The 46815-nt window shown below is 49.0% G+C and carries 41 protein-coding genes and 2 pseudogenes; 40 read left to right on the forward strand and 3 right to left on the reverse strand.

Annotated elements, in window-relative coordinates; all coding sequences use genetic code 11:
- Window positions 1-1032, reverse strand: a pseudogene (locus HW443_RS00355) (ISAzo13 family transposase); the annotation flags it as partial.
- Between the two features lie 210 nt (window positions 1033-1242).
- On the opposite strand from HW443_RS00355, the pseudogene HW443_RS00360 reads away from it, so the two are divergent.
- From HW443_RS00360 to HW443_RS00490, 27 genes and pseudogenes are all read left to right on the forward strand, one after another.
- Window positions 1243-1772 (forward strand): annotated as a pseudogene (locus tag HW443_RS00360) (LEM-3-like GIY-YIG domain-containing protein); the annotation flags it as partial.
- Between the two features lie 68 nt (window positions 1773-1840).
- Entirely contained in the window at window positions 1841-2083 is a 243-nt protein-coding gene (locus HW443_RS00365) for a DUF5348 domain-containing protein (protein ID WP_176237104.1), read from the forward strand.
- 246 nt (window positions 2084-2329) lie between these two features.
- Window positions 2330-2551 carry an addiction module protein gene (locus HW443_RS00370; protein ID WP_176232901.1) on the forward strand — a complete coding sequence of 74 codons (222 nt, stop codon included), beginning with the start codon at window positions 2330-2332 and terminating at the stop codon, window positions 2549-2551.
- A 439-nt stretch (window positions 2552-2990) separates the two neighbouring features.
- Window positions 2991-3176: a hypothetical protein gene (locus tag HW443_RS00375; RefSeq protein WP_176226520.1), complete on the forward strand. Its 186-nt coding sequence runs from the start codon at window positions 2991-2993 to the stop codon at window positions 3174-3176.
- A 231-nt stretch (window positions 3177-3407) separates the two neighbouring features.
- Window positions 3408-4037 (forward strand): precorrin-2 dehydrogenase/sirohydrochlorin ferrochelatase family protein, encoded by a 630-nt coding sequence (locus HW443_RS00380; RefSeq protein WP_258189786.1) that lies wholly within the window; start codon window positions 3408-3410, stop codon window positions 4035-4037.
- Window positions 4028-5317: a glutamyl-tRNA reductase gene (gene hemA / locus HW443_RS00385; RefSeq protein WP_176231803.1), complete on the forward strand. Its 1290-nt coding sequence runs from the start codon at window positions 4028-4030 to the stop codon at window positions 5315-5317. The genes HW443_RS00380 and hemA overlap by 10 nt, the downstream gene beginning before the upstream one ends.
- A gap of 9 nt (window positions 5318-5326) precedes the next feature.
- On the forward strand, window positions 5327-6262 hold the full coding sequence (gene hemC / locus HW443_RS00390; protein WP_176231804.1) for a hydroxymethylbilane synthase: 936 nt from the start codon (window positions 5327-5329) through the stop codon (window positions 6260-6262).
- Between the two features lie 72 nt (window positions 6263-6334).
- A complete protein-coding gene (gene cobA / locus HW443_RS00395) occupies window positions 6335-7849 on the forward strand; it encodes a uroporphyrinogen-III C-methyltransferase (RefSeq protein WP_176235251.1) in 1515 nt (504 codons plus the stop codon).
- A gap of 208 nt (window positions 7850-8057) precedes the next feature.
- A complete protein-coding gene (hemB, locus tag HW443_RS00400; protein WP_176229477.1) occupies window positions 8058-9029 on the forward strand; it encodes a porphobilinogen synthase in 972 nt (323 codons plus the stop codon).
- 370 nt (window positions 9030-9399) lie between these two features.
- A complete protein-coding gene (locus HW443_RS00405) occupies window positions 9400-11679 on the forward strand; it encodes a DEAD/DEAH box helicase (protein ID WP_176231428.1) in 2280 nt (759 codons plus the stop codon).
- Complete coding sequence (locus HW443_RS00410; protein ID WP_176231427.1) at window positions 11680-12831, forward strand: hypothetical protein; 1152 nt, start codon at window positions 11680-11682, stop codon at window positions 12829-12831.
- A gap of 424 nt (window positions 12832-13255) precedes the next feature.
- A complete protein-coding gene (locus HW443_RS00415; RefSeq protein WP_176231426.1) occupies window positions 13256-14593 on the forward strand; it encodes a C69 family dipeptidase in 1338 nt (445 codons plus the stop codon).
- A gap of 242 nt (window positions 14594-14835) precedes the next feature.
- Window positions 14836-15945 (forward strand): siroheme decarboxylase subunit beta, encoded by a 1110-nt coding sequence (gene ahbB, locus HW443_RS00420; RefSeq protein WP_176231826.1) that lies wholly within the window; start codon window positions 14836-14838, stop codon window positions 15943-15945.
- A gap of 38 nt (window positions 15946-15983) precedes the next feature.
- Entirely contained in the window at window positions 15984-17282 is a 1299-nt protein-coding gene (hemL, locus tag HW443_RS00425; RefSeq protein ID WP_320411500.1) for a glutamate-1-semialdehyde 2,1-aminomutase, read from the forward strand.
- A 242-nt stretch (window positions 17283-17524) separates the two neighbouring features.
- Complete coding sequence (gene pcrA / locus HW443_RS00430; RefSeq protein WP_176235250.1) at window positions 17525-19654, forward strand: DNA helicase PcrA; 2130 nt, start codon at window positions 17525-17527, stop codon at window positions 19652-19654.
- A 366-nt stretch (window positions 19655-20020) separates the two neighbouring features.
- A complete protein-coding gene (locus HW443_RS00435; protein ID WP_176235249.1) occupies window positions 20021-21127 on the forward strand; it encodes an aminopeptidase in 1107 nt (368 codons plus the stop codon).
- Window positions 21128-21398: 271 nt separating this feature from the next.
- Window positions 21399-21626: a DUF433 domain-containing protein gene (locus tag HW443_RS00440; RefSeq protein ID WP_176226040.1), complete on the forward strand. Its 228-nt coding sequence runs from the start codon at window positions 21399-21401 to the stop codon at window positions 21624-21626.
- 1 nt (window position 21627) lies between these two features.
- The gene (locus HW443_RS00445) at window positions 21628-21987 is read left to right on the forward strand and encodes a DUF5615 family PIN-like protein (protein ID WP_176226039.1); all 360 of its coding nucleotides are present in this window, start codon (window positions 21628-21630) and stop codon (window positions 21985-21987) included.
- An 83-nt stretch (window positions 21988-22070) separates the two neighbouring features.
- Window positions 22071-22361 (forward strand): nucleotidyltransferase family protein, encoded by a 291-nt coding sequence (locus HW443_RS00450; protein ID WP_176235248.1) that lies wholly within the window; start codon window positions 22071-22073, stop codon window positions 22359-22361.
- Window positions 22358-22699: a HepT-like ribonuclease domain-containing protein gene (locus tag HW443_RS00455; protein ID WP_176235247.1), complete on the forward strand. Its 342-nt coding sequence runs from the start codon at window positions 22358-22360 to the stop codon at window positions 22697-22699. Before HW443_RS00450 ends, HW443_RS00455 begins: the two co-directional genes overlap by 4 nt.
- A gap of 62 nt (window positions 22700-22761) precedes the next feature.
- Entirely contained in the window at window positions 22762-23127 is a 366-nt protein-coding gene (locus HW443_RS00460; protein WP_176226036.1) for an AlbA family DNA-binding domain-containing protein, read from the forward strand.
- Window positions 23081-23686 carry an ATP-binding protein gene (locus HW443_RS00465; protein WP_176235246.1) on the forward strand — a complete coding sequence of 202 codons (606 nt, stop codon included), beginning with the start codon at window positions 23081-23083 and terminating at the stop codon, window positions 23684-23686. Before HW443_RS00460 ends, HW443_RS00465 begins: the two co-directional genes overlap by 47 nt.
- 183 nt (window positions 23687-23869) lie before the next feature.
- Window positions 23870-24127 carry a hypothetical protein gene (locus HW443_RS00470; RefSeq protein ID WP_176231270.1) on the forward strand — a complete coding sequence of 86 codons (258 nt, stop codon included), beginning with the start codon at window positions 23870-23872 and terminating at the stop codon, window positions 24125-24127.
- A 27-nt stretch (window positions 24128-24154) separates the two neighbouring features.
- Window positions 24155-24793, forward strand: coding sequence for a DEAD/DEAH box helicase family protein (locus HW443_RS00475; RefSeq protein WP_176231269.1), 639 nt, complete (start codon window positions 24155-24157; stop codon window positions 24791-24793).
- 48 nt (window positions 24794-24841) lie between these two features.
- Complete coding sequence (locus tag HW443_RS00480) at window positions 24842-25246, forward strand: hypothetical protein (RefSeq protein ID WP_176231268.1); 405 nt, start codon at window positions 24842-24844, stop codon at window positions 25244-25246.
- A 207-nt stretch (window positions 25247-25453) separates the two neighbouring features.
- Window positions 25454-27133 (forward strand): DEAD/DEAH box helicase, encoded by a 1680-nt coding sequence (locus tag HW443_RS00485; protein WP_176235245.1) that lies wholly within the window; start codon window positions 25454-25456, stop codon window positions 27131-27133.
- A gap of 73 nt (window positions 27134-27206) precedes the next feature.
- Window positions 27207-28373, forward strand: a complete 1167-nt coding sequence (locus HW443_RS00490; RefSeq protein WP_176231266.1) for a hypothetical protein — start codon at window positions 27207-27209, stop codon at window positions 28371-28373.
- On the opposite strand, the gene HW443_RS00495 is transcribed toward HW443_RS00490, so the two are convergent.
- The gene (locus tag HW443_RS00495; RefSeq protein WP_176231265.1) at window positions 28351-28842 is read right to left on the reverse strand and encodes an aminopeptidase; all 492 of its coding nucleotides are present in this window, start codon (window positions 28840-28842) and stop codon (window positions 28351-28353) included. The two genes, HW443_RS00490 and HW443_RS00495, sit on opposite strands and share 23 nt — an antisense overlap.
- A gap of 79 nt (window positions 28843-28921) precedes the next feature.
- Between HW443_RS00495 and HW443_RS00500 the strand changes: the two genes are divergently transcribed.
- From HW443_RS00500 to HW443_RS00540, 10 genes are all read left to right on the forward strand, one after another.
- Complete coding sequence (locus HW443_RS00500) at window positions 28922-29152, forward strand: DUF2281 domain-containing protein (protein WP_176229289.1); 231 nt, start codon at window positions 28922-28924, stop codon at window positions 29150-29152.
- Window positions 29133-29324: a hypothetical protein gene (locus HW443_RS00505; protein WP_176226030.1), complete on the forward strand. Its 192-nt coding sequence runs from the start codon at window positions 29133-29135 to the stop codon at window positions 29322-29324. Before HW443_RS00500 ends, HW443_RS00505 begins: the two co-directional genes overlap by 20 nt.
- Window positions 29325-29573: 249 nt before the next feature.
- A complete protein-coding gene (locus HW443_RS00510) occupies window positions 29574-29762 on the forward strand; it encodes a hypothetical protein (RefSeq protein WP_176226028.1) in 189 nt (62 codons plus the stop codon).
- Window positions 29763-29830: 68 nt separating this feature from the next.
- The gene (locus HW443_RS13200) at window positions 29831-30703 is read left to right on the forward strand and encodes a DEAD/DEAH box helicase (RefSeq protein WP_246273237.1); all 873 of its coding nucleotides are present in this window, start codon (window positions 29831-29833) and stop codon (window positions 30701-30703) included.
- Window positions 30704-31052: 349 nt separating this feature from the next.
- The gene (locus tag HW443_RS13205; RefSeq protein ID WP_258189785.1) at window positions 31053-33158 is read left to right on the forward strand and encodes a helicase-related protein; all 2106 of its coding nucleotides are present in this window, start codon (window positions 31053-31055) and stop codon (window positions 33156-33158) included.
- The gene (locus HW443_RS00520) at window positions 33155-35845 is read left to right on the forward strand and encodes a DUF1156 domain-containing protein (RefSeq protein ID WP_176235242.1); all 2691 of its coding nucleotides are present in this window, start codon (window positions 33155-33157) and stop codon (window positions 35843-35845) included. Before HW443_RS13205 ends, HW443_RS00520 begins: the two co-directional genes overlap by 4 nt.
- A 5-nt stretch (window positions 35846-35850) precedes the next feature.
- Complete coding sequence (locus tag HW443_RS00525) at window positions 35851-38568, forward strand: TrlF family AAA-like ATPase (protein WP_176235241.1); 2718 nt, start codon at window positions 35851-35853, stop codon at window positions 38566-38568.
- Window positions 38569-38580: 12 nt separating this feature from the next.
- On the forward strand, window positions 38581-39807 hold the full coding sequence (locus HW443_RS00530) for an ATP-binding protein (protein ID WP_176237815.1): 1227 nt from the start codon (window positions 38581-38583) through the stop codon (window positions 39805-39807).
- Window positions 39804-42413 (forward strand): ATP-binding protein, encoded by a 2610-nt coding sequence (locus tag HW443_RS00535; RefSeq protein WP_258190433.1) that lies wholly within the window; start codon window positions 39804-39806, stop codon window positions 42411-42413. The genes HW443_RS00530 and HW443_RS00535 overlap by 4 nt, the downstream gene beginning before the upstream one ends.
- A 72-nt stretch (window positions 42414-42485) precedes the next feature.
- Window positions 42486-42704, forward strand: coding sequence for a hypothetical protein (locus HW443_RS00540; protein WP_176229284.1), 219 nt, complete (start codon window positions 42486-42488; stop codon window positions 42702-42704).
- Between the two features lie 103 nt (window positions 42705-42807).
- Here the strand turns inward: HW443_RS00540 and HW443_RS00545 are convergent, their stop codons facing one another.
- Window positions 42808-43914 (reverse strand): aminopeptidase, encoded by a 1107-nt coding sequence (locus HW443_RS00545; RefSeq protein WP_176237816.1) that lies wholly within the window; start codon window positions 43912-43914, stop codon window positions 42808-42810.
- Window positions 43915-44036: 122 nt separating this feature from the next.
- Between HW443_RS00545 and fdhD the strand changes: the two genes are divergently transcribed.
- The 3 genes from fdhD to HW443_RS00560 form a co-directional block, all read left to right on the forward strand.
- Complete coding sequence (gene fdhD, locus HW443_RS00550) at window positions 44037-44903, forward strand: formate dehydrogenase accessory sulfurtransferase FdhD (protein WP_176237817.1); 867 nt, start codon at window positions 44037-44039, stop codon at window positions 44901-44903.
- A gap of 139 nt (window positions 44904-45042) precedes the next feature.
- Window positions 45043-46314 carry an ASKHA domain-containing protein gene (locus tag HW443_RS00555; protein WP_258190434.1) on the forward strand — a complete coding sequence of 424 codons (1272 nt, stop codon included), beginning with the start codon at window positions 45043-45045 and terminating at the stop codon, window positions 46312-46314.
- Window positions 46299-46815, forward strand: a 517-nt coding sequence (locus tag HW443_RS00560) for an ISAzo13-like element transposase-related protein (protein ID WP_407079628.1), incomplete at its 3' end; no start/stop codon positions are given. The genes HW443_RS00555 and HW443_RS00560, both read left to right, overlap by 16 nt.

A 46815-nucleotide genomic window follows, 5' to 3' on the forward strand; every position in this document is an offset into this window, starting at 1 on the left:
TGTCTCATAATTGATTAGCGGTTCTCCTTTCCAGTTCATACTGATAAAAGAAAACATTCTGTGTTCTATTTTATTCCATTTGCTTGTTCCTGGCGGATAATGGCAGACGGTAATTGTTAGATTAAATTCACCGGATAGTTTCTGCAAATATAATTTCCATGCCTTTATCCTGCTGCCATTACTTCCGCCGCTATCAGCGCAGATCAGAAGTTTTTTTGCTCCCGGGTATTCCTGCCTCCCCATCAGTTTCCACCATCGTCGGATACTCTCCACGGCGAACTCCGCTGTATCATGTGTTATTCCAACATTTACCATGCCCTTGTTTCTCTATACATCATATGTTCCGTAAGGAATTGCTTTGCCAATACCCAAATTAGGAAAGTCATGTGACAGAACCTCTCTCTTTTTGTCTTTCTTTCTCCAAGCTTGTCCTGCATTTTTGAACTCACCAACATTTTCTTTTTTCTTTGTATCCACTGAAACAACAGGGGCTTTATTTTTAATGAAGTCCTTAACTTGCTCATTAATATACTTGAACTGAGCATCTCTGTCAGGATGTTCTTTCCCCTCTTTTGTTTTTACATTTGCCTGAAGAGAATAACCCATTTCCTTCAACATTCGACAGACACTCATTGCGCTCATGGGGTGCCCAAGGTCGACCATCTCATCTGCAATTTTGCGCGTAGATTTTCCAGTCCACTTCAACAGGCTCATCGGATCCCCTGCTGTATTCTCATCCATAATGTGTGTAAGATCTTTTACAAGCGCTGAATCAAGATTAGTAAGTCTTTTCCTCCCTCCTCCTTCTTTACGGATTTTCCCTTCCGCTATCTTTGATAAATCCTGGCCACTTTTTAATTCCTTCATTCCTTTCAGGATGGTAGGCCGTGATAGCCCCGTTAACTCGGACATTCGCTTTAGCCCACCACGCCCCAGACTTATCGCCTCCTTGGCAACATACCAGCGAGATTGTGCTTCATTCAGAGTTGATAATACTTTCAGCATAACTTCTTCTTTTATCCTTTTCTCCATGCTTTTATTTTAGCATGGCCGGTACAAAAAGTCAACTTTATTTTGTTACAAGCCCTAACAACCGCATCAACCCGATAGGGCGCTTCGCGCCCCGGCGAACGGGTGATCAAATTGGGCGTGGTTTCTGTCTTGAAGTTGGCTTCAGTTCGACCGCCGCGCCGTGCGGGTTATGCGGAGCGTTCGGCGGACAGGAGAGGCATCGGTTTCCAAATGAAGAGGTCACCGAGGGAGTCGTTCCCGACAGACATAGCTCGCAAGCTGAGGTGGTATGTCTACAGACTCATCGATCTGCGAAACGGAGAGACCTTCTATGTCGGGAAGGGCCAGGGCAATCGCGTCTTCTCTCTCATCCGCGCCGAGCAGGGCCTCGACGGCGATGATCTCGACAACAAGATTAAACGCATAAGGAAGATACGCCTTGCCGGTTTCGAGGTCGCTCACGTGATTCATCGGCACGGCATGGACGAGAAGACAGCGTTCGAGGTTGAGGCGGCGCTCATCGACGCGTACCCTGGGCTCACCAATGTTGCGGGCGGGAGGGGTAGGAACGACTACGGCGCGATGCACGCCAAGGGATCATTCGCCGCTACGCTGCCGAACCTGCAGTGTTCCGGCACAAGGTCTTGCTCATCAGCGTCAATAGGAGTGCCGCTGAGACCTCGCTGTACGAGGCCACTCGATACGCGTGGAAGATCAGCCAGTCTAAGGCCAAGCAGGCGGAAGTCATTCTCGCCTCTGTCCTTGTGGCGCGTAAGGATAGCAGGGTCGAAACCGAGCATGGGGAACGGGCCTGGAACGAGGTGCATGAATGATGAGAGAGGGCGTGTTGCGGTATGATGCCGATTTGGATCGATGGTGTTATGATGAAGGGGATGCTCGAGAAAGTCTTTACTGCGGAGAAGTCATTGCCGTCCGAATTACGGATCATTTCCTCTGGGGGCGTGTGGAAATGGATAGGAGAAGAGATTGGTACTGCATCTTCCGGGGTAAGAACGAAACGGTAGTCACCTTGAGGAAGGGAAATTGGTATCCGGCAAGAATGAAAGACTAAAGCGAAATAACTGGCTTGTTCCAAAGCGGACAAGCCCCTTTTTTCTTTATGATTCCGCCAATTTACGTTAGCATAGAGCCGTCAAACAATGCTGGTGTTAACAACCGTTTTAGTCGCCGCAAGTTTAAAGAGCAGTTGTTCAACACCTGATACTCATGAAACCCTCATGTCATAGGTGACGCAAAGGAGCATAAAATTTAAGATGCATTTTCAGAGGAAAATGATTACAAAGAAAGGAGACAAACAGTGCGAGCAAGCGATATCCCTGACATCACTAAATTAAGTACGCCGGAAAAGATCCTATTGGTTGAGGATATTTGGGACAGCATTGTTTCAGATGAGTCTGTCGTCTCAGTTCCCCAGAGCCATATGGAGGAGTTGGACAGAAGGCTAAGAAGATATGAATCTGCGCCTGGAACCCTTTTATCTCTTGAGGAACTTCGGACAAGAATAGAAAGAAGGAAATGACATACATCCTCCGTTTCTTCCCGATGTCGAGGAAGATGCCATCGGTGGATATGTATGGTATGAAGGGAAATCACCGGGGCTCGGGGAGAAATTCCTTCGGATATTTTACGCCTGCGCCAGTGAGATTCCTCGGAATCCACTGCTTTACCCGAAAGTTTATAGCGAATTCCGGCGCCGTCTGCTTAGAAGGTTTCCGTATGCTATTTACTTTACTTAGAAAATGCTTGATATTTTCATAGTTCACGGGTGATGGCCCCATCATGGCAATTATGATAAAAGAAAACCAGGTTGTTGTGATCGGGTTCTTTCATTGTGCACGTGATCCCCGTAGTGTCAGAAAGAAACTCAAAGATCGAGAAAAACCAGAAAGACCCTAACAAGCGCATTAATAATTGCGACCATTTTCCGTTGCATTTAAATTTGAAGGAAGGTATCTAAAATGGCTTCACTCAAAGAGGTAACTATAGAAACTATAAAGCGGTTACCTGATGAGTGTTCACTGGAAGACATAATGCATGAGATAAACTTTGTTGCGTATGTTCTTGAAGGACTTAGAGACGCCGAAGGTGGAAAATTGTTGACTACTGAAGAACTTCTCAACAGAGTTGAACAATGGGCAAAATAAGATGGACAGAAAAGGCGAGTAGTAATTTAAAGACAATTTATGATTATATTGCCAGAGATTCTAAGACCTACGCTTCTTGATTTATAAAATCTCATAATATCAATTTTCATGGTTGTTGGTGACCCGTTAGAGCCATGAATGTTTTCTAAGTAATTGTCATTCGGGGGCCGCACCCTCGAATGATAAAAATGAGGAATCTATTTTTTAACTGACAATTCGGTATCCTGGAGATTGGCCATAGGGTATTATCCTATTAATCTAAACATAACCCATAAGTCCTGCCTGGTCATTGGCGGAGGAAAAGTGGCTCAGCGCAAGGTGGAAGGCCTTGTGGAGAGTCAGGCTTCTGTGACCGTGATCAGCCCCTCCACTACCAGAGCCCTGGATACTCTGGCTGCCCAGGGATTGATCAGGATAATTAGAAGGGAATATCGGCAGGGAGATCTGGAGGGAACCTTCCTGGTCATCTCTGCCACCGATGACGAGGAGATCAACCAGGCCGTCTTTGCCGAGGCTGGCGAGAAGGGCCTTTTGGTCAATGTGGTAGATCAACCCGAGCTTTGTAATTTCATTGTTCCCTCTGTGGTCAGGAGAGGAGATTTGGTAATCAGCATTTCCACCAGTGGCAAGTGTCCAGTTCTGGCCAAGAGGGTCAGAAAGCAGATTGAGAAGCAGTACGGTCCGGAGTATCAGGAGTACTTATTACTTCTGAGCCAGGCCAGGGAAAAGATCAAGGCCAGCTATAAGACGGAACAGGAGCGAGGAAAAGCTCTGGAGAGGGTTATGGACTCGGGTATACTGGAGCTAATCAGGGTGGGAAAGAAAGATCTGGCTGAGGAAACTATTGAGCGATGCATCTAATAATGGTAGGTCTCAATCATAGAACTGCTTCGGTGGAGCTTCGGGAGAAGCTGGCTTTTCCGGAATATGGCCTGGGCCCTGGGCTGGATAAGCTTAGGGAGTACCCCCATATCAGCGAGGGGGTGATTCTGTCCACCTGTAACCGCACCGAGGTCTACTGTGTGGTTGACGATAAGGAGAAAGGCCGACAGGATATCTTGAATTTTCTGGAGTCCACCAGGGAGATCGACCAGGAAGCCTTTATCCCTTATACCTACACTTATGCTTCCAGGGATGTCATCCGCCATCTCTTTCAGGTTGTCTCCAGTCTTGACTCCATGGTGGTGGGAGAACCCCAGATCGCCGGGCAGGTTAAGAATGCCTATCAGGCTGCTCAGGGGAAAGGATGTACCGGACCCATTTTAAACAGGCTGTTCGGTCACGCTCTTTCCGTAGGCAAGAGGGTCAGGACAGAGACAGGTATAGGTTCAAAGGCTGTCTCGGTGAGCTACGTGGCTGTGGAGCTGGCTAAGAAAGTCTTCCCCAGATTGGAAGGATGTAAAGCCTTTTTGGTTGGTGCTGGGGAGATGGGAGAGCTGACAGCCAGGCATCTGTTGGACAATGGAGTTCGAGAGGTGCTGGTAGCCAGCAGGTCCCTGGAAAGAGCAGAGAGACTGGCCGTCAGATTCGGAGGTCAGGCTGTTCCCTTCATGGATAGCATCAGGTACATGGCTGATGTAGATATCGTCATAACCTCCAGCGCGGCCCCTCACCATCTCATTACCGAGAGAGATGTCCTTGCGGTGATGGGTTTGCGAGGCGGCAGGCCCCTCTTTCTCATCGATATCGCTTTTCCTCGTAATATAGATCCTCAGGTGGGCAAAATTGAGAATGTGTTTCTTTACAACATCGATGACCTTAAATCCATAGCTGACTCCCATCTGGAGGATAGGAACAAGGAGGCTACTCGGGCCAAGAATACCATCATAGAGACCGAGGCCGAGGAGATGGCCAGTTGGCTTTACTCTCTGGAGGCTGTTCCCACCATAAAGCTTCTTCGGCAGGAAGTGGAAAAGATCAGAGATCAGAAGACCCGCAAGGCCCTGGCCAGGCTGAAAGACCTTTCCGATGAGGATAAAGATCAAATAGTGGCCCTGACCAGGCTCATCACCAATGCTATTCTCCATAAGCCCATCACTACTCTCAAAGAGAGTGCCAATCGCAAGAATGGTTATATGTATCTCCAGGCCCTTCGCCACCTTTTTGGATTGGATGACTATTCTGACAGGAAAATGAAGTGAGGTTCACAGTTGAACAGAGCCAGGATTGCAATTGGCACTCGACGCAGCAGACTTGCTCTATGGCAGGCGGAGAAAGTATCTGACCAAATACAAGCCCAACACCCTGAGCTGGAGATATCTCTCCAAAAAATCTTCACCAGGGGCGACCGGATTCTGGACTCACCCCTCTCCCGCATCGGGGGCAAGGGTCTTTTCGTGAAAGAGATAGAAAAAGCTCTGATAGAAGAGGAAGTGGATCTGGCGGTCCACAGCATGAAGGACCTGCCCACGGAACTGCCCCCAGGATTGGTATTAGCAGGAGTGCTGAAGCGGGACGATCCCCGAGATGCTCTGGTGTCCAGAGAGGGTGAGGGCTTGTCCGAACTCAAAAAAGGCGCTAAGCTGGGTACAAGCAGCCTTCGAAGGAAGGCCCAGTTGCTTCATTTTCGTCCTGATCTCCAAATTGTGGACATCAGAGGCAATGTGGAGACCAGGATCAGGAAGATGAAAGAGCAGGGTTATGATGGGGTGGTGCTGGCCTGCGCTGCTCTTAAGAGGTTAGGCATGCACCATATATCCTTTCACCCCATTCCTCTTCAGATATGCCTCCCGGCCGCAGGCCAGGGAGCCATCGTGCTCGAAGCAAGAGAGGGGGATCTCTTCATAGGAGAGATAGCTCGGGAGATAAATGACCTGGACACTTTGCGATGCGTGCAGGCGGAGAGGTCTCTCTTGAGATATTTAGAGGGCGGCTGTCAGGTTCCCATTGGTGTACATGCTCAGATTATGGAAGGAAAACTCATCCTGACCGCCATGGTGGCGGATCTGGAAGGTAAGAACTTGATCAGGGAAAGAATCGCAGGGAATCCCTCGGATCCAGAAGAAGCCGGCCAAAGGCTGGCTCTTAAGCTTTTGGATCAGGGCGCCAGGGAAATTTTGAGAGAGATTAGAAGTATTTCTAGCTAATTTATCATGATGGTGTCATCACCGGCAAACCGTGGGAATATCAAGTATTTTCTAGCTGAAGTGGATGGATAGATGAGCGGTAAAGTGTATCTGGTCGGGGCAGGTCCCGGGGACGAAGGATTGATGACCCTGAGGGGTCTACAATGTCTGAAGGAAGCCGATGTCATTGTCTATGACCGGCTGGCCAGTGAAAGACCTTTGGATGTGACCAGGAAGGGGGCAGAGAAAATATATGCGGGCAAATTCGCCTCCCACCATACTTTGAAGCAAGAGGAAATAAACGTCCTTCTGGCGCAAAAGGCTCAGGAGGGAAAGGTTGTGGTTCGCCTCAAGGGAGGCGATCCCTTTATCTTTGGAAGAGGGGGGGAGGAGGCCGAGTACCTGGCTGATCAGGGTATTGATTTCGAGGTGGTGCCGGGAGTATCCTCAGCCTACGCTGTACCCGCCTATGCTGGCATCCCGGTGACTCAGCGGGGGCATACCTCCACCGTAGCCTTCATAACTGGCCACGAAGATGATACCAAAGATGACTCGGACATAGACTGGGCCCATATTTCCACAGGAGTGGGAACTCTGGTCTTCCTGATGGGTGTGAGAAATCTGGAGTTAATTGTCAAGAATCTGATAGAGTACGGCCGTCCCCCAGAGACACCCGTTGCCGTTATCCGCTGGGGCACCACACCTCAGCAACAAACTATAGTCGGCACTCTGGCGGACATTGTAGACAAAGTTCGGGAGGCAGCCCTGACTCCCCCGGCCATAACGGTGGTAGGAGAGGTGGTCCGGCTGAGGGAGAAGCTCAACTGGTTCGAGAAAAAACCTCTCTTCGGGAAGACCATCCTGGTGACCAGGGCCAGGCCTCAGGCCAGCCAACTGGTGGAAAAACTTTCCCAACGGGGGGCTCAGGTTATCGAGTTCCCCACTATCAAGATAGTTCCTCCTTCTAGCTTTGGGGAGATGGATCAGGCCATCCAGGATATGGCCCGCTATGACTGGGTTATCTTTAGCAGTGTTAATGGAGTAGAGTCCTTCTTTCAGAGATTAAGAGAGTTGGGTCGGGATGTCAGAGAGCTGAAAGGCATAAAAATTGCAGTTGTTGGGCCTAAAACCAGAGAAAAAATTGAGGACATGGGCATCAAAGTTGACCTCATGCCTCAGGAGTACCGGGCTGAACAGATCCTCTCGGAGCTGGAGAAGTACGGGATAGAAGGGAAGAGATTTTTGATCCCTAGAGCTAAAATGGCCAGGGATCTGGTTCCCGTTGAGCTCGCCGGCCGGGGGGCAGAGGTAGATGTGGTCACGGCTTATGAGACAGTGATGGATGATACGCCAGCGCAAGAGGTGGTAGAATTGCTCCAGGAAGGGAAGGTGGACATAGTGACCTTCACCAGCTCCTCTACGGTCAAGAATTTTGTCCATAAGCTGAGGGGATTTGACCTTACTCAGTTCCTGAATAAGGTCAGGATTGTCTGCATCGGTCCCATCACCGCCCAGACCGCCCAGGGGCTTGGACTTAGCGTGCATAAGACCGCTGAGGTCTATACTATAGAAGGATTGATAGAAGCAATAGTACAGTTGGTTAGCTAGAAAATAGTCCATATTTTCATGGTTCGCGGGAGATGCTTGCATCATGGCAAATTAGCCAGAAAATAGGTTCCCATTTTCATCATTCGCGGGTGCGGGCCCCGAAGGACAAGTTACTTCGGAAGCATAGTTCCAGGATTTCTATTTGCTTCCGCGAAGTCCATAGGCCAGTTTTCAGTTGAAGCGTATCCCCCGGAACGGAGGGTTAGCTATGTTCTATCCTAAATATCGTCTTCGACGACTCAGGAGAACCGAGAATCTTAGACGGCTGATTCGGGAGACCCAGTTGTCTGTGGACCATCTTATCTACCCTCTTTTTGTTGTGCCCGGAAAAGATCGCAGGGAGGAGATCTCCACCATGCCGGGATGCTATCGATTTTCTCTGGATAAACTGAGGTCTGAGATCAAGGAGATAGAGGACCTGGGCATCCCAGCCGTCCTATTTTTTGGCATTCCTTCCCAGAAAGATGAGGTGGGCTCAGAGGCTTATGCGGACAAGGGAATAATTCAGGAAGCCATCCGGGCTACCAAAGAGGTCTCTTCAGATCTGATAGTCATAACCGACGTGTGTCTGTGTGAATACACTTCCCATGGTCACTGCGGGATCCCGAAAAACGGGGAGATCGATAACGACTCTACCCTGGAGATCCTGAGCTCCGTGGCCCTTTCTCAGGTCAGGGCTGGGGCAGATATGGTGGCTCCTTCGGACATGATGGACGGGAGAGTGGCAGCTATTCGGGAACGTCTGGATGAAGAGGGATATTCCCATATCCCCATTATGTCCTACGCGGCCAAATACTGTTCCGGTTTCTACGGGCCCTTCCGGGAAGCAGCTGAGTCGGCTCCCAGGTTTGGAGACCGAAGATCTCACCAGATGGATCCCCCTAATTCCGATGAAGCTATGAGAGAGATAGCTCAGGACATTGAGGAGGGAGCGGACATCGTCATGGTCAAGCCGGCTCTGGCCTACCTGGATATCATCTACCGGGCCAAGAGTGAGTTCGGCTATCCTCTTGCTGCTTATAACGTAAGCGGTGAGTATTCTATGATCAAGGCGGCTGCGGCGAAGAACTGGATTGATGAAAAGAGAATTGTTCTTGAGATTCTTACCAGCATCAAAAGGGCAGGCGCTGACATGATCCTGACCTATTTTGCCAGGGATGTGGCCAGGTGGCTGGCGTGAGAGGATTCCAAAATACAGAAAGCAGCCTCTTCCAACCTTTTGCGCTGCTCAGGTCGTTGTACCTACCTGGCCTGCGGCTCCGTGGATACCCGCTTGCTGCGGTCGAGCTCGGGGGGGGCCACAAACTTGCTCCAGGTCGTTACGCACGCTTCTACAATACATAGAATTCAGGGATATGCTTCCCAAGTCCAAGGTGGGGAAGCTCCTCAGGCGTGAGATGAGGGCGGAGGAGAGGAAACTGCACGAGAAAGACTAAAAAGGGAACGAGGGTGAGAGGCAGAAGCCAGGGAGTTGCTCTGGCGCTAAATAATGCATAAACTGATAAACGAAGAATCCCGATCGCCGGCTCGTTGAACATTACAGGAGGCTTATGTCACGCATACAGGATAACCCCATTGTCACTTATGAGCGCTGCTTACGTAAGGGGGACTGCAAAAAGGCCGCCCGCATACTCGAATACCTGATCAGTCAATATCCGAAGGATATTGAACTGCTCCAAGAGATAATCAATCTTGCGGTGTACCTTTCCTGGCAACCGGAATTGGCCCGGAAATGGCTGTTGCGGCTTATCCACCTGCGGCAGGTGTGGCTTGATTATGCCCTTCTCAGTAAGATAGAGGCCCATTTGGACAATCTGACCCGGGCCAGGGAATTCCTGAGCATGGCAAGGAGTCTGCAAAAGCAGCAACCGGGCATCCGGCCGGAGGATGCCAGCCCTGCCGAGATACTCAGGGAAGTGGATGATGTCATTAAATACAGGGAGTGGCAGAGGACACAGCAGGAATTAGAAGTAGAAACAGCAGGAAAGGAGGGGGCTGCCGGGCGGAGGGAGATAAAATCGCGTAAGACCGTCTCTTTGCCGAAGCCGGTTCAGGGAAATAAAAAAGCCCTCAAGCACCCCCGGAAGCCTGAGGTCGTCCCCTCGCCTACCCCCATCCTGATTGACACACCCACTTACAAGATCCCCGTCCGGGTCGAGCCCTTGCCAGAGGATATTATGGCATCCCTATTCACAGCCGCGGCAACCTCCCTTGACGAACTCTGCCTGCGCATAGATTATCAAATCCTGGCGATCCGGGGCGGATTCGATGAACTTCTCTGTCTTACTGCCATAAACAATGTGGACCGCTACTGGTACCAGATCGAAACGGTGAAGAAGGTGCTCAAGCGTTTCCACGGACGGGCCCTCCTGTGTGACGAGGTCGGCCTGGGAAAGACCATTGAAGCCGGGATGCTGATCAAGGAATACCTCCTCCGGAGCATGGTGAGGAACATCCTCATCCTCACTCCGGCGCCCCTGGTCTCGCAGTGGCAGGAAGAGATGGAGGTGAAATTCGGCATCCCCTTTATCTCCACGGATTCTCCGGATTTCTCAAGGGACCCTGTGGCCTTCTGGAAACAACCCTTCCTTATTGCCTCCCTGGCAATGGCTAAGAGCGAACGGAACCTGCCCCTCGTTCTCCAGCAGTTCTACGACCTGGTCGTGGTCGACGAAGCTCACCACCTGCGGAACAAGACTACCAAGGCGTGGAAGCTGATCAACCAGCTCCAGAAGAAGTTCATTTTTCTCCTGACGGCGACCCCTGTCCAGAATAACCTGATCGAGCTCTTCAACCTGATTACCCTCCTCAAACCGGGACAGTTCAAGACCGAGAAGGTCTTCCGGCAGGAGTACGTGGCCAAGGGGAATCTGAAAAAACCGGCCCACCGGGAAAAACTCCATGAACTGCTGCGGGAGGTGATGATCCGCAACACCCGCAGCGCCATTGATCTAAAACTTCCCAAGCGCTTTGCCACCACCATGCGCCTTTCGCCTTCCGCCCTGGAGGAAAGGATCTACGAGAGTGTCGGCGCCCGTCTGAAGTCGATGAACCTGAAGAAACCCCTGGTAAACATGCTGCTCAGAGAGGCGGGAAGCAGCCCCTTTGCCCTGCGGGAGAGCCTCCTTAAGTTAAAAGGAGGGAACGGTCTCGGCGATCTTATCGCCATGATCGACCAGTTGGAGGAGATCAGCAAAGGGAAGGCCCTCCTGGATATTCTGAAGAAAAACCAGGCGGAGAAGAAAATCATTTTCACCCAGTTTCTCAAGAGCATGGACTATGTTACGACTCTTCTGGAGAGGAACGGGATTTCTTTTACAACCTTCTGCGGCAATATGACGGTGCGGGAAAAAGATGAGGCCATCAGACGCTTCAAGGCCGACATCCCCGTCCTTGTCTCTACCGAATCGGGCGGAGAAGGGCGGAACCTCCAGTTCTGCAACACCATAATCAACTTCGATCTGCCCTGGAATCCTATGCGCATCGAGCAGCGGATCGGACGCCTCCACCGGATCGGCCAAACCCGGGATGTTTTTATCTTCAACCTCTCCGTTCGGGGCACTATCGAGGATTACATCATAGAAATACTGGACAGCAAGATCAACATGTTTGAGATGGTCATCGGCGAGATCGAACCTATCCTGGGACATCTGGAAGAGGAGACGGACTTTGACGATCTCATTATGGACATCTGGATGAAAAGTGCGGACCAGGAGAGCATGAGAGACCATTTCGAGAAGCTGGGAGAAGAGCTGGCGGCGGCGAAAAAACGGTATATCGAGACGCGGAATCTCGATCAGGAGATATTTGGGGAAGACTATGAGATTTAAGTGGCGCTTATCATGAGATCTCTTCCGGAGGTCATTGCCGGTATCCTGGAGTTACATGGGGCAGTGGTGGAAAAAGTGGGAGCCGACGGCCTGGATGTAATTGCCTCTCCGGAACTCGTCCGTCTCCTGGGTGTTCCCGAATACCACCGGCTGTCCTTTGTCGGAGGAAACGAGGGGAAGAATTCTCTCTACGCCTCCTACGACTCGGACTATTTCCGCTCCCTGGAACACCTTTTTAACGATCGGGGACGAAGGGCGGCAGTCGCGCTTTTGCACCCGACAGTCCGTCCCGAAAGGATCGCTGAAACACTGGCTGACCGCATTCCCCTGACCAATGCTACCTTCCGCCTGGAGAGGATTGAGGAGCTGGCCATTTCCTATTTTCTGATCTATTTCCACTTCGTCGCCCTGTCGGACGATCGGCACGACGGGATGTTTTCCGTTCTAGTCAACCCCCTTAACTTCTCGACAGCCCTCCTGGAACATGTCCTGGAGGATCTGGTCGAAAAAATCAGGCCGGCGGCTGTGGTTGAGGAAATATCCGCGGCAGAGATGATGAAGATACTCAAAATAAGCCATATGGCGGCAACAGGCATGGTCAGAGACAGATTGACGGACTTTATCCGTAGCGCAGAGAGGCGCCTCAACCGGGATGTGAAAAGGGTGTACGAGTATTACGAGACCCTGAAAGAGGAGATCCGCCGGCGCTTCCAGAAGAAGATGCCTCAGGGGAAAGAGGTGTCAAGCCCCCCTGAAAGCGCCAACCGGGAAGAGATGGAAGCCCTGCGTACCAGACAGGAGGCCATCGATGCGGAGCGCCAGTGGAAGGTACAGGACCTGATTGCCAAATATGCCCTGAGGATAAAAATCGATCCGCTTTGCGTCATTCAGATACAGACGGCGGTCCCTGTTTTCTTCATTACCATCAAGCGGCGCCTGTCTTCCAGACCCTTTACCGTGACCTACAACCCCCTCCTGAAAAGGGTAGATGCCCTGCCTTGCGAATCCTGCTTTCACCCCTCAGGGGCTTACACCATTTGCGACGACAAGCTCCACATCGTCTGCAACAGGTGTATCGGAGCTAATTCAACATCCAGAAAATTCCTCTGCCCGGTCTGTGGCGCAAACAGGGGAGCGAAAGACAAAGTCTAGGGGGAGATAAACGCCTTATCGCTTATAATCCTGATCGGGGGACATCCATTTAATCTAGTCCCGGCAAAGATTCATACCTTTTCACGATCACTGCAATGGCAATGGCTTGAGCGCTATGCCCGAGGGTGGTGGAGAGAACCGCTGCCACGAGCAGGATGACAATCATAAGGGCAGCCCGTCTAATCAAACGGTGATACACGAGAGAACCGCTGCCACGAGCAGGATGACAATCATCACGTTTTTTAAACTGTAGAAAAAGGATCGCCTCGGGTGAAAAGAGGCTTTCCCGATGTCGTAATCCTGAAAGAAAAGCAGAATTTGTGCCCCCGAATAATCCGAAACGGGCAATTCTGCCCGAAGAGGTCATTGTCGGTTTGCCACACTGCCCGGAATATATAGTCCCTGGGGCTGCAGGAGTGAAAAGATGTGCGATACTGTAGTCGTTTTAGGTAACGCCACCGCTGATGGTGCGACGATCCTGGGCAAGAACTCGGATCGGGAGCCGAACGAGGCTCATCACCTGCTGCGTATCCCCGGGGCCGTCCACGAGCCCGGCAGTCGAGTCAAGTGTACCTACATCGAGATTCCCCAGGTGGAGCGAACCTATGCCGTGCTGCTCGCCAGGCCATTTTGGATTTGGGGCGCGGAGATGGGCGCCAACGAGCAGGGCGTCGTCATCGGGAATGAAGCCGTATTCACCAAGGTTCCCTACGAAAAAGGATCGGGCCTTATCGGTATGGATCTGCTCCGCCTGGCCCTGGAGCGAGCCAGAACCGCCCGGGAGGCGCTGGATGTGATCACCCATCTCCTGACCGAATACGGTCAGGGCGGCAACTGCGGCTTTCGACACGCCACCTACTATCACAACAGTTTCCTCATCGCCGACCCGCAGTCAGCTTGGGTGTTGGAAACGGCGGGGAGACAATGGGCTGCCCTGCAAGTCAGGGACATTCGCTCCATCTCAAATGGGATCACCATCGGAAATCAGTGGGATATGGCCTCGCCGGATCTGGTTAAGTACGCCCTTGACCGGGGCTGGTGCAAAAGACGCGACGATTTCCACTTTGGTCGCTGCTACTCAGATTTTCTCTTCACTCGCTTCAGCAGGTCGAGTGAGCGCCAGTGCCGCACAGAATGGCTGCTGGCAGCTGAGCGCGGCAGGATCACTGTAGAGACCGTCATGAGCGTCTTGCGTGATCATGGCCCCCAGGCCGATTCCGATTGGTCTCCCGCGTCAGGCATCACCAGTTTCAACATATGCGCTCACGCGGGCTTTGGTCCCATCCGCGCCACCCAGACGACTGGGTCAATGGTCTCGCACCTGACACCTGCGGCGCAGACGCATTACGTTACCGGCACCGCGGCCCCCTGTACCAGCCTCTTCAAACCCGTCTGGTTGGACACCGATTTACCCGACACGGGCGCGACGCCTTCAGGCATCTATGACAAAGCAGCGCTCTATTGGCGCCATGAGGCGCTGCATCGAGCCACGTTGCGCGACTATGCCACCTGCGTTGATCTGTATCAGGCAGAGCGCGCTGCCCTGGAGAGGCAATTTATTAAAGGCGCGGAGGCTTGTTGCAACCTGCCGGCGACACAGCGGGCTCTCTATTCGGCGCGATGTTTCCGCGAAGCGGACGAGGCCGAAGCCGTTTGGCTCAAAAGGATCAAGACTCAGAATGTCGCTCCAAAACAGGGCTGGCTGTACTCGGCTGCCTGGCGCGCCTTTAATCGTGAAGCTCAAATGCCAATAATCGGCTAAAAGACTGAGTGATCGGGGTCAGGTCTAACGGGTTGGGGCGTGTTAATGTCGATGGTGTCGTAGAATCCATTGTTTTAATTATCCAGATTTGAGTCGATTTGCCGCCAGATTTAGATTCGGAGGATGGGCCAAATGCGGAAATTGGGCCCTTTTGCAGGAACGCCAATGATGCTAATATATAAATCGCAAGGGTTGAGCAGTACTACAAAAAAATCCGAAAATTCTCTACTTCTGGTAGCTTAATGGTTGCAAAAATCCTTAACCTGATCCAGAATAGCTTCCCTATCCAGGAGAGGCCTTTTGCTGTCCTGGCAGACAAAACTGGTCTTTCGGAAGGCGAAGCCATCCATCGGATTAAAGAGCTGAAAAAGAGGGGCATAATTAGAAGGATAGGGGCTATCTTTGACTCCCGCAGTTTGGGCTATAGTAGCACTTTAGTGGCCATGCGAGTCCCTTCCCCAAGAGTAGAAGAGGTAGCCAGGCTGGTCAGCCGCTACCCTAACGTGACTCATAATTATGAGCGGGATGGAGAATATAATCTATGGTTCACTCTCATAGCCGAATCTGAGGAAAGGATTCGGCAAATTAGGGGGGAGATCGTCGGGGCCAGTGGCATTCAGGATATCTTGAACCTTCCAGCGAAAAATATCTTTAAAATACAAGTGAACTTCTCCTTCGAGGAAGCAGGATCAAGAGAATTTCAGGAAGTCCGGGACACAGAGTGGCAAACAGAGGGGAGAATAGCTAGCTCTAAGACGAAAGACCAGGCTGTTATAGAGGATAGTATTTTGTCCCCTGGGGAAGAGACACGAGAGCCTTTTCGTGAAGCAAAGTCAGGTAACAGAAAGGCCTTAGACGAGACAGAGGCGAGAGACCAGTTCTCTTATACTCAACAGGAGATCAATCTCATTCGTTGGCTGCAGGGTGATCTGAGCATTGAAAAAAGGCCGTTTGGGAAGATAGCTGAAAAAGTTGGTGTAGGTGAGGAGACTGTTCTGGATATGATCCGCAAGATGACAGAGAGGGGCATTATCCGGCGCTTTGGAGCGGTGTTGAACCATCAGGAAGCTGGCTATAAACACAACGCTATGGGGGTGTGGCAAGTTGCAGCGAGGGTACAGGAGGTTGGAGCGGTCATGGCTTCCTTTCCCCAGGTAAGCCACTGCTACGAGCGCCCCTCATCGCCTCAGTGGCCCTATAATCTCTACACCATGATCCACGGACACAGCAAAGAAGAATGCACCGCCATTGCTGAGCGCATTTCCACGGCTACCGGAGTTGTCAACTACAAACTTCTCTTTAGTATAAGGGAGTTTAAGAAAACAAGTATGGAATATTTCAATGATCTGTAATCGCCTGACTGTCCGAAAATTGGTAGGAATTTTGGAGCATGATGAACGGGATGAGGTTTCAGAATTCTAAGCAATTATACCAGAAAGCCTGTCAGCACATTCCTGGCGGCGTCAACAGTCCGGTTCGGGCTTTTAAATCGGTGGGCATGAAGCCCCTCTTCATCTCCCGCGGTCAGGGTTCCCGGATCTATGATGTGGATGGTAACCAGTACATAGACTATGTTTGCTCCTGGGGACCTCTGATTTTGGGTCATGCTCATCCCCAAGTGGTGCAGGCCCTTAAAAAGGTAGTCGAAAACGGGACCAGCTTTGGTGCTCCTACCGAGCTGGAAGTCCGGCTGGCGGAAAAAATTAGGGCAGCTTATCCTTCTGTGGAGCTGGTGCGCATGGTCAATTCGGGTACCGAAGCCACCATGAGCGCCATCAGATTGGCCAGAGGCTATACCCGAAGGCCCAAAGTGGTCAAGTTCGAGGGCTGTTATCACGGCCACGTGGACAGTCTCCTGGTCAGGGCTGGATCAGGTGTCACTACTTTAGGACTTCCCGATAGCCCGGGCGTCACAGAGGGAGCTAGCAGCGACACCATAGTTCTTCCCTACAACGACATCGAGCTGGTGGTGGAAACCATTGAAAGAGAACACGACCAGATTGCCTGTGTGATAGTGGAACCCGTGGCCGGCAATATGGGAGTGGTTCTTCCCCGGGAAGGTTTTCTGGAGACTCTTCGAGAGATGACTCATCTCTACGACATAGTTCTAATTTTTGATGAGGTAATGACTGGCTTTCGGGTGGCCTATGGAGGAGCTCAGCAGCTCTACGGGGTCAAGGCCGACCTGACCTGTCTGGGGAAGATAATCGGAGGGGGTCTTCCGGTGGGAGCCTTTGGAGGCAAAAAGGAGATTATGGAGCAAGTTGCCCCTCTTGGGCCTGTTTATCAGGCGGGAACTCTCTCCGGAAATCCGGTGGCTATGACTGCAGGGCTGGTAACTTTGGAAATTCTAGAGGACCCTGCGGTATACCAGGAGCTGGAGCAAAAGACCCGACTTCTCTGCCGTGGCTTGAGAGAAGGGGCTGCTGAGGCGGGCATTGCGGTCTTTCAGACCCAGGCCGGCTCTATGGGTTGTCTTTTCTTTACTGAAGAGGAGGTTTACGATTACAGCACGGCCAAGACCTCCGATACCAAGAGATACGCTCAATTTTTCCAAGGGATGCTATCAAGAGGAATCTATCTGGCCCCCTCCCAATTTGAGGCCTGCTTTATCTCCCTCGCCCATAGCGAAGAGGATATCTTGCGCACGACTGAGGCGGGGAGAGAAGTTTTCAAAGAATTAGAGTAGCGACTGTCTTTTGAGATATGGAAGAGGAATTTACTGAAGAAGAGTGGGAAAAGCTCCATAAGCTAGCCAAAGAAAAGGGAAAGACCTATCCCAGGGCCGGCCCGACCAAAGAACACCTCGGAATGTCTCGCCCCCAATGACCAAACGGGCTATACTTATTACCAATAAATATCTCTGAACAGCCATGACTGAGGCTGTATACCTCAAACGCACTTCCTGTGGGAAACCTGGCAGGAGAAAAGATGGGTCTTTTAGACGACCTGAATCCTTCTCAGAAAGAAGCAGTCCTTCATGAGGGCGGCCCTTTGTTGATCCTGGCCGGTGCCGGCAGCGGAAAGACCAGGGTCCTGACCTACCGCATTGCTTACCTCATCGACGAAAGGGGCGTCTCTCCCTACGATATCCTGGCCATTACCTTCACCAACAAGGCCGCTGGAGAGATGAAGGAAAGGGTCAGGCAGTTGGTAGGAGAGGTGGCCCGGGACATGTGGGTCAGCACTTTTCATTCAGCTTGTGTGAGGATCCTGCGCCGGGAGATCGGCCGTCTGGGTATGGATAGATCCTTTGCCATCTATGATGAGGACGATCAGCTCCGGCTGATCATCGACTGCCTCAAGACCCTCAATCTGGACATCAAAAGACATTCCCCTCGGGCCATCCACGCTGCTATCAGTAGTGCCAAGTGTGAGCTGGTGGATGCCGAATCCTTTGCCAGAAGGGTCATGAATTACTTTGAGAAGGTGACCGCCGAGGTCTATCAGATCTATCAGAATGGACTTTATAAGGCCAATGCTCTCGATTTTGATGATCTGATCATGACCGCGGTTACTATCTTCCAGCTTTTCCCATCTGTCTCAGAAAAGTACCAGGAGAAGTTCAAGCATCTTCTTGTGGATGAATATCAGGACACTAATCGAGCTCAGTACGAGCTGGTCAGGCTCCTCTCGCAGAAGCATCGCAATTTGTGTGTGGTGGGAGATGATGATCAGAGTATCTATAGTTGGCGAGGAGCGGATCTCCGCAATATTCTGGAATTTGAGGAGGAGTTTCCAGAAGCCAGGACAATCAAGCTGGAGCGGAACTACCGCTCCACCAGGATGATTCTGGATACAGCCAACTCGGTAATCCGGAATAATAGAGGAAGGAAGGAAAAAGTTCTATGGACCGATCGAGGTCAGGGAGATCCCATCTTTTGGTTTAAGGCAGACAATGAGCATGAGGAGGCTCTCTTTGCCGCCCGGGAGATAAGAAGGCTCATGGGCGAAGAGGTGAGGTTCCGCTATAGAGACTTCGCCATCTTTTACCGTACTAATGCTCAGTCCAGAGTCTTCGAGGACATATTTCTCCAGCAGAAGATCCCCTATCGCATCATCGGAGGCCTCAGGTTCTACGAGCGCAAGGAAATTAAGGACATCATCGCCTATATGAGGGTTATTGCCAATCGCCAGGATATGGTCAGCCTGAAGAGGATTATAAACACCCCCAGCAGAGGTATCGGCAAAGGTTCCCTGGAGGCTGTGGAAGCTTTCGCTGCCAGGAATAAAATAAGCTTCTCCCAAGCCCTCTACAGAGCCCGGGAGATTGGAAGGCTGGCCTCAAAGGCCCAGGAAAGGCTTTTGGGCTTTGTCTCTCTGATAGAGGAGTTCAGGGAGGAAGCCCTCAGGGTGGAGTTGGATGAGCTGGTGGAGAAGATCTGGGACCGGACAGGATACTTGAAGGAACTGGAAGAAGAGGGTACCCGAGAGGCCCGGGGGAGGATCGAGAACCTGAAAGAGCTCCTCACAGTAATCCGGGAGTTCACGTCCATCTCTCCGGGCAGCGAGCTGGATGATTTTCTGATGGAAGTATCTCTGGTCTCGGACATCGATAGTTATGATGAAGAAGAGGATGCCGTGGTTCTGATGACCCTTCATAATGCCAAAGGACTGGAGTTTCCGGTAGTGTTTATGGCTGGTATGGAAGAAGGGATCTTTCCCCATTCTATGAGTATGGATACCCAGGAGGAGCTGGAGGAGGAACGGAGGCTCTGCTATGTGGGTATAACCAGGGCTAAAGAGAGACTCTATCTCCTCAACTCCTGGTCCCGGAATCTCTACGGCGGTGCAAACTACTACTCCGATTCCCGATTTCTGAAGGAAATTTCTGATAATTTCATTAAGATAGTAGATAAGCGGGACATGTTAGAGGAAGTGCCAGAGTTCAGATCGGAAGAATATAGGATTGGGGAAAAGGTGAAACATCGCGACTGGGGCATCGGAGAAATTTTAGATATCAGGAAATCCCACAATGACGTACTCCTGGATATCCTCTTTGAAGAGGTAGGCCTGAAGACCCTGTTACTCTCTCTGGCCCCCATCAAGAAGTTGCGGTAAGGGAAAGTGACTACTCCCCCGACTCAAGTCGGGGGCTTCTACGGTCTTGCAACCGAGACATTGTAGCCCCAATGTCACTATTTTGCCTGGAATATTTTACGCTGACAAGGACTTCTGCCAGCAACCGCCTATATTCCGTTGTCAAAGTACTGGGGCAAGTGTAGCAGATATCAGGCGCTAAAGCAATAGGGCCATTCATCCCCTGATTAAAATCAGGGGCTTTCTGGCTGAGGGTCGTAAACTCATGGGGTACTCTATTGCTGCTCCTATGGTGAAAATCCGAATGATCCCTACGGTGGCCTGAGATGCTGAAGTGGCCGACCGATGAGAACGTTGCCCACAAACCTTGGTCAGGAGAAAAAAAAGATGGATGTAGATTATGAGGAGATTGCCTATAAGATTGTCCATATGTGTGCTCGCATCCGGGAAGATGAGACGGTTACCATAATGGGACGGGAGGATAACCTATTCTATTGCGAGTTAATAGCCCTGGCCTGTTCGAAGTTGGGAGCTCTTCCCCATGTTGCTGTGCGCAGTGACACCTATGCTCTGCGCCGGGCTACCGAGACCTCTCTGGAATATCTTCGAAAGACTCCCCGGCACATCAAAGCCCTTATCCAAAATAGCGATGTGATCATCACAGTCTCTTTTCTATTTAAGGATCCGGCTCTATCCAGCCGAATTCCTGAGGAGCGCTACAGTGCAGAAAGGTCCGGCAATAAACCCATCAAGGATATTATCTTTGATGGCCACAGGAGGTGGGTGGGTACGGACTTCCCCACCCCGGAGCAGGCCGCTTCTTACGGAGTGGATTTTGAGTACTATCACGACACTTTCTGGCAGGCCATGAATGTAGATTATCCTGCTCTGGCTTCCCGGGCTGAGGATTTGGCAGTTGTACTCCGGGGCGCCAAAGTGGTACGGATATTTTCGCCCAAAGGTACTAACCTCAGCCTGAGCATTGAGGGCCGGAGGATTAACAAGGATGACGGAGTCATCGACGAAGAAGATGTGAAGAGAGGTGATCCCTATCTTAATCTCCCCTCGGGAGAGGTCTGTATGGCACCTTTGGAGACCAGTGCCAACGGAAAAGTCGTCTTCGACATCGGCTTCTGGCAGGGCCAGAAGATCAAGGATCTGGAAGTAGAATTCAAAGATGGGCGGGTCACCCCCCTCGGAGCCAGGGAGGGCCTGGACATCTTTGTCAAAGTATTGGAAACCTCTGAGGGAGATAAGGACAGAATAGGCGAATTAGGGATCGGCCTCAACCCGGCCGTTAAGGAAGCCATAGGCGATACCCTTCTGGACGAAAAGATTATCGGCACTATCCACCTGGCCATCGGAGAGAATCGCAATGAGGGAGGAATTAATAACTCTACTCTTCACTGGGATCTCCTGGTGGAAAAAGCCACTGTGGAGGTAGACGGGAGGGTGATTATGAGGGAAGGAAAGTTTTCATTAGATATTGTGTAAAGCGAACAAAGACTTTGTACGGAGCGTCCCAAGGGAAGAGTTCTAACCTGGAGAAACAGAAGTCTGCAGGAATCGCCTGCGGTCTATAAGATCGAGTTTAGAGCAAAGGGCCAGGCCTCGGAGTCCGTGGAAGCCGTAAAGGTCTCGGTCGAGGTTACAGCGGCCTGGCTGGGTAAGGGGCTTCTTTGCATGCACCAGGGTTTCGTCTTATAATTATATCAATCTCGCTCCCGAGCAGCTTGTAGCCTGTTTCTAAGTAGGAGGTACGGTGATGCTGGAAAGGATTTCCATTGACCCGGAAATTTGTCACGGGAAGGCCTGCATCAAGGGTACCCGTGTGCCTGTACACTTGATCTTGGAAATGCTAGCCGCCGGGGACTCTTTTGCCGACATTCTGGAGTCCTATCCTTTTCTCACAGAGGACGACATTCGAGCGGCTATCGCCTATGCTTCACTCCTTGCTACAGAAGAAATCCGAACGATCCCTACGGTGGCCTGAGATGCTGAAGTGGCTGACCGATGAGAACGTCCCCCGTCCGATCGTTCAGCTGCTACGTGACCAGGGATATGATGTCAAAGACGTCCATGAAAGTGGTCTAGCTGGATGTAAGGACCCATCTGTGATCAGCCTGGCGAGACAGGAGGGTCGAATCCTCGTGACCGCCGATAAGGACTTTTCTAATCTCCTTCTTTATCCGTTGGGCAGTCACGCTGGCATCGTTGTGTTGAAAATGGAACGTCCTACGGGTCGCGGCTTAACCGCCCTGTTCCACCTCTTCCTCGATTCGCCCGCCCTTGCCGAGGTATCTTCTGCGCTGGTCATAGTGCAACGGGGCAAAGTGCGGATAAGGAAGCCCTGATTGTGCTTGATGATCGGTCCTCTCAAAATTGGAAAAGGTTATGAGAACCCACAGGAGGGCGTACTGATTAAGCAGGATGAGGTATGAAGAAAGAAGAAATCATAAAAATCTTGAAAGAAGTGCATAATGAGGTCAAGCAGAGGTATAAGGCCCGCGTGAAGGGAATCTTCGGCTCTTTTGTGAGAGGAGAAGAGGGTGCTAAAAGCGATGTCGATGTTCTGGTGGAGTTTGAAGAAGGAGCAAATCTTCTTCATCTTGTTGGGCTCTCTCTATTTCTTGAAGAAAAGCTTCATCTTCCTGTGGATGTAGTTCCCCATGACTCCATCAGAGAAGAGATAAGAAAGTATGTCTTAAGGGAGGCGATTTACTTATGAGAAACCACAGGCTCTATGTGAAAGACATTTTTCAAGCTATGGAATCGATAGAGAAATTTGTAGAAGGCATGGAATTTGAGGACTTTAAAAGGGATGACAAAACATTAAGTGCCGTGATAAGGAAGTTTGAAATCATTGGAGAGGCTACCAAAAATCTCCCAGATACAATAAAAGAGAAGTATACAATGGTTCCGTGGAAAGAAATGGCGGGAATGAGAGATAGGTTAATCCACTTCTACTTTGGCATAAAACACGACCTTGTATGGCGGACCATAAAAGATGTTATTCCACAAGTAAAACCTTTGATGCGTAAAATTTTAGAGGAGTTTGAAAAGTGAGGTGCTTGCGGCATTCACGAGATAGATCGTGAAGGACTGGAAAGACGAGGCAGAGGAGCAAAATGAATCAAGACGAAATTATGAAAATCATAAACTCCGGAGAATCAGAAACTGTAGAGTTCAAGACATCCTTTGACAAGGAGGTCGCTGAAACATCAGGAGCATTTGCGAATACAAAAGGTGGAGTCCTTCTTATTGGGGCTTCTGATAGAGGTGAGATTAAAGGCATTCGAATCGGAAAAGAAACCCTAAAAGACTGGACAAATCAGATTTCTCAGGGCACAGAGCCGCGTGTCATTCCCGAAATTGAACTTAGCGAAATAGATGGAAAAAGTGTCGCCATCATCCGCATTAAAGAGTTCCCTATTAAACCTGTATCTTATGACTGGAAGGCCTGCAAGGGAGCAAATCTGGGATTATCCGCTTGAGGCGTTGAGAGAGGCCCTTATCAACGCAGTCTGTCATCGGGACTATACGATCCCCTCAAATACTGATGTCAGAATATACGATGATAGATTGATTGTTTGGAGTCCGGGTGGTCTGCCTTTTGGCATTACTATGGAAGACCTTTACAAGCCTCACTCCTCAGTGCTTCGGAACAAGGGAATAGGTGGAATTTTCTACGACATGGGATGGATTGAGCAGTGGGGAAGCGGGATAGACAAGATGCGGAACACATGCACGAAAGCAGGAATTCCTGAGCCACAGTTTGAAGAGTATCAGGGGTTCAGAGTAATCTTCAGGAAAGATGTTTACACAGAAGAATACCTGCGGGATCTTGGCTTAAATGAACGGCAAATAAAGGCAGCGATGTATGTAAAGGAGAAGGGGAAGATTACAAACAAGGAATATCAGGAACTAACGGGGGTTTCCCGGCAAATGGCAACAATTGAACTTGCAGATATGGTAGAGAAACAAATATTGGTACGTGTGGGAATTGTAGGTAAGGGCACGGCGTATCATTTGACTAAAATGACTAATAAATGACTAATAAATGACTAATGGGTTAAATATGTGCTTGTCAATGGAACTTTAAGAGACTCACAGATGATGAAAAATGACCAATGAAAGCGTGGCAATTATTGGGCAATTACTTGGCTCCACACGGAGCGGTCAGGAAAAGTGAAGTTCGCACATATAAAAGAAAGACGGAATTGAGAGGTCCAGATAATGGCCTTGAGCGAAGCAGACACCAGGGCAAAACTCATTGACCCCGCTCTTCATCACCGCGGCTGGATAGAGGATCTTATTCGCCGTGAGGAGACAGACCGTGGGATTGATATTATAGGTGGGAAACCACGACGAAGAGAGCGAGGGAGGACAGATTACCTCCTGCGGGTTCGGGTTAACATCAGCACCCAGCCTGTTGCTCTCGCTTTGATTGAGGTGAAGCGGAACGATGAACCACCCGATAAGGGCCTTGAGTAAGCGAAGAAATATGCTCATTTGAACCACGTGCCCTTTGTCTATTCTTCCAACGGACATCTCTTTGTAGAATACGACCACTTTACAGGAAAAACCTCTGAGCCTCGCTCTCTCAAAGAATTTCCAACTCCTGAAGAACTACAAGAACGCTATGAGAAAGAGGTCGGATTTTCATTACAGAGTGAAGCTGCCAAACCGCTTCTGGTCCCGTATCCAGGCGGAGAGGCAAACCGACGCTATTATCAAGATGCTGCCATTCGTGCAGCATTAGAGGAAATCGCTAAAGGTGAAAAACGGCTACTTCTCTTCCTGGCTACAGGCTCAGGAAAGACCTTTATCTTTTGCATCCGTGATACCCATGCGGATGCCGTTGCCATTGGGATGAACAATCTCTATGCCGACTGGTGTGTCGAAAACGGACAACAACGCCTCGAGCCTTATGCCTTCAAATGCACTGCCGCTGTGGGAGGAAGCCAGTATATTGCAGATTTACGAGGTTCAGAGCGCAGCCACTTTATCGCAACTACTGTTGATTTGATAACTACTGGTGTGGATGTTCCTATCTTGCGTAACGTCGTCTTCTTCAAATATGTCTGTTCTTTTATTGCATTTCAGAAAGAATATCTAAGATGTAATCACGACATGGATACACTCCCCCTCGCCCCTTGAGGGAGATAGCCTTAAAACAGAAACGGCCACTCAAAGCCGGCGTGAGGGGTGAAAAAGGTAATCATGTTTGAGACTCCTGACGATATTTACAGGTCATATCAAAAATTCCTTCGGAAGAAGGAATATCAGCGGGCATACCGGTGCCTGGAGAGGCTTCTCAAAGAGTTTCCCGATGATGCTCAGCTTTTGGAAGACATGGTTGGCCTCACCATCATCTTCTGGAAGAAACTGGATACCGGCAAGCCGTCGCTGATTAGACTGGCGAAAATTCGTTCATACTGGCTCGACTACATGCTGCTTAGTAAGGTGGAGGCAGAGTTGGGAAACATTGCAAAAGCGAAAGAGTACTTGAAAAAATCTAAAGAGCTTCAGAAAGTGCAGTCCCATATCCGGGCCGAACGTAGGCCTGGGCAAGCATTCGCCGATCTTGAAGGCTTCATCCGGTACAAGTAAAGCGAAGCGATAGACAAGCGTATCGTTCAGAGCCTGGCGATAAGAGTTCCGCCCGAGAAAAAAGGGCGGATAAATAAAGCGCAGTATAAAAGCCCGCAGACAGCGCGTACGAAAACAGCTGAGGTTCAGTTCGTTGAAAAGAGCGAGCAAAAAGCCACCGCCCCAGCCCCGGCAACGGTCGTCCCGATCCCCACCTACCGCGTCCCCGTGAAGATCGAGCTTTTGAAGGGCGAGGCGATAACATCCTTTTTCCAGCAAGGAATATCTCCCCTCAAAGAGACGCTGCTGTTTATTGATTACGCCTTTCTCACCATCCAGGGCGGCTTCGACGAGCTTCTGTGCCTGAACGCGACGTCGGCCGTGGAAAAATACTGGCATCAGATCGAGACCGTGAAGAAGGTGCTCAAGCTGTTTCACGGGCGGGCCCTCCTCTGCGACGAGGTCGGCCTCGGGAAGACCATCGAGGCGGGGATGCTCATCAAGGAGTACCTCATGCGGGGCATGGTGAAGAACGTCCTGGTCCTGACCCCGGCGCCCCTCGTCTCGCAGTGGAAGGAAGAGATGCAAGCCAAATTCGGCATCGAGTTTCTGACCACGGACGATGAGGAGTTCACAAGCGACCCGGCCGGCTTCTGGAAAAAGCGGTTCATTATCGCGTCTCTCAATACGGCGAAGAGCGCCAAAAACATGCCGCTGGTCACGGAGCAGTTCTACGATCTCGTGGTGGTGGACGAGGCGCACCACCTCAAGAACAGGGCCGCCCTCTCGTGGAAGCTCGTGAATCAGCTCAAGAAAAAGTTCATACTGCTGCTCACGGCCACGCCGGTCCAGAACAACCTCATCGAGCTGTTTAATCTCATTACCATTCTGAAGCCGGGACAGTTTAAGACGGAAAAACAGTTCAAGCAGGACTATCTTCAAAAGGGGAGCCTGAAGGCAACGGCGGACAAGGACCGGCTGAAGGCGCTGCTGCGCGACGTGATGATCAGAAATACACGGAGCGCCATCGATCTCAAGCTCCCGAAGCGGTTCGCCACGACCGTCAGGCTCGAACCATCGGAGACGGAACGGGAGATTTATGCGCGTCTTGACGGATTTATCAGAAAACACGGGTTTCAGAAGCAGACGATCTATCTTCTTCTGCGGGAGGCCGGGAGCAGCCCCTTTGCCCTGAAGCAGACGCTCCTCGCCATGAACGGAAAGGACGGCGCAGACGGCATCATCGAGGCCATCGGCGACCTCAGCGACATCGGCAAGGGCACGGCGCTCATGGAGATACTCTCGAAGAACCCAGGCGAGAAGAAGATCATCTTCACCCAGTTCATCAAGAGCATAGATTACATCGCCGGTCTTCTGGAGCGGCACGACGTCCCCTTCGTCATGTTCAGGGGAGACATGTCTCTCAAGGAAAAGGACGCCGCAATCGCGGCGTTCAGGAGCGACATTCCGGTTCTCATCTCCACGGAGTCCGGCGGAGAGGGCAGGAATCTTCAGTTCTGCAACACCATCATCAACTTCGACCTCCCGTGGAACCCCATGAGGATCGAGCAGCGGATCGGAAGACTTCACCGGATCGGCCAGACCCGCGACGTCTTTATCTTCAATCTTTCCGTGAAGGACACTATTGAGGACTACATCATCGATATCCTCGACAGCAAGATCAACATGTTCGAGATGGTCATCGGCGAGATCGAGCCGATCTTGGGACATCTGGGCGAGGACCGGGACTTCGAGGACATCATCCTGGAGATGTGGCAGAAGACCGGCAGAGAAAATCTGAGGGAGGGTTTCGAACAACTGGGCAGCGATCTCGTCAAGGCGAAACAGAACTACCTGAACGCGAAAGCTGCCGACAGCGAGATATTCGGCGAGGACTATGAGATGTAAAAGTTCGGAGTTGTGAGTTCGGAGTGCGGAGTAAAAACAAAAAATGCGGAAGGTTCGATCGCGGTGAATACCCATGAATAAAACACTGCCTGATGTCATAGCCGATGTGCTGACGTACCATGGCGCCGTCGTTGATAAAACGGCGGAGGATTGCCTCGATGTCGTGGCCCCTCCCGAAATTGCGCCGCTCCTCGACGTGCCGGAGTACGTGAGGCTGAGTTTTTCCTATGGCGGGACCTGCGAAGATACGGTCAGCGCAACCTTTGACTCCAAGTTTTTCGGTTCCCTGGGGAAACTCTTTGCCAACGCGGGAAAATTCGCCTCGGCGCGCTTTGAGCCGTCGCTCCCGAACATCGAAAAAACAGCACGGCTTGTCGATGAAAGGTTCGTCTTCCACAACGCCATCTTCCGTCCGGACAGGGTCGAGACATCAGACATATCGTATCTGCTCGTTTGCTTAAAATACACCGCGGTGTCCGACGAAAAGCATGAAGGCATCGTGCCGGTCCTGATAAACGGCACGAATCTCTCCACGATCCCTCTGGAAGGCGCGTTTGACGAGGTTTTGAAAAACCTGCAGGAGCTGGATTCCGGCGCCGACGAAGAACAGAACGTCGAAAACCGCATACGGGGAAACCTTTCGTTGACTCTGGGCTCTGAAGCGCTGGCCAAGACGTTCCATGCGGCCTGTGCCGCCGGGGTGCAGATTGTACTGGAACGACAGCAGGAGTTCATCAAAAGTCTCGATCGGCGGCTTAACCGCGATGTGAAGCGGGTTTTCGAGTATTATGATGCGCTGAAAGGAGAAATCGATCGAAAGCGAGAGCAAAAAGGCGTGGAGGGCAGCGACGGCAAAACCGATTCCCTCATGAACAAGCTGAATGCAATCGAGGCTGAGCGGAAGGGGAAGATTCAGGACTTGATCGCAAAATACGCTTTGAACATCAGGATAGAGCCGCTCACGGCAGTCGCGATCGAGACCCGGGTACCCCTATTCTGGATTACGATCAAGCGGCGGCTTGCTGCCAGGAGCTTTCCCGTCACCTACAACACGATCGTCGGCGGGTTCGATGCTCTGCCGTGCGAGTCGTGCTTTCACCCGCGCGGAGGCTACTCCGTCTGCGACGACAAGCTGCATATCGTTTGCGGCGAGTGCTTTGCGACGTGTCCTTCCTGCGGCAGGCAGTACTGCAAGGCATGTCATAAGGATACGTGCCCTAAATGCAAAAGGAAGAGTTGAGATGAAGTATATCCCAATGAAGGTCGGAGTCGTTTTGGCCGCCCATGGTCTTATTGTTTCCAATAGCAAGGTGGACGGTGCCTATGATTTTCTCGTCAGTCAGAGTATAGCCCACCATTTGGGTAATCATGGGGTTTAGCCCGATACCCAGTTCGGCAATGAGGTCCTTGTCCCCGCTGGCGTGGTTAACTAGATCCAGATAGTGCTCCAGCCCCTCTTTGGCCCGGACCGGGTGGGCTCTTCCTTCTCTGAAATCCAGCTCCAGGTCGACAATTCGCTTTCCCTCCCGGATAATCAGATCAAAGATGACCCTCCCGTTAGTTCCGTGATGAAGAGGAGCTACAAATACCATGGAAAGTGGATGGCAGATCAATAACTTTATAGTACAATCTAAGTAGGCCATATGGTCAATAATTATGAGATACTTGGGTGAGGCAAGTCCAGCAAGGTAATGTCCTGAGAGCCTCATCCTGGCCGGAAGCCGAGAATCAAGGAGAGAAAAATCTAAGAGGTGATGTGCAATGTCGAACCTAAGAAAGGAGAGAGATATGACCGTGTATGACGTAACCATGGCCAAGATTCGCCAACTGCCGGAGTCTCTCGCGCAGGAAGTGAGTGACTTCGTAGAGTTTCTGCTGATGAGACGTGACAGTACTCGCTGGCAATTGTGGACCCAGTTCGCTGAGGCGTTAGAAATGGCCGAATTGGATTTCTCCGACTACTTACTCAATCTGGAAGATTATGAGAATCGTTTAGCCCGTGGAGAGATCCAATGGTGACAATTACAGGAAGGCAGATAGATTTCACGGGATCAATATTATGACCATCAAAGGGGTTACAGTAGTCGGAAGCGAAAATGTTGTGAACAAGGAATACTCTGACCTTTACGAAGTTCTTAGTGAGCCGAAAGATATTATTGGCGAGACTGAAAGAAGGCTGTTTGCGGCATGAGAGAAGAAAAAGCAACTACACCCAGGTGGGAAGAATTTCACAGATGGGAAAGAGCATACGAAATGGAGCGCCTTAGAGGGCTCACACCAGCTCAGAAAATTGAAATCTGTCAAGAACTTTTTCAGGCAGTGTTAAGAATTCGAGGAGAAAAAGTTCGAAGCGCCTGGGGTTCAGACGAGGAAGAGAAGGAAAGTCCTCATATCCAATACTGGATAAATTTGAGAAAATCTCTCCTCAAAGGGTCTTAGGATGATTCTCAAAACTTTGAAAGATATCGCCCGACTTCTCAGCAAGGAGGAGATTCCTTATATGGTCACTGGCGGTCAGGCGACAATTCAGTACGGCATGCCAAGATTGACTCAAGATATCGATATCACAGTTGCCCTAACCTCTGAAGATGTTACGAAGGTTATAAATGCCGCCAGATGCAGAAAATAAAGAATGGCTCAACCGATGGGAGCAAATAAAAGAGAAGGCCAAGAATGACCATATGTGGGGGCATTAGAATGATGATTCAAATTCAGCCAGATGACATTCTTCGAGGGCCCTTTTGGCCAGAAAAGATCCGAGTAATATCGGTCAAATCTATCGGAGAAAGCGGGATCAAAATTGAGGCTGTAGGGATAGAAACGAGAGCGTTTTATAATCCCATCCTTTCACAGGAAGATATAAAAACTGTCGAAATCACTGAAGAGAAACCTTTTCAATTCTCTGGGGATGGGGAATGCATATTTCTCTACCTGGAATCTCATCGAATAAGAAATGCCTTTCAATTTGACCCGCTTTATGCGGTAAACATCTCTCAGATTGACCCTTTGCCTCATCAGATTGAAGCTGTCTATCATTACATCATGCCCAATCCCCGTATCCGTTTTCTTTTAGCAGATGATCCTGGTGCTGGAAAAACTATCATGGCCGGGCTTCTTTTGAAAGAACTTAAGTATCGCGGGCTTGTGGACCGAACCCTTATTGTTATGCCCGGGCACCTCAAAGACCAGTGGCTCAGGGAGATGAAGGAAAAATTCCAGGAGAATTTCATCGTTGTAGATAGAGATGTGATGAGCGCAGCCTGGGGACAGAATGTGTTTACAGACAGAAATCAGATCATCATATCCATGGATTTTGCCAGGCAGGACGATGTCATGTTTGCTCTTAAGGACTCTGGATGGGATTTATGCATCGTTGATGAGGCTCACAAGATGTCCGCTTACAAATATGGCGAAAAAGCAAGCAAAACCCAGAGATATAACTTAGGAGAACTCCTCTCACCACTCACCACTCACCAGCTATCTGCTTTTCCTCACTGCAACACCCCATCGAGGAGACCCGGAAAACTTCCGTCTGCTGCTCGACCTCTTGGAGCCGGGCTTCTTTGCTGATACGGCAATGCTTTCTGAGTCCATTCAAAACAAAGATAATCCCCTATTTTTGAGGAGGCTTAAGGAGGATTTAAAAGACTTCGAAAGGGCTCCACTCTTTCCACCTCGAAAGGTGGAGACGGTTAAGTATTATCTCTCTAATGATGAAAAGAGGCTTTACAACGGGGTTACGGAATACGTTGAAAAGCACTTTAACAGAGCTCTGGAAAATGAAAAACATAATGTTACTTTTGCTCTCACCATTTTACAGCGGCGCCTTGCTTCAAGTGCCCGTGCCATAAGAAAATCCTTAGAGCGTAGATACGAGCGGCTGAAGGAACTCTATGAAAAAGGGCAGCTCATTCAAGAGGTGGGATACGACGAAGAGTATCTTGAGGATTTAGAGGAAAAGGAGCGGTGGAAGAAGGAAGAAGAATTACTGGAAAAACTCACCTCCGCAGAAACTCTCGAAGAACTGAAAGAAGAGATAAAAAAGCTTGAGGAGCTCGGGTCTCTTGCTAGGGAGGTTGAAAAGAAAGAGATTGAAACGAAACTGAATGAGCTTAAGAAGGTAATGGATGCTGAAAAGCTTCAGAAGTCGGAGATAAAATTACTGATATTCACAGAATCCAAAGATACCTTGGAGTATTTGGTCGAGAAGCTGAGAAAGTGGGGCTATTCAGTTACATTCATTCATGGTGGAATGAATCTTGACCAGAGGATTAAGGCTGAAAATGATTTCAGGAATCAAGCCCAGATTATGGTATCCACAGAGGCAGGCGGAGAGGGCATTAACTTGCAGTTTTGCTGGCTTATGGTTAACTATGACATCCCCTGGAACCCCAATCGCTTAGAGCAGAGAATGGGCAGAGTTCATCGCTACGGTCAGCAGCACGAGGTTCATATCTACAACCTTGTAGCAGTGGATACGCGGGAGGGTCGTATTCTGGAAAAACTTTTCGAAAAACTCTCCCGCATTCGAGAGCATCTTGGCTCAGACAGGGTCTTTGATGTTGTCGGCGAGGTCCTGGTGGGAAGGAGTTTAAAGGATCTTATCGTAGATGCCATTGCCAACAGGCGAACGATGGAGGAGATTCTAAAAGATTTTGAAAGAATTCCCGATGAGGTGGCTATTGGCAAAGTAAAGGAAGCAAGCCTGGAAGCCTTAGCTACCCGCCACATTGATTTAACCAGAATCCTGGGCGAGCAGCGAAGAGCGAGGGAAAACAGGCTTGTTCCAGAATACATCGAGGAGTTTTTCAAAAGGAGTGCTAAAGCACTGGGTATTGCGATGAAGAGGCAGGATGGTTTCTGGCATGTAACTTCTGTGCCTTTCGAGATCCGCAATCAGCCTTACGACCTCAAAGCAAAGTTTGGTGAGGTTCAGAGAGAGTACAGCAAGGTCTCCTTTGACAAGGAGAAGGCTTTCAAAGGTCAGGCAGAATTTGTAGCGATGGGGCACCCACTCCTAGAGGCGGTTGTAAGTGCTATTTTAACTCGTTATGACCGGATTGCAGGCGAAGGTGCTACCTTCCTTGACCCCGCAGGGAAGAAAGATGGCATCATATGGTTTTTTGAGGGGGAAATAAAGGATGGGAAAAACATCACAGCGGGCAAAAGATTGTTTGCTGTTTACCAGGAGATTAACGAGCAAGCTTTATCCTTCGTCAATCCTGCCATACTCTGGGATTTGAAACCGCTGAATAAAGAGCAATCACAGGCTTCTGAACTCTCTTGCCCCTCTGACGCAGATACAATCAAATCCTTTCTTGTAACTGAGGGACTTGAAAACTACAAGAAAGAACTTCTAGAGAGACGGCAGCGGGATGCTGGAGTCAAAAAGAAGTACGGAATCCGCTCCCTTGAGTCGACGATCCTTGATTCAGATGCCAAGATTTCAGATTATGAAACAAGAAGGATGAAAGGGGAAAACATACCTGAAGCCACGATTCAAAATGAAGTTCGAAGAAGAGAAGACTTAGAACGCAAAAAGCAGCGCCTGCTTAAAGAAATCGAAGCCGAAGTCCATCTCTATGCCACTGAACCTACAATCATCGGTGCTGTGAGAGTCCTTCCCGGCAAGATGCAGGGAGAGATGATTGCTGATGAGGAGATCGAACAGGTTGGGATGGAGGTTGCTCTGGAATATGAAAAAAGACAGGGTAGGGAGCCGGAGGATGTACATCTTGAGAATTTAGGCTACGACATCCGTTCCAGAGATGAAATGGAAAACTATCGCTATATTGAGGTCAAGGCGAGGGCAAGAGAAGGTGCAGTTGCACTGACGCCCAATGAGTGGCTTATGGCGAAGAGGCTCAAAGAGGAATACTGGCTCTATGTGATTGTTAATACTGCTACACATCCTGAACTCTACGTCATTCAGAATCCCGCGACGCACCTTAAGCCCGAGGAAGAAGTAAGCATCGTAAGGTACATCGTCAAGGATTGGAAAAATAAGTCGGAGAGGGCAAATTGAATAAGTCTTTCATAGAAGTAGACTTCCCTGTGAAGGAAGTAAGCGAAGAATCCACTCGTGAGAAAAACATCCGCCACGGGCACATATCCACGCTTCACATCTGGTGGGCTCGCAGACCTCTTGCTTCTTCAAGAGCCTCTATCTATGCTGCACTCATGCCAGAGCCAAGGGACGAGGAAGAGCGATTGAAGCGGGCGCATTTCATAGCCAACCTCTCCAAGTGGGAGAACTCCCTCAATAAAAGTCTCATCCAAAGGGCAAGAGAAGAAATCTTGAGCGCAAGCAATGGAAAACCGCCAAGAGTCCTTGACCCTTTTGCTGGAGGCGGTGCCATACCGCTTGAGGCCCTGCGATTGGGATGCGAAACTTATGCCAGCGACCTGAATCCGGTCGCTGTGCTTATTTTGAAATGCACACTTGAGTATCCGCAGAAGTATGGAAGAAAAAAGGTGAAGAGCAACGACCTTTTCGGTGAAAAGGAAATCAATCCATTACTTGAAGATGTGAAGAAATGGGGTAACTGGGTTTTGGAAGAGGCAAGAAAAGAGATTGGCCAATTCTATCCTGAAGAGAAAGACGGTTCAATTTCCGTAGGCTACATCTGGGCAAGAACCGTGAAGTGTCAGAACCCAGCCTGCGGCGCGGAAATACCTTTGGTAAGGCAAACATGGCTGGCCAGGAAGGATAAAAAGAAAGTTGCCTATAAGGTGATTCCAATAGGCAACAGAGTTGAGTTTGAGATTAGGGAGGGCGACTCAATCGATTTTGACCCTGAGACTGGCACAGTATCAAGAGCGAAGGTCATCTGCCCCTGCTGTGGTTCTGGCTTGAACGATAAAGAGACGAGAAAGCAGTTTCAGGAAGGAAAAGCAGGACAGAAGATGATTGCGGTTGTTCTGCACCATCCAAAAAGGCAGGGAAAGAGTTATCGCCTTGCAACAGAAAAAGATTTGGAGATTTTCGGAGAAGCGGAGAAGCATCTGGAGAAGAAAGGACAGGAATTATTTGACAAATGGGGCTTTGACCCTGTGCCGGATGAACCGTTGCCACCAAAAGAAACTCTTGGCTTCCGTGTGCAAAGATATGGAATGCTCAAATGGGGCGACCTTTTCAACCCCCGCCAGAAGCTGGCGCTGATAACATTTGCGGAGAAGGTGCGGCAGGCATACAGAAAGATGCTGTCTGAAGGTCTGGAGGAAGGTTATGCGAAGGCGGTGGTGAGTTATCTGGCGTTGGGGGTGGATAGATTAGCGGATTTTGGTTCTGTTCTTTGTGTCCTAAATGTTACTGGTGGTCGAGGAGTTGTTCATACGTTTGGACGGCAAGCATTACCAATGGCTTGGGATTATATCGAATCAAATCCTTTCAATCCCGTTGCTGCTGGTTGGCCAACTGCTTGTGAAAAAAACGAGAAATGGATCCAGCATGCCTCACAGACAGCCTATACTCCCGCCATCGTCACGCAATCCTCCGCCACCTCTTTACCCTACGGCGATAACTTCTTTGACGCGGTCATAACTGACCCGCCTTATTATGACAATGTGCCTTATTCCTATCTTTCTGATTTCTTCTATGTCTGGCTAAAAAGAACAATCGGAGATTTGTATCCAGAACTCTTTGCCACTCCATTAACGCCAAAGACAGAAGAAATCGTGGCTTACTCCTATGGAGAGGGTGGATTTGAAAGTGGGAAGAAGTTTTTTGAGGAGATGATTGCTAAAGCCTTCCGTGAAATACAGAGGGTTTTGAAACCTAATGGTATTACCTGTACCGTATTTGCCCACAAATCCACAGAAGCATGGGAAACCATCATAAACGCTCTTTTAAATTCCGGGCTTTATCTTACTGCAAGTTGGCCTGTTCATACCGAAATGAAAGCCCGCCTGCGTGCAAGCGAATCTGCGGCCCTCGCCTCCTCCATCTACATGGTCTGCTGCAAGCGAACCGAGAAAAAAACAGCCTACTTCAATGAAATCAAGCCTCAGATTGAGGTAAGAATCAAAGAAAAGCTCGACCAGTTCTGGAACGAGGGCATAGGTGGAAGCGATTTCTTCATCTCTGCCATTGGTCCAGCGATGGAAGTGTTTGGAAAATACGAGGGCGTTGAGAAACTCTCTGGTGAGAAAGTTTCGGCAAAAGAACTGCTTGAGTATATTCGCAAAAGTGTGAGCGAATATGCGCTTACAAAGATTCTCAAAAGCCCGCAGTTGGGAGGCATTGATGAGGAGACGAGATTTTATCTTCTCTGGCGCTGGACTTACAACTCCGCAAAGGTGCACTTCGACGATGCGAGAAAACTGGCACAGGCAGTTGGTGTGGAAATCACAGAGCAGTGGGGAAACGGGTTTATCAAAAAAGAAAAGGAGTTTATCTCAGTTCTGAGTGCAAAAGAAAGAGGCAGAAGCTTTCTTGAGAAACAAAAATTCGAGAGCATGATAGATATTCTCCATGCCTGCCTTCTCTTCTGGGAGCAGAACAACCGGAAGGCAATATCAGAGCTTCTCGAAGAGACAGGCAATTTAAACAACAATGCCTTCTGGCAGGTGGCCCAGACGATTTCCGAGGTTCTGCCCGACGGAGATAAGGAGAAGCAGATGCTGCAAGGTTTCCTCTACGGGAAAGAGAATTACGGCAAGACAGGGGCAAGGGTTGATCAATATCAAATGATATTGTTTGAGAAGGGATAATCACTATGACTAATAAAAATAGCGAATTCACTCAAATTCTGAAAAAGCTTAAGGGGGCAAGATTTTATTGGGCAGATTTGCATATCCACACTCCAGCGTGGCACGGTTTTAAGTTGCCATCCGGCGCAAGAACAACCGATGAAAAATGGAAGACAGAATTTGCCTTAGAGTATATTAGAAAAGCACAAGAAAATGGCATTAGTATCCTGGGAATTACTGAACATAATGACGTTTCGTGGGTGGATTATGTAAGAAATGCCGCCGCAGGAACCGGAATAAAAGTTTTCCCAGGATTTGAGATAACTACCAAAAGCGGTGCTGATGGTATTCATATTTTGTGTCTTTTTGACCCAGATATAACAAAAGATATATTAGATGGTTTACTCTCTAATTTCGGACTCTTGCCGAACCAAAGGTTTTATGATGATGGAAGTCCTAAAGTGGTTACAAAGGACTTAGAGGAAATTATAGAAGCGGTAAAGAAACAGGGTGGAATATGTATTGCGGCTCATGTCTCTTCAGATAATGGACTGTTAGCAAAGACAGAGGGACAGATCAGGGTGGATCTATTCACAAATCCCGATCTTTTGGCGGTTGAAATTCCAGAAGGCCGAGAGGCATTAGGGAGTTTTGAGAAAAAGGCTATTTCCAATGAACTTGATAATTATAAGCGTAGATTTCCAATAGCCTGTATTAACTCTTCGGATGCCAAGAGCATTAATGAAATAGGAATGAGAAAAACCCTTATTAAGATAAGCTCTTTTACGGTGGAAGGCTTACGAGTGGCCTTCTTGGACTGGCAGTCTCGTATTCGCTTGCAGGATGAGTTACCTAAGCAACCTCTTCGATTCTCAAAGATTCTTGCCGTCAAGTGGGAAGGTGGTTTTCTTAATAACGTTGGGATCCACTTCAATGATAATCTTAATTGTATTATTGGCGGCAAAGGAACCGGAAAATCCACTGTTGTTGAAACAATTCGTTATGTCTTTGAAGAAAAGGTAAAGGCAAGTGAGATTGAAAAACAATATAACGCAATTCTCAAAGAAGTTTTTAGGAGTGGATCGAAAGTGTCTGTCTTGATTGAGGCTCACCACCCTGCGCCAAAAAGGTACATCATAGAAAGGATATACCCTCAACTACCTGTTATCAAAGAAGAGGATGGGACAATCCGTGGTGACCTTAAGCCCAACGATATTTTTAAGATTGAGGTCTATGGACAAAAAGAAATTTATGAAATCTCGAAAGACCGTCAATTCCTTTTTGCTCTTTTGGATCGATTTGTAGGCGACAGATTGGATTCCCTAAAAGAGGAGCAAAAAGAGCTTCTCAGTACATTGGAAGAGAATAAAGCTGACCTTCTACGGTTACAACGCAGTATCTCTTTAGCAGAGGAAAAAATTGCTGATGCTCCTTCTTTAGAAGAAAAGATTAAAACATACAGAGAAACGGGAATTCAAGAAAGCCTTAGAGAAAAGAGACAATATGCTAAAGAAGAGCAGCTTCTGCAACGTAGTCGGGAGAAGTTAGAGCAGTTTTCTGATCTACTCAAGCATTTTAAAGGGGAAATTGATCTGGATGCATCCTTTTTACTTCAAGCTGACAAAGATGAACTCCCTAACAAAAATATTCTTCATAGGGCGAGGGAGATTATAGAGAGCCTATCTAAGGCAATTGGAAAGTCTACAAGAGAGATGGAAGATTCATTGCAAAGCGCCATCGAGAAATATCAAGGTGCAGAAGTTTTGCAGAAATGGCAGGAGTTGAACAGAAAGCAAAATGAACGCTACGCAAAGATATTAAGAAGCCTGCAAGACAAATTCAAAACAGTTGATCCTGATGAGCTTGTAAGGCTGGAACAGAAGGTTGAACAGCTTAAGCTAATAAGGCAGGAGAAAGAGAAATATGACCTCCAATATGAGGAGTTAGAAAAACAGCGCAACAATTTACTCATAAGTCTCCAGAACAACAGGTCTCAAGCATATCGAACCAGAGAACAGGTGATGAATGAACTCAATGAGAAATTAAATGGAGCCCTTAGAGTTAGGCTGAGGTATCAAGGTGAAAAGCAAGAATTTATGAAGAGGTTAAAGCAATTAAAATCAGGTCTTAGGGAGGAACAACTTGATCGTATTATTAAGTCAGACGATTTCTCTGTTCTTGAATTTACCCGTGCCCTTCGAGCAGGTGCTGATAGCCTTGTGCAAAAATATAGAATTCCGTCCGCATCTACTGAGACCCTCTGTAGGTCAATTTCGCAGGAGGAATTGTACAGCTTAGAAACCTTTGAAATACCAACTACAGCCATCATTGAGCTCAATCTGGGCTCCAAAGAGGCTCCAAACTTCAAAAACATTGGGGATTTGTCGGTTGGCCAGAAATGCACCGCACTGTTGACCCTGATATTGCTTGAAAACCCATATCCCCTTGTGGTTGACCAACCAGAGGATGACCTGGATAACACCTTTATCGTCAATGATATTGTAAATCGTTTGCGTCGGGAAAAAGAGCACCGACAGTTTATCATCACAACGCACAACGCTAATATTCCGGTTCTGGGTGATGCAGAGCTTATCATTCCCCTTGAGGCGACAGCTGACCAGGCAAACGTGGAGGAAGGATTATGTGGTTCTATTGATGATGAACTCGTCAAGGAAATAGTTAAGAAGGTACTGGAAGGTGGAAGGGAAGCATTTGAGATCAGAAAGGAAAAATATGGCATATAGGAAGGACTGGAAGTGACAAAACTTGAATTATTAGAAATCATTAGAAATGGCGAAAGTAGCTATAGCGAATTTAAATTAGATTCCATCAGTCCTAATGAATTAGCAGAGGTTTTTGTCGGATTTGCTAATTCTGATGGGGGCAAGGTGTTGTTAGGACTAGATGATAATGGTGATATTATCGGAATAACAAAAGATAAGATTGAAGAATGGGTCATAAATATCTGTCGAAATAATTGCGAACCGGGAATAATTCCCTTGGTAGAAACAGTTGAGGTTGAGCCAGCTAAAAAAGTCATGGTTGTTACGATTCCCAGAGGGTTAGGTTCTGTATATAAAACAAACAGAGGAAGATGGCGTATACGGGTTGGCTCTACGACTCGTGAGGCTTCTACTGAAGAATTAGCAAGACTCTTCCAACAGAGAGGAATGGTTCACTTTGATATTGCCCCGGTTCCGAAGGTAGGATTTGGGCAACTCGATATGCGAAGGGTAAGATATTATTGGGAAGTAATACGGAAGATAAAGTTAGATGAAGTTGAAACTAAGTTAGAAGACCTGCTTCTCAATTCGCAAATAATGACTCAAATAGATGAGGGCAAATTCTTAACTATCGCTGGCACGCTTATTTTTGCCAAGAACCCAGAGAGGTTTTTGCCACAGGCAGGTATTACAGCAGTTAGATTTAAAGGCAATGATTTATCATACGAAACTTTAGACAGAGAAGATATTGAGGAAGCATTAGTAAATTCATATGATGACGAAGGGAAGATAATTGAATATGGGGTAATAGAAAAGGCAATAAGATTTGTAGAAAGAAACACCTCAACCTTTTCGTATATGGATGGTATAGTGAGAAAAGATATTCCACAGTATCTCAAAGAGTCTGTCAGAGAGGCAATAGTAAATGCTGTAGCTCACAGGCACTACAGCATAATTGGTTCTAAAATTCGGTTGTTTGTTTTCAATAACAGATTAGAAGTAAGGAGTCCAGGCAAAATCCCTAATACGGTAACAATCGAACAGATGAAGGCTTCCTGCCATTATGCAAGAAATCCTGTTATTGTGAAATTCCTTCAACACTTTGGCTATGTTGAAGACATAGGGTTGGGCATACCAAATAAAATAATCAAATTGATGAAAGAACATTCCGGAAAAGAGCCCGAGTTAAAGGAGTTGGGTGAAGAATTTATTGTTACTCTATTTCCAGCAGAAGCAAAAGAAAATATGGAGAGGGGATGAAAATGACCCTACCATCCTGGTGGCAGGTAACAATCCCTCATAGGGACATAAGAGAAGGAAAACTGAGCGAGGCAATCTTTGCCGCTGATTTAGGAGATGTGGTTTATGGCAAGGCGCCTCTGGAATATCGGGATGCGAGCATCTTTTTCCAGAAGACATATCTTACGCAAGGCTTAAAAAATCTCCTTGAGAACGTGCTTTCCCGTTTGAGCGGTGGAAAAGGCGATGCAGTGATTCAGCTCCAGACACCTTTTGGCGGAGGCAAGACCCACGCCCTTCTGGCACTCTACCATGTCGTGAGACACAGAAAAGAGATAGAGCACCTAACAGCAGTGTCAGAACTTCCTGAGGCAAAGGATGCAAAGGTTACAGTCTTTGTAGGCACACAGGCAGATGCCGTTTCCGGGAAGACGCCCTGGGGAGAGATTGCTGAACAATTAGGGCAGTATGAAATCATAAAAGAGCACGATAAAAAGCGCATCGCACCTGGAAAGGAAAAACTGAGACAGATTCTTGAAGCATCAGGTCCCACCCTTATCCTGATGGACGAGATTCTAGAATATATCGTCAAAGCCAATCGGGCAGAAAAGGTGGAGAAAATCACTCAGGGTCAGACCCTTGCCTTTCTACAGGAGATTTCCGAAGTGGTCGCATCCTCTGAGAATTGCGGTCTGGTCATTACTCTTCCGGCCAGCATCCTTGAAAGATACGACGAAGAGGCAGAGAGGTCTTTGCAGCAGTTGCAGAAGATCTCGGGGCGAGTAGAAGCAGTTTATACACCCGTAGAAGGAGTGGAAATCTACGAAGTAATTCGCAAGAGGTTGTTTGAGGATCTTGGGGATGAGAAGACAAGGAGACAGGTGGCTGAGAGCTACTTCAAACTCTATCAGAGCTTGAGCACGGACGTCCCGTCAGAGGTCAAAGAGATAGAGTATAGAGAGCGGATAGAGCGGGCCTATCCCTTCCATCCTGAACTCATTGATGTGCTTTACGAGAGGTGGGGCTCTTATCCTACCTTTCAGAGGACAAGAGGGGTCTTGAGACTTGTGGCAGAAGTGGTGGCGGACCTCTATGGGGGGAAGGTAGTATCACCGCTCATTCAGTCTTCGATTGTTAATCTTGAAAACCAGACCATACGAAGAGAATTCATCAAACACATTGGCAATGAATACGACAGCGTTATCTCTGCAGATATCGCAGGTAAGAATGCGAAGGCACCAAGAATAGATAAGGAGATGGGCAGCGAATATGAAAGGTACGGTACTGCGAAAGGTATAGCCACTTCGGTATTTCTTTACTCCTTTAGCGCAGGTGCAAGCAGAGAGACCACACTGCCAAGGATTCGGGTGGCACTGCTTAGGGAGGGGATCCCAGCAACCATCGTGGGTGATGCTGTAGCCAAGTTAGAGGAGGAACTCTGGTATTTTCACTCCGAAAGAAAACAGTATGCTTTTCGCAATCAGCCTAATCTGAACCGTGTAATCGTAGACAGAGAAGAGACTATTTCTGAAGACAGAATCCGAGAAGAGCTTAAAGGCCTTATTCAAAAGAATGCAGGCCGTGCTCTTGAAGTTTATCTCTGGCCGGAGAGTGCATCAGATATTCCAGACAACAAAAACCTCAAACTTGCTATTCTCTCACCCAGCTGCTCCTATGACTCAGATAAGGGAAAAAGACTTGCCGCCGAACTTTTCGAGAAGGCAGGCCTTGGATTCAGGGTGTACAAGAACACTCTTTTCATCCTGCTGATAGACGACAACCAGCATGTTTTCCTGAATAAAGCCTTGAGGCGACTTTTAGCCCTTGGGGAGATTCAAAGTGATAAGTCTCTCCTTGAAACCCTTACCAGGCAAAGCCAGGAAGAACTTAACAAGAAGTTGAAGGAAACGGAAAAGGAGATGCCGTTTAAGATTCTCATGGCTTATAGATATTTGGGCGTGTTAGAAAATGGCGGCATCAATTGGAAGGATTTGGGCATTCCTACAGTAGGAAGTAGCCAAACAATCTCTGAAAGAGTGAAGCAGTACTTGAAAGACCAGGAAAAATTGCTTAGCCGTCTTACCCCTAAATACCTGCTGGACAAGACCTTTGGTAAGGATGAAAACGAGAAATCGTTAAGAGAAATATATGAGCTACATCTTAAGACTCCCGGAATGCCGCTTCCAGAAAGTGAGGAGGTCTTGCTGGACGCAGTCATAGAGGGAGCCAGGACAGGAATCTTGGGGGTTAGGGAAAACACAGAGGTTTACTATAGGCAAGAGGTGACTCCCACCATAGATTCTATAGTCTTGCGAGGAGAAGTAGCAAGTAGGATAAAAGAAGGAGAAAGAGAAGAAGAAAGGAAGGGAGGGGCAGAGGAAGAAGAAATTGTAAAGAAGGGAGCGATCAGGAGAGTGACTTTACGAGCCAAAATACCGTGGGATAAACTATCTGCTGTGATAACCGGGGTCATTCGACCTTTAATGGATAGAGGTCTTCCGCCTGAGATTACCATCGAGATCCAGGCAGATTCTGTGGAGGGCTTTGACAGAACCACGCTGGACAGTAAGGTAAAAGAAACCCTCAGGCAGATAGATGCAAAAATAGAAGAATGGAAAGAAGAATGATTCGGTGATAGCATAAAAGGTTCGTATCTTATTAGGCGACATATTTCGCGACTTTGTAGAGAGGAGTGCAACATGAGAGCATACGAATTCCCAGTCAAAGTAACACCTGAGGGGAGATTGGAACTCCCTAGTGCTTTATTGAAACTATTGCCGAGTAGCCAGGTGGTCCGGGTTATCATTCTCATTAACGAACCCACGGATCTGGAAGAGCAAGCGGCCTGGTCTCGCCTGACAGCAGAGCAATTTTTCAGTGGCTACAGCGAAGCGAACACTGTCTACGACAGGATTTGAGCAGCGATGGAAAGTTACCGTCCGGGAGAAGTTATCCTGCTGGTATTATCCATTGCGAGCTAAAGCTGTATGCCCTTGGGGCGTGCCATAAACCGCCAGGATGTTAGCTGTACTCCTCCGCAAATCTCCCCTTCTCCATCAACATCACCCCATCTACCACAACCGTCGGTTTCATCACAATCATATCCCAATGAAGGTCGGAGTCATTTTGGCCGCCCATGGTCTTGTTGTTACCAATAGCAATATGGACAGTGCCTATGATTTTCTCGTCAGTCAGGGTATAGCCCACCATCTGAGTGATCCTGGGGTTTAGCCCAATCCCCAGTTCGGCAATGAGGTCCTTATCCCCACTGGCGTGGTTAACTAGATCCAGATAGTGCTCCAGTCCCTCTTTAGCCCGGACCGGGTAGGCTCTTCCTTCTCTGAAATCCAGCTCCAGGTCGACAATTCGCTTTCCCTCCCGGATAATCAGATCAAAGATGACCCTCCCGCTAGTTCCGTGATGAAGAGGGGCTACAAATACTTCCCCGCTGGGAATGTTCAGAAGTACAGCTCCCTGCTTCAAATCCTCTGAGCTAATTCTTCCGTCATCGCTAAAGATGGGTCGGTCGCCCAGCTCTATTGTGAGATCAGTTCCTTTTTCGTTGGTGATATGTACACTTTGGGAGTCTTTCAGAAGCCTCTGGATTTTGGCAGCCTGCCCCCCCAGCTTTTCATAGTCAATGTCCACGGCCGACCAGAACATTCGGTAGAAGGAATCGAAATCTATGCCCAGGTGTTGGGCTTGCTCTGCTGTAGGGAAGCCGATACCCACCCAGCGACATCCTCCCTTTTCCAGCCTGTTCCAGCGGTTTTTGGAGTAAGATCTCATGCCTGCCAGCCTCTTTCCACTTATGTCCTTGGATCTGGCTGGATCCTTCCTCTCCATGAAACAGGAAATGATCACCTGGGCCGCCTCCACTACTGACCGGTGAATTTGGGAAGGGATTTCCAGATACTGGGGGTCTGTCTCGGTCAGGGTTCGATAGACGAACTCATCGCTGTAGGCGCATATAAGAGGATCTGCTCCTATCTTTTTGCATTCAATGGCAATGAGATCTCCCAGAAAGAGGGTGTCTTCCCGGACGTCGATGAGAACACTCTCCCCTTTTTGGATATTCAGGCATTCATGGACAATCTTGTTAGCAATGGCAGGAAAATCTGGTTTCAATTTAGCCTCCTTGGTCTACTTTTCTCCGTATGGTATCATAACATGTAGGTTAAATAGACTTATTCATGTCTTCGGATAACCTGCCAAGTCTGGATAATTTATAAGAGAACTCAGAGTCTGTAATGTCTAGTATTCCAGATGTTCCTCCTGGCGTCATCAAAAGAAAGGTTGTACAAATCAGAGGAGCTTCAGCCGAGGTGATCCCGGATCTGGTAGCTATGGAAGAGCCTCTGGTCATCGAGCTGAACGGCAAGACCGTGGCGGTGATGATGAGGCTTCCTGGAGATGAGAAGGAGCTGGCCGCAGGGTTCTGCATAAGTGAAGGACTGGTACCGCATTTCCAGGATATCACCCTGATCCATCATTGTGGGCAAAGTTCCCCTATGGTAGATAGCGAGGACGGACTGGAAGAGTCCAGAAATCTGATCCAGATTAGTGCCAAAAGGGTAAACGAAGCCCTCCTGCGGGAGGATAAAGTAATGATGATCCGCTCAGGCTGCGGTCGGGCTGATGTGCGGGGGCTCGACGAGCTTCTGCCCAGATGTGAGAGTGACAGCAAAGTATCTCTGGAGACCATCTTCAGCCTGGTTAGAAAGCTCCAGGGTGTCCAGATAGTCTATCAGATGACCAGGGGTTCCCATATTGCAGCTCTGTTCGATTTGTCTGGAGAATTAGTGGTCTTCAAAGAGGATATTGGAAGACACAATGCCATTGATAAGGTGATCGGACACTGTCTGTTTCGGGGAATAGAGTTGAGCGACAAGCTCCTGTTCAGCAGTGGGCGCATAAGTTATGAGATGGTGGTAAAGGCCATCAGATCCAGGATTTCTGTCGTTTTATCCTTCTGTGCCCCTACCTCGGTGGCCCTGGAGCTGGCGGAGGCCAGTGGCTGTACCGTAATAGGCTTTCTCAGGGGGAGTAGGGCCAAGGTTTATACTAATCAGTGGAGGGTTTCAGCTGGTAGAGTTACGATAGTATCAGGGGAGTAGGGCCAAGGTTTATACTAATCAGTGGAGAGTTTATCCCGTGGCTCCCGCATAGGGGAAAGGACAAGAAATCGACCAGGAAGCCAGACCAAATCAGAATCAAAAAAACGGAAAGTTCAAGGTAACTTTCCTTCCCGATAATGTGACTATCTATGTGGAGCAAGGAGAGAACTTACATCGGGCTGCGGTGGCCGCCGGTGTCCATGTTGATGCCGCCTGTGGAGGAAATGGCACCTGTGGTAAGTGTCGGGTGCTCATAAAAAAGGGAAGGGCTAAATCTGCTCCCAGTCCGAACCTGAGAGAGGATCTGGTAGAGAAAGGCTATGTTCTGGCCTGCCTGGCCCCAGTGGCTGACGATCTGGTGGTAGAGGCGCCCTCCTCTGACTTCGCCACCGCAGTGATCGAGGATGGCACCGCTCTTCTGGCCAGGGCTATGAGGGCTCAGGAAGCAACTCTTAAACGTAAGATCAAGATCGAGGAGCCCGAATTGAACCCCCGGGTCCGAAGATATTTCCTGGAAGTAGAGCCACCTGATCTCAGCCGTGTTACCAGTGACAAAAGCAGACTCAAAAGGGCTATCAGGGAATCCACGGGCCGGGAAGAGATATACCTTCCCCTGTCGGTCATGCGCACCCTGCCCCACCATCTGCGTCAGGAAGGATGGAAAGTTACGGTTACTTTAGACAGACCCTCGGGGGCTGTCCTGGAGGTGGAGCCGGGGGATAGTTCTGATGAAAACTATGGTCTGGCCATCGACATAGGTACCACCTCAGTGGTGGTCTATCTGGTGGATCTGAATACCGGCAAGATAAGGGCCACTGCTTCCAACTATAACCGGCAGATTGAGACTGGTGACGATGTCATCTCCCGTATCGTCTTCTCTCTAAAAGGGGATGGACTCCGTCTCCTGCAGAAGCTGATTGTGGATACCCTCAACGATCTTATTTACCAGGCTGCCAAAAAGGCGGGCATAAACAGCAGACACATCTACTGTGCCTTTGTGGCTGGTAACTCCACCATGATCCATCTCTTTATAGGCGTCTCACCCAGATATATCAGAGAGGAACCCTATGTTCCCGCAGCTAACCTCTTTCCGGAGACTACAGCCAGGGATCTTGGTCTCAGGTCTGCCCCCAATGCAGTAGTCCACTGTCTACGAGGGGTAGCCAGCTACGTGGGAGCTGACATCACAGCGGGCCTTTTGGCCAGTGGACTGACCAGAGACGAGGAACTGACTCTCTTTATGGATATCGGGACCAATGGTGAGCTAGTCATAGGGAATAAAGACTGGCTGGTGGCCTGCTCCTGTTCTGCCGGACCCTGTTTTGAGGGCGGAGGGGTAAGGGCTTGTAACAAAATAAAGTTGACTTTTTGTACCGGCCATGCTAAAATAAAAGCATGGAGAAAAGGATAAAAGAAGAAGTTATGCTGAAAGTATTATCAACTCTGAATGAAGCACAATCTCGCTGGTATGTTGCCAAGGAGGCGATAAGTCTGGGGCGTGGTGGGCTAAAGCGAATGTCCGAGTTAACGGGGCTATCACGGCCTACCATCCTGAAAGGAATGAAGGAATTAAAAAGTGGCCAGGATTTATCAAAGATAGCGGAAGGGAAAATCCGTAAAGAAGGAGGAGGGAGGAAAAGACTTACTAATCTTGATTCAGCGCTTGTAAAAGATCTTACACACATTATGGATGAGAATACAGCAGGGGATCCGATGAGCCTGTTGAAGTGGACTGGAAAATCTACGCGCAAAATTGCAGATGAGATGGTCGACCTTGGGCACCCCATGAGCGCAATGAGTGTCTGTCGAATGTTGAAGGAAATGGGTTATTCTCTTCAGGCAAATGTAAAAACAAAAGAGGGGAAAGAACATCCTGACAGAGATGCTCAGTTCAAGTATATTAATGAGCAAG

This window comes from Candidatus Hakubella thermalkaliphila (genome assembly GCF_013281975.1).
GTDB lineage: Bacteria > Actinomycetota > Humimicrobiia > Hakubellales > Hakubellaceae > Hakubella > Hakubella thermalkaliphila.

Coding starts and splice junctions, on each gene's coding strand:
- HW443_RS00455 (WP_176235247.1), top strand. CDS start 22,358: ATGAGAAACCACAGGCTCTATGTGAAAGACATTTTTCAAGCTATGGAA.
- HW443_RS00415 (WP_176231426.1), top strand. CDS start 13,256: ATGTGCGATACTGTAGTCGTTTTAGGTAACGCCACCGCTGATGGTGCG.
- HW443_RS00375 (WP_176226520.1), top strand. CDS start 2,991: ATGGCTTCACTCAAAGAGGTAACTATAGAAACTATAAAGCGGTTACCT.
- HW443_RS13200 (WP_246273237.1), top strand. CDS start 29,831: ATGATGATTCAAATTCAGCCAGATGACATTCTTCGAGGGCCCTTTTGG.
- HW443_RS00405 (WP_176231428.1), top strand. CDS start 9,400: ATGTCACGCATACAGGATAACCCCATTGTCACTTATGAGCGCTGCTTA.
- HW443_RS00365 (WP_176237104.1), top strand. CDS start 1,841: ATGATGAGAGAGGGCGTGTTGCGGTATGATGCCGATTTGGATCGATGG.
- cobA (WP_176235251.1), top strand. CDS start 6,335: ATGAGCGGTAAAGTGTATCTGGTCGGGGCAGGTCCCGGGGACGAAGGA.
- pcrA (WP_176235250.1), top strand. CDS start 17,525: ATGGGTCTTTTAGACGACCTGAATCCTTCTCAGAAAGAAGCAGTCCTT.
- HW443_RS00470 (WP_176231270.1), top strand. CDS start 23,870: ATGGCCTTGAGCGAAGCAGACACCAGGGCAAAACTCATTGACCCCGCT.
- fdhD (WP_176237817.1), top strand. CDS start 44,037: ATGTCTAGTATTCCAGATGTTCCTCCTGGCGTCATCAAAAGAAAGGTT.
- HW443_RS00535 (WP_258190433.1), top strand. CDS start 39,804: ATGAAAATGACCCTACCATCCTGGTGGCAGGTAACAATCCCTCATAGG.
- HW443_RS00540 (WP_176229284.1), top strand. CDS start 42,486: ATGAGAGCATACGAATTCCCAGTCAAAGTAACACCTGAGGGGAGATTG.
- HW443_RS00445 (WP_176226039.1), top strand. CDS start 21,628: ATGCTGAAGTGGCTGACCGATGAGAACGTCCCCCGTCCGATCGTTCAG.
- HW443_RS00525 (WP_176235241.1), top strand. CDS start 35,851: ATGACTAATAAAAATAGCGAATTCACTCAAATTCTGAAAAAGCTTAAG.
- HW443_RS00460 (WP_176226036.1), top strand. CDS start 22,762: ATGAATCAAGACGAAATTATGAAAATCATAAACTCCGGAGAATCAGAA.
- HW443_RS00500 (WP_176229289.1), top strand. CDS start 28,922: ATGACCGTGTATGACGTAACCATGGCCAAGATTCGCCAACTGCCGGAG.
- HW443_RS00440 (WP_176226040.1), top strand. CDS start 21,399: ATGCTGGAAAGGATTTCCATTGACCCGGAAATTTGTCACGGGAAGGCC.
- HW443_RS00435 (WP_176235249.1), top strand. CDS start 20,021: ATGGATGTAGATTATGAGGAGATTGCCTATAAGATTGTCCATATGTGT.
- hemL (WP_320411500.1), top strand. CDS start 15,984: ATGATGAACGGGATGAGGTTTCAGAATTCTAAGCAATTATACCAGAAA.
- HW443_RS00450 (WP_176235248.1), top strand. CDS start 22,071: ATGAAGAAAGAAGAAATCATAAAAATCTTGAAAGAAGTGCATAATGAG.
- ahbB (WP_176231826.1), top strand. CDS start 14,836: ATGGTTGCAAAAATCCTTAACCTGATCCAGAATAGCTTCCCTATCCAG.
- HW443_RS00510 (WP_176226028.1), top strand. CDS start 29,574: ATGATTCTCAAAACTTTGAAAGATATCGCCCGACTTCTCAGCAAGGAG.
- hemA (WP_176231803.1), top strand. CDS start 4,028: ATGCATCTAATAATGGTAGGTCTCAATCATAGAACTGCTTCGGTGGAG.
- HW443_RS00495 (WP_176231265.1), bottom strand. CDS start 28,842: ATGAGGCTCTCAGGACATTACCTTGCTGGACTTGCCTCACCCAAGTAT.
- HW443_RS00465 (WP_176235246.1), top strand. CDS start 23,081: ATGACTGGAAGGCCTGCAAGGGAGCAAATCTGGGATTATCCGCTTGAG.
- HW443_RS00490 (WP_176231266.1), top strand. CDS start 27,207: ATGAATAAAACACTGCCTGATGTCATAGCCGATGTGCTGACGTACCAT.
- hemB (WP_176229477.1), top strand. CDS start 8,058: ATGTTCTATCCTAAATATCGTCTTCGACGACTCAGGAGAACCGAGAAT.